This window comes from Stenotrophomonas sp. JAI102, from assembly GCF_013409105.1.
GTDB classification, from domain to species: Bacteria; Pseudomonadota; Gammaproteobacteria; order Xanthomonadales; family Xanthomonadaceae; genus Stenotrophomonas; species Stenotrophomonas maltophilia_AA.
This window is the reverse complement of sequence record NZ_JACCCI010000002.1, coordinates 57,672-114,066: the sequence shown is the minus strand read 5'-3', so window position 1 is coordinate 114,066 and position 56,395 is coordinate 57,672. Positions and strand designations below refer to the sequence as shown.

54 protein-coding genes (2 of these 54 only partly in view) are annotated in these 56,395 nt (G+C 68.5%); 10 read left to right on the top strand and 44 right to left on the bottom strand.

Annotated features, from left to right (window positions below; all coding sequences use genetic code 11):
- The 21 genes from HDC96_RS09155 to HDC96_RS09055 all read right to left on the bottom strand — a co-directional run.
- Positions 1-2,688, bottom strand: the 5' portion of a protein-coding gene (locus tag HDC96_RS09155; RefSeq protein ID WP_179459732.1) for an ankyrin repeat domain-containing protein. 648 nt of this gene lie to the left of the window's left edge; 2,688 of the gene's 3,336 nt are visible here — the first part of the coding sequence; the start codon lies at positions 2,686-2,688; its stop codon lies off the left edge, out of view.
- A complete protein-coding gene (locus tag HDC96_RS09150; protein ID WP_176987837.1) occupies positions 2,681-2,947 on the bottom strand; it encodes a YcgL domain-containing protein in 267 nt (88 codons plus the stop codon). Before HDC96_RS09150 ends, HDC96_RS09155 begins: the two co-directional genes overlap by 8 nt.
- A gap of 267 nt (positions 2,948-3,214) precedes the next feature.
- Positions 3,215-3,652 carry an excinuclease ATPase subunit gene (locus HDC96_RS09145; RefSeq protein WP_179459731.1) on the bottom strand — a complete coding sequence of 146 codons (438 nt, stop codon included), beginning with the start codon at positions 3,650-3,652 and terminating at the stop codon, positions 3,215-3,217.
- 75 nt (positions 3,653-3,727) lie between these two features.
- Positions 3,728-4,969 (bottom strand): beta-ketoacyl-ACP synthase, encoded by a 1,242-nt coding sequence (locus HDC96_RS09140; protein ID WP_179459730.1) that lies wholly within the window; start codon positions 4,967-4,969, stop codon positions 3,728-3,730.
- Positions 4,969-5,700, bottom strand: a complete 732-nt coding sequence (locus HDC96_RS09135; RefSeq protein ID WP_179459729.1) for a 3-ketoacyl-ACP reductase FabG2 — start codon at positions 5,698-5,700, stop codon at positions 4,969-4,971. The genes HDC96_RS09140 and HDC96_RS09135 overlap by 1 nt, the downstream gene beginning before the upstream one ends.
- Positions 5,697-6,152, bottom strand: coding sequence for a hypothetical protein (locus HDC96_RS09130; RefSeq protein WP_257018678.1), 456 nt, complete (start codon positions 6,150-6,152; stop codon positions 5,697-5,699). The genes HDC96_RS09135 and HDC96_RS09130 overlap by 4 nt, the downstream gene beginning before the upstream one ends.
- Positions 6,153-6,154: 2 nt before the next feature.
- Positions 6,155-7,342, bottom strand: coding sequence for a beta-ketoacyl-[acyl-carrier-protein] synthase family protein (locus tag HDC96_RS09125; RefSeq protein ID WP_179459727.1), 1,188 nt, complete (start codon positions 7,340-7,342; stop codon positions 6,155-6,157).
- Positions 7,339-7,890: a DUF3261 domain-containing protein gene (locus tag HDC96_RS09120; RefSeq protein WP_179459726.1), complete on the bottom strand. Its 552-nt coding sequence runs from the start codon at positions 7,888-7,890 to the stop codon at positions 7,339-7,341. The genes HDC96_RS09125 and HDC96_RS09120 overlap by 4 nt, the downstream gene beginning before the upstream one ends.
- Entirely contained in the window at positions 7,878-9,119 is a 1,242-nt protein-coding gene (locus HDC96_RS09115) for an NAD(P)/FAD-dependent oxidoreductase (protein ID WP_179459725.1), read from the bottom strand. Before HDC96_RS09115 ends, HDC96_RS09120 begins: the two co-directional genes overlap by 13 nt.
- A gap of 45 nt (positions 9,120-9,164) precedes the next feature.
- Positions 9,165-11,510, bottom strand: coding sequence for an MMPL family transporter (locus HDC96_RS09110; protein WP_179459724.1), 2,346 nt, complete (start codon positions 11,508-11,510; stop codon positions 9,165-9,167).
- Positions 11,503-12,123, bottom strand: a complete 621-nt coding sequence (locus tag HDC96_RS09105) for an outer membrane lipoprotein carrier protein LolA (protein WP_179459723.1) — start codon at positions 12,121-12,123, stop codon at positions 11,503-11,505. The genes HDC96_RS09110 and HDC96_RS09105 overlap by 8 nt, the downstream gene beginning before the upstream one ends.
- Complete coding sequence (locus HDC96_RS09100) at positions 12,120-12,542, bottom strand: thioesterase family protein (protein WP_179459722.1); 423 nt, start codon at positions 12,540-12,542, stop codon at positions 12,120-12,122. Before HDC96_RS09100 ends, HDC96_RS09105 begins: the two co-directional genes overlap by 4 nt.
- Entirely contained in the window at positions 12,529-14,085 is a 1,557-nt protein-coding gene (locus HDC96_RS09095; protein WP_179459721.1) for an aromatic amino acid ammonia-lyase, read from the bottom strand. Before HDC96_RS09095 ends, HDC96_RS09100 begins: the two co-directional genes overlap by 14 nt.
- Positions 14,075-15,022 carry an acyltransferase gene (locus HDC96_RS09090; RefSeq protein ID WP_179459720.1) on the bottom strand — a complete coding sequence of 316 codons (948 nt, stop codon included), beginning with the start codon at positions 15,020-15,022 and terminating at the stop codon, positions 14,075-14,077. Before HDC96_RS09090 ends, HDC96_RS09095 begins: the two co-directional genes overlap by 11 nt.
- The gene (locus HDC96_RS09085; protein WP_179459719.1) at positions 15,019-15,804 is read right to left on the bottom strand and encodes a glycosyltransferase family 2 protein; all 786 of its coding nucleotides are present in this window, start codon (positions 15,802-15,804) and stop codon (positions 15,019-15,021) included. The genes HDC96_RS09090 and HDC96_RS09085 overlap by 4 nt, the downstream gene beginning before the upstream one ends.
- A complete protein-coding gene (locus tag HDC96_RS09080) occupies positions 15,797-17,482 on the bottom strand; it encodes an AMP-binding protein (protein WP_179459718.1) in 1,686 nt (561 codons plus the stop codon). The genes HDC96_RS09085 and HDC96_RS09080 overlap by 8 nt, the downstream gene beginning before the upstream one ends.
- The gene (locus HDC96_RS09075) at positions 17,475-18,026 is read right to left on the bottom strand and encodes a hypothetical protein (RefSeq protein WP_179459717.1); all 552 of its coding nucleotides are present in this window, start codon (positions 18,024-18,026) and stop codon (positions 17,475-17,477) included. The genes HDC96_RS09080 and HDC96_RS09075 overlap by 8 nt, the downstream gene beginning before the upstream one ends.
- A gap of 22 nt (positions 18,027-18,048) precedes the next feature.
- Positions 18,049-18,306, bottom strand: coding sequence for an acyl carrier protein (locus HDC96_RS09070; RefSeq protein ID WP_176987821.1), 258 nt, complete (start codon positions 18,304-18,306; stop codon positions 18,049-18,051).
- Between the two features lie 20 nt (positions 18,307-18,326).
- Entirely contained in the window at positions 18,327-18,587 is a 261-nt protein-coding gene (locus HDC96_RS09065; protein WP_019185497.1) for a phosphopantetheine-binding protein, read from the bottom strand.
- The gene (locus HDC96_RS09060; RefSeq protein WP_179459716.1) at positions 18,574-19,377 is read right to left on the bottom strand and encodes a lysophospholipid acyltransferase family protein; all 804 of its coding nucleotides are present in this window, start codon (positions 19,375-19,377) and stop codon (positions 18,574-18,576) included. Before HDC96_RS09060 ends, HDC96_RS09065 begins: the two co-directional genes overlap by 14 nt.
- Positions 19,370-20,107, bottom strand: coding sequence for a beta-ketoacyl synthase chain length factor (locus HDC96_RS09055; protein ID WP_179459715.1), 738 nt, complete (start codon positions 20,105-20,107; stop codon positions 19,370-19,372). Before HDC96_RS09055 ends, HDC96_RS09060 begins: the two co-directional genes overlap by 8 nt.
- 182 nt (positions 20,108-20,289) lie before the next feature.
- Here HDC96_RS09055 and HDC96_RS09050 point away from each other — a divergent pair, with 182 nt between their 5' ends.
- Positions 20,290-21,312 carry a pteridine-dependent deoxygenase gene (locus tag HDC96_RS09050; RefSeq protein WP_257018677.1) on the top strand — a complete coding sequence of 341 codons (1,023 nt, stop codon included), beginning with the start codon at positions 20,290-20,292 and terminating at the stop codon, positions 21,310-21,312.
- Positions 21,313-21,989: 677 nt separating this feature from the next.
- Here the strand turns inward: HDC96_RS09050 and cydB are convergent.
- Complete coding sequence (gene cydB / locus HDC96_RS09045) at positions 21,990-23,003, bottom strand: cytochrome d ubiquinol oxidase subunit II (protein ID WP_179459714.1); 1,014 nt, start codon at positions 23,001-23,003, stop codon at positions 21,990-21,992.
- Position 23,004: 1 nt separating this feature from the next.
- Complete coding sequence (locus HDC96_RS09040; RefSeq protein ID WP_179459713.1) at positions 23,005-24,402, bottom strand: cytochrome ubiquinol oxidase subunit I; 1,398 nt, start codon at positions 24,400-24,402, stop codon at positions 23,005-23,007.
- Positions 24,403-24,722: 320 nt separating this feature from the next.
- Here HDC96_RS09040 and HDC96_RS09035 point away from each other — a divergent pair, with 320 nt between their 5' ends.
- Genes HDC96_RS09035 through hemF form a run of 5 tightly spaced genes read left to right on the top strand, consistent with a single transcriptional unit; the run spans position 24,723 to position 30,809 of the window.
- On the top strand, positions 24,723-27,089 hold the full coding sequence (locus HDC96_RS09035) for a S9 family peptidase (RefSeq protein WP_179459712.1): 2,367 nt from the start codon (positions 24,723-24,725) through the stop codon (positions 27,087-27,089).
- A gap of 28 nt (positions 27,090-27,117) precedes the next feature.
- Positions 27,118-27,537 carry an NUDIX domain-containing protein gene (locus tag HDC96_RS09030; protein ID WP_179460371.1) on the top strand — a complete coding sequence of 140 codons (420 nt, stop codon included), beginning with the start codon at positions 27,118-27,120 and terminating at the stop codon, positions 27,535-27,537.
- Positions 27,538-27,568: 31 nt separating this feature from the next.
- The gene (locus HDC96_RS09025; protein WP_179459711.1) at positions 27,569-28,168 is read left to right on the top strand and encodes a hypothetical protein; all 600 of its coding nucleotides are present in this window, start codon (positions 27,569-27,571) and stop codon (positions 28,166-28,168) included.
- Positions 28,169-28,219: 51 nt separating this feature from the next.
- Positions 28,220-29,860, top strand: coding sequence for a hypothetical protein (locus HDC96_RS09020; protein WP_179459710.1), 1,641 nt, complete (start codon positions 28,220-28,222; stop codon positions 29,858-29,860).
- A gap of 52 nt (positions 29,861-29,912) precedes the next feature.
- Positions 29,913-30,809, top strand: a complete 897-nt coding sequence (gene hemF, locus HDC96_RS09015; RefSeq protein ID WP_179459709.1) for an oxygen-dependent coproporphyrinogen oxidase — start codon at positions 29,913-29,915, stop codon at positions 30,807-30,809.
- Positions 30,810-30,923: 114 nt separating this feature from the next.
- On the opposite strand, the gene HDC96_RS09010 is transcribed toward hemF, so the two are convergent.
- Positions 30,924-31,397, bottom strand: a complete 474-nt coding sequence (locus HDC96_RS09010; RefSeq protein WP_176987812.1) for a YetF domain-containing protein — start codon at positions 31,395-31,397, stop codon at positions 30,924-30,926.
- Positions 31,398-31,756: 359 nt separating this feature from the next.
- Positions 31,757-34,528 carry a DNA polymerase I gene (polA, locus tag HDC96_RS09005; protein ID WP_179459708.1) on the bottom strand — a complete coding sequence of 924 codons (2,772 nt, stop codon included), beginning with the start codon at positions 34,526-34,528 and terminating at the stop codon, positions 31,757-31,759.
- A 97-nt stretch (positions 34,529-34,625) separates the two neighbouring features.
- On the opposite strand from polA, the gene HDC96_RS09000 reads away from it, so the two are divergent.
- Positions 34,626-34,907 (top strand): DUF2782 domain-containing protein, encoded by a 282-nt coding sequence (locus HDC96_RS09000; RefSeq protein ID WP_176987810.1) that lies wholly within the window; start codon positions 34,626-34,628, stop codon positions 34,905-34,907.
- Between the two features lie 82 nt (positions 34,908-34,989).
- Positions 34,990-35,229, top strand: coding sequence for a hypothetical protein (locus HDC96_RS08995; RefSeq protein ID WP_179459707.1), 240 nt, complete (start codon positions 34,990-34,992; stop codon positions 35,227-35,229).
- A gap of 130 nt (positions 35,230-35,359) precedes the next feature.
- Here HDC96_RS08995 and HDC96_RS08990 read toward each other — a convergent pair whose 3' ends face one another.
- The 10 genes from HDC96_RS08990 to rpmB form a co-directional block, all read right to left on the bottom strand.
- Positions 35,360-35,806 carry a universal stress protein gene (locus tag HDC96_RS08990; protein WP_121040915.1) on the bottom strand — a complete coding sequence of 149 codons (447 nt, stop codon included), beginning with the start codon at positions 35,804-35,806 and terminating at the stop codon, positions 35,360-35,362.
- 76 nt (positions 35,807-35,882) lie between these two features.
- Entirely contained in the window at positions 35,883-36,452 is a 570-nt protein-coding gene (locus HDC96_RS08985) for a sugar O-acetyltransferase (RefSeq protein WP_179459706.1), read from the bottom strand.
- 49 nt (positions 36,453-36,501) lie between these two features.
- Positions 36,502-36,759, bottom strand: coding sequence for a hypothetical protein (locus tag HDC96_RS08980; protein WP_179459705.1), 258 nt, complete (start codon positions 36,757-36,759; stop codon positions 36,502-36,504).
- Positions 36,760-36,957: 198 nt separating this feature from the next.
- A complete protein-coding gene (locus HDC96_RS08975) occupies positions 36,958-37,512 on the bottom strand; it encodes a hypothetical protein (RefSeq protein WP_179459704.1) in 555 nt (184 codons plus the stop codon).
- Between the two features lie 141 nt (positions 37,513-37,653).
- Positions 37,654-37,980, bottom strand: coding sequence for a low molecular weight protein tyrosine phosphatase family protein (locus HDC96_RS08970; RefSeq protein ID WP_179459703.1), 327 nt, complete (start codon positions 37,978-37,980; stop codon positions 37,654-37,656).
- Positions 37,981-37,995: 15 nt separating this feature from the next.
- Positions 37,996-40,185, bottom strand: a complete 2,190-nt coding sequence (gene uvrD / locus HDC96_RS08965; RefSeq protein WP_179459702.1) for a DNA helicase II — start codon at positions 40,183-40,185, stop codon at positions 37,996-37,998.
- Positions 40,186-40,248: 63 nt separating this feature from the next.
- Complete coding sequence (locus HDC96_RS08960; protein WP_179460370.1) at positions 40,249-41,640, bottom strand: FAD/NAD(P)-binding protein; 1,392 nt, start codon at positions 41,638-41,640, stop codon at positions 40,249-40,251.
- A 36-nt stretch (positions 41,641-41,676) separates the two neighbouring features.
- Positions 41,677-43,095, bottom strand: a complete 1,419-nt coding sequence (cls, locus tag HDC96_RS08955; RefSeq protein ID WP_179459701.1) for a cardiolipin synthase — start codon at positions 43,093-43,095, stop codon at positions 41,677-41,679.
- A gap of 154 nt (positions 43,096-43,249) precedes the next feature.
- Complete coding sequence (gene rpmG, locus HDC96_RS08950) at positions 43,250-43,417, bottom strand: 50S ribosomal protein L33 (protein WP_172407465.1); 168 nt, start codon at positions 43,415-43,417, stop codon at positions 43,250-43,252.
- Positions 43,418-43,427: 10 nt separating this feature from the next.
- Positions 43,428-43,664, bottom strand: a complete 237-nt coding sequence (gene rpmB, locus HDC96_RS08945; protein WP_019185625.1) for a 50S ribosomal protein L28 — start codon at positions 43,662-43,664, stop codon at positions 43,428-43,430.
- A 317-nt stretch (positions 43,665-43,981) separates the two neighbouring features.
- Between rpmB and HDC96_RS08940 the strand changes: the two genes are divergently transcribed.
- Entirely contained in the window at positions 43,982-45,232 is a 1,251-nt protein-coding gene (locus HDC96_RS08940) for a glycosyltransferase (protein WP_179459700.1), read from the top strand.
- A gap of 142 nt (positions 45,233-45,374) precedes the next feature.
- Positions 45,375-45,869 (top strand): hypothetical protein, encoded by a 495-nt coding sequence (locus HDC96_RS18445; protein WP_218842136.1) that lies wholly within the window; start codon positions 45,375-45,377, stop codon positions 45,867-45,869.
- A gap of 42 nt (positions 45,870-45,911) precedes the next feature.
- Here HDC96_RS18445 and HDC96_RS08930 read toward each other — a convergent pair whose 3' ends face one another.
- The 9 genes from HDC96_RS08930 to HDC96_RS08890 form a co-directional block, all read right to left on the bottom strand.
- Positions 45,912-49,085 (bottom strand): CusA/CzcA family heavy metal efflux RND transporter, encoded by a 3,174-nt coding sequence (locus HDC96_RS08930; protein ID WP_179459698.1) that lies wholly within the window; start codon positions 49,083-49,085, stop codon positions 45,912-45,914.
- Positions 49,086-49,120: 35 nt separating this feature from the next.
- Positions 49,121-50,110: an efflux RND transporter periplasmic adaptor subunit gene (locus tag HDC96_RS08925; protein WP_179459697.1), complete on the bottom strand. Its 990-nt coding sequence runs from the start codon at positions 50,108-50,110 to the stop codon at positions 49,121-49,123.
- Positions 50,107-51,387, bottom strand: a complete 1,281-nt coding sequence (locus tag HDC96_RS08920) for a TolC family protein (RefSeq protein ID WP_179459696.1) — start codon at positions 51,385-51,387, stop codon at positions 50,107-50,109. The genes HDC96_RS08925 and HDC96_RS08920 overlap by 4 nt, the downstream gene beginning before the upstream one ends.
- Before the next feature lie 55 nt (positions 51,388-51,442).
- A complete protein-coding gene (locus HDC96_RS08915) occupies positions 51,443-51,823 on the bottom strand; it encodes a DUF2946 family protein (RefSeq protein ID WP_179459695.1) in 381 nt (126 codons plus the stop codon).
- 100 nt (positions 51,824-51,923) lie between these two features.
- Complete coding sequence (locus tag HDC96_RS08910) at positions 51,924-53,711, bottom strand: DUF885 family protein (RefSeq protein ID WP_179459694.1); 1,788 nt, start codon at positions 53,709-53,711, stop codon at positions 51,924-51,926.
- Positions 53,712-53,951: 240 nt separating this feature from the next.
- Entirely contained in the window at positions 53,952-54,293 is a 342-nt protein-coding gene (locus HDC96_RS08905) for a lipid-A-disaccharide synthase N-terminal domain-containing protein (protein WP_179459693.1), read from the bottom strand.
- Complete coding sequence (locus tag HDC96_RS08900) at positions 54,293-55,015, bottom strand: glycosyltransferase family 2 protein (RefSeq protein WP_179459692.1); 723 nt, start codon at positions 55,013-55,015, stop codon at positions 54,293-54,295. Before HDC96_RS08900 ends, HDC96_RS08905 begins: the two co-directional genes overlap by 1 nt.
- 87 nt (positions 55,016-55,102) lie before the next feature.
- Positions 55,103-56,068 carry an SDR family NAD(P)-dependent oxidoreductase gene (locus tag HDC96_RS08895; protein ID WP_179459691.1) on the bottom strand — a complete coding sequence of 322 codons (966 nt, stop codon included), beginning with the start codon at positions 56,066-56,068 and terminating at the stop codon, positions 55,103-55,105.
- An 84-nt stretch (positions 56,069-56,152) separates the two neighbouring features.
- Positions 56,153-56,395, bottom strand: partial view of a helix-hairpin-helix domain-containing protein gene (locus tag HDC96_RS08890; protein WP_019185615.1) — the 3' portion only. It continues 66 nt past the right edge of the window; only the last 243 of its 309 coding nucleotides appear in the window; its start codon lies beyond the right edge, outside the window — the gene reads right to left on this strand; its stop codon occupies positions 56,153-56,155.

Sequence of the window (56,395 nt, the reverse complement as noted above, 5' to 3'; positions counted from 1 at the left end):
GGCCGACAGCGGCGTGGCGCCACTGGCCGCAGCATGCTGCGGATTCGCGCCGCGGGTAAGCAGCAGGTCGACCACGGCCAGGTGACCGCCACCGGCTGCACGCAGCAGGGCGGTGCAGCCCTGTGCGTCGACCACATCGACGCCGAAGCCGAGATCGATCAGGCGACGCACGGCATCGGCATCGCCGGCCATCGCCGCAGCCGGCAGGTCGCCGTCGCGCAGCGCGCGGCGCGGCAACGGCCATACCCGCCAGTCCAGCCAGTCGGCGAGGTCGCGGCGGCCGATCGACAGCGCCACGCCCAGCGGCGTCTGGCCGTCGGCCGCACGCGCTTCGGGTGAGGCGCCCTGCTGGACCAGCAGCTTGATCGAGCCTTCGCGTGCGAGCGCGGTGGCCAGATGCAGCGCGGTCATGCCATGGCTGTCGCGTGCTTCGCGGTCCACGCCCTGGGTGAGCAGCGCCTGCTGCAGGCGCAGCCAGCCCAGGCGCACGGCCAGCGACAGCGGCGGGTCGCCGGCCGGCGATGGCGCGAACGGATCCGCGCCGCGTTCCAGCAGTTCCAGCGCAAGTTGTTCCAGCCCGCGCGAGGCGTGGTCGTGCTGGGCGCAGGCGCTCAACAGCCGTGCCAGGCCACCGCGACCGGCCGGGGACAGGCCACGGCGCAGCAGCACCTGCAGCGCAGGCACCGCGTCGATGCCCCGCGCCAGCAGCGCGAACATCGGGGTATCACCGCAGGCATCGAGCACTTCGGGCGCCGCGCCGTGCGCGAGCAACCAGTCCAGCGCCTGTGGGTCCAGCGCCAGTTCGGCATCGTGCAGCAGCGCACCGAGTTCCTCCGGCGCGCACAGGCGGGCCAGCGCGGCCATGCCCTCCACGTTGCCGAAGCCCAGCGCTTCGCGCAGCAGTTCCAGCGGCGGGCGGTCCGGCAACGAGGGCGCGGCCGCATCGCTGTCAGCGGACATCACCAGGCCATCGCTGACCGCGGACGGCAGCGGGTAGGCGGGATCCAGCAGCGAGACGATCGCCCAGCGGCCGGCGCCGGCGGCGATGTCCACCGCACGTCGGCCCTGTGGATCGGCCACGTCGACGGCGATGCCCAGGTCGCGCAGGCGGCGCACCAGCAGCGGCGACACGTTGTCCGCCATGCAGGCCAGCAGTACCGCGTTGCGTCCTTCGCCATCGACCGCATTGAGGTCCGGCTGGTGCGGCAGCAGGTGTTCCACCACGCCGGCACGGCCCCCGCGCGCCGCTTCCAGCCACGGCGTGCGCGCCAGTGCATCGCGCGCTTCCAGATTGGCGCCGGCGGCCAGCAGCACATCGATGATGTCGACATGGCCGGCCAGCGCGGCTTCGTGCAGCGCGCTGCGGCGCTGGCGGTCGCGCGCGTCGGCGCGGGCCTTGTGCTTGAGCAGCAGCTGCACACCAGCCGGATCGTCTTCTTCGGTACCGGCGGCGGCAAGCAGCACGGGCGTACCTTCGGCCGGCTCGGTCTTCGCGCCGCGTTCGAGCAGGAACTTGGCCAGGCGCCAGTTGCCGACCTGGCAGGCGACCGCCAGCGGTGACCAGCCATCGTCGTTCAGCGCATCCACTTCGGCGGCGGCATCGCGCAGCAGGGCGGCGACGCCGGGATCGGAGCTGCGCGCGGCATGGTGCAGGGGGGTGTTGCCTTCGCTGTCCACCGCACGCGGGTCGGCGCCGTTGGCGAGCAGGGTCATCACCGCCTCCGGGCGACCGTGCCAGCTGTCGCGGGTGGCGGCCAGCAGCGGGGTCATGCCGCGATGCGGCGCGTTGACGCCCACGCCGCGGGCGATCAGTTCACGCAGCAGGCGCAGGTCCGGCAGCACCGCGGCGAGCACGGCCAGGCTGCGCTGGTCGCGCCAGGCCGGATCAGGCAGGCCGTGCGGGTCCGCGCCGGCCTGCAGCAGCTGCAGGGCGCGGTCGACCCGGCCGCTGCGCGCGGCGTCGTACAGCGCCGGCTGTTGTTCGTGCAGGCCAATCGATTCCAGCGGCGTGGGCTCGGCGTGGTGCCCGGCGAACGGATCCTCGCGGTCGCCACTCATCTGGACCGGCAATGTCGCCGTCAACGCGTCGGCCGGGGCGATCGCCTGCAGCAGCACGTGCGCCAACGGCGACAGCAGCACGACCGCAGCGGCGATCGGCCAGTGCAGTGCGTCCGACACCAGCCCCGGCCACGCCGGCAGCACTACCAGCGCGCAGACCAGGACCACCAGCGCGGCGACGGCCAGGCCGCGCCAGGCGGTCAGGTCGCGCCCGGCCAGCGTCTGCCAGTGGCGCGCCAGGCTGCCTTCGCTGCGCTCCACGTCATTCCACAACGGCCAGGTCCGCCAGACCCCGAGCAGCGCGGCACTGACCGCCACGCTCAGGCCCAGCACGGCCGCCAGACTGCCGCTGTCGTGCAACGCGCCCAGCGGCCAGGCCACCAGCAGGGTCAGCAACAGTGGGCCGAGGGACCACAGCGCCAGCAGCGCGGGAGCATCCTGGCGCGCGACCTGTGGCAGCGCTTGCAGCGGCCGCGTGCGGCGCCACCACGACACCGCCAGCGCGAACGCTGGCTGGGCCAGCGCGGCACACACGGCACCGGGCACGCCACCGACAGCCGCAGCCAGGGCCAGCAGCACGCCGAGCGCGGCAGCGGAGGCAACGGCGCGGGGGCGTTGGGCGTCAGTCATTGCGTCGCGGGATCCGGACCGGCGCCAGAGGCGGCGGCGGCAGCTGCAGGTGGAATCCCCGCTCGGTCAGGTTCTGGCGCACTTGTGCGGCATCGGCCTGGGCGAGGCGACGGTCGGGAGTCAGGGCCACTTCGAGAACGAACTGGAACGGCGCCAGCGAGGCCTTCACCGCGTCCGGGATGACCGAGAAGTCATCACGAACGGCGAGATAGACGAAGCTGTCCTGCTTGCGTTGGCTTTTATAGACGTAGGCTTGCATGCCGCAGGGCTTTGCCCAGGGTAGTGAATGGCAATGATTGTGGAGGAAAGCCGGCACAGGTGAAAGCTGCGTGCACGGTCTGCTGTCGGTTTTCCGTCGCGGGACAGCACGAGGTTCATCAATGTCGCGATGCCGTTCAGCTGGGCGCCGCTGCAGTCTGCCCATGCCGCTGTGATGAATGCGTCGCTGCGTCGTGCCCGGGACGGGCGTGGTTGGCGGTCCTGCCGACCGCGACCACCGCCCCGAAGGGACGGTGGCCGAGCGTGCTTACTTCACCTTGGCGTAGGTGCCCTTCAGCGCCACGCCGGCCAGGATCGCGCCTGCATAGCATTCGTAGTTGGTGGTGCTCTTGAACTCGTTCTTCTTGTAGTAGCTGACGATGTCGACCACGGCATTGGCACCGCGCGACCTGGCGCCATCCTGCAGCGCGCGCAGCGCGGACAGGGCCACCCAGCGGCAGGCCTCGGCGTCGCTCTTGTTGGCGGCGTTGGTCTTTTTGTTGGTCACGTCCTCGCCCAGACGTTCCACCACGCTGACCTTTTCACCGGCCAGATAGAACTTCACGCTGCCGTCGATGCCGACATTGCGGGCTTCAGCGGAATTGACCAGCTCATGCAGCGACTGCTCGACACGGGTGTCGCGGGCCTGGGCGGTGCTGGCAACGGCGAGCAGGGCGGTGGCGGCGATCAGGGCAAAATGACGCATTCAACGTTCTCCTTGTTGGTGGGATGCGAGGGGTCTACGGAAAAGCCGGCCCGCGACGCAGGCCGGAAACAGCGGTCAGTCCTGCCAGCGGCGGAAGATCAACGAGGTGTTGATGCCGCCGAAGGCGAAGTTGTTGCTCATGACGTAGTCGGTCTGCAATGCGCGGCCCTCGCCGGCGATGTAATCCAGCGCACCGCAGCGGGGATCGACCTCATGCAGGTTCAGGGTCGGGGCGAACCAGCCCTCGCGCATCATCTCGATGCTGAGCCAGGCTTCGAACGCACCGCAGGCCCCAAGCATGTGGCCGACGTAGCTCTTCAGCGAGCTGATCGGCATGCCCGGCCCGAACACCTGGTGGGTGGCCTGGGTTTCGGCGATGTCGCCGTGCTCGGTGGCGGTGCCGTGTGCGTTGACGTAGCCGATCCGGTCGGCGGCCAGCTCGGCATCTCCCAGCGCCAGCCGCATCGCCTGCGCCATGGTGCCGGCGCTGGGCTGGGTGACATGCTGGCCATCGCTGTTGGTGCCGTAGCCGACCACTTCGGCCAGGATCGTGGCGCCGCGCGCTTGGGCATGCTCCAGCTCTTCCAGGATCAGCGTGCAGGCGCCCTCGCCCAGCACCAGGCCGTCGCGGTGCGCATCGAAGGGGCTGGGCGTGGTCTGCGGCGCGTCATTGCGCACACTGGTGGCGAACAGGGTGTCGAACACCGCCGCGGCGGTGGCGTCGAGCTGCTCGGCACCGCCGGTGACCATCACCGTCTGCTTGCCGCTGCGGATCGCCTCGTAGCCCGAGCCCACGCCCTGGCTGCCCGAGGTGCAGGCGCTGGAGGTGGTGTAGACCCGGCCGGACAAACCGAAGAACACGCCGATGTTCACCGGCGAGGTGTGGCTCATCATCTTCAGGTAGGTGGTGGCGCTGATGCCTTCGGTGGTGTGCTCATGGAGCATCCGGCCGAACTCGGCGGTGGCTTCGTGGCTGCCCGAGGACGAACCGTAGGCGACGCCGGCCATGCCACTGCGCAGCACCGGATGGCCCAACAGGCCGGCCGCCTCCAGCGCCAGTTCGGTGGCGCGCACCGACATCACCGCCACCTTGCCCATGCTGCGGGTGGTCTTGCGGTTGTAGTTGGACGGGAGCTCGAATGCCTCGGCTGGCGCGGCCAGGCGGGTATTCAGGCCGTCGAAGACTTCCCACTCGGGGATGTAGCGCACCGCATTGGTCCGCGCCTGCAGGCGCGTGCGGATGCTCGCCCAGTCCTGCCCGAGCGGGCTGATGGCAGCGGCGCCGGTGACCACGACGCGACGATCGGGACGGGCCATCAGACCATGCCTCCGTTGACCGAGATCACCTGGCGGGTGATGTACCCGGCCGATTCGGAGAGCAGGAAGGACACCGCCGCAGCGACCTCGTCCGGCTGGCCCAGGCGGTTGGCGGGAATCAACTTGAGCGCGTGCTCGACCACTTCTTCATTGACCATCTCGGTCTCGATCAGGCCGGGGGCCACGCAGTTGACGGTGATCGCGCGGCTGGCCAGTTCCAGCGCCAGCGCCTTGGTGGCACCGATGATCCCGGCCTTGGCCGCACTGTAGTTGGTCTGGCCGCGGTTGCCGACCAGGCCGGACACCGAGGACAGGGTGACGATGCGGCCCGGCTTGCGCCGGCGCACCAGCGGCATCACCAACGGGTGCAGCACGTTGTAGAAGCTGTCCAGGTTGGTGTGGATGACCGCATCCCAATCCTCGGCCGGCATCGCCGGGAAGGCGCCGTCGCGGGCGATACCCGCGTTGCAGACCACCCCGTAGTAGGTGCCGTGCTCGGCGATGTCGGCTTCCAGCGCGGTGCGCGCGGCGTCACGGTCGGCCACATCGAACATCAGCACCCGGGCCTGGCGGCCCAGGGCCTGGATCTCGGCCACCACGGCCTGCGCTTCCTCGATACGGCTGCGGCAATGCACCACCACATCGAAGCCGTCGCGCGCGCAACGCAGCGCCACGGCGCGGCCGATGCCACGGCTGGCGCCGGTCACCAGCACGGTCAAATTCCCTGTCATGCCTCTCCAGTCTCCAGATAGGCCATCGCATCCGTGGGTTCAAACACGGAGACGTTGGCGACCGCCATTTCGATATCACCTGCCAGGATCCGGCAGGCGAACATGCCCAGGCCATTCTCGCCCAACAGCTCGCAGTTCGCCTCCACCCGCAGGCAACTGCCGGCGGCGAAGAACGGCTGGTGGGCGGTGTAACGGCGGGTGCCGAGCAGGAAGCCGATCGACGGCGCCCTGCCGGCATGGCGCGCGCGGCACCCGGCCCAGGCGGCGATCGCCTGGGCCATGTATTCGACCCCGACCCAGGCAGGCACACCGTCGGGGGTGCAGAACAGACCCTGCGCCGGCACGTCCACCTCGACCGCGATGGACGCGTCCTCCCAGGCCACCACGCGGTGGATCAGGCGCATGCTGTCGCGGTGCGGGAGCACCGCGTCGATGTCATCGGGCAGCGGCATGCTCATCCCCGGGCCAACGCCAGCACGGCATTGCTGCCACCGAAGGCGAACGAGTGGCTGAGCACATGCTGCAGCGGCTGCGCGGCGCACGTGCCCGGTGCTACCAGCGCCAGCGCCGGCAACGCGTCATCGGCCTGCCCGTCCCACCAGTGGGTGGGCAGCTGCTGGTCCGGGTTGTCCGCCAGCGTCATCCAGCACAGCGCCGCTTCGATCGCCCCGGAGGCACCGAGCGTGTGCCCGGTCAGCGGCTTGGTCGAGCTGGCCGGCACCTGCGTGCCGAGCACCGCCGCGACCGCCTGGCTTTCCATCGCATCGTTGTGGCCGGTGGCGGTGCCGTGCAGGTTCACGTAGTCGATCTGCGGCGCGGACAGGCCGGCCCGGTCCAGCGCCTGCTGCATGGCATCGATCGCGCCGCGTGCCTGCGGGTCCGGGGCGGACATGTGGTGCGCGTCGGAGGATTCGCCCCAACCGGCGAGGCGCACCGGGCCCGGCTCGCGCGTCATCAGGAACAGCGCCGCGCCTTCGCCGATGTTGATCCCGCTGCGGTTCACCGAGAACGGATTGCAGCGCGACGCCGAGACCGACTCCAGCGCGCTGAACCCGGCCACGGTGAAGCGGCACATCGAATCCGCGCCCCCGGCGACCACCGCATCGACCGCGCCGGCCTGCAGCAGGCGCGCGGCCGACATCAGCGCCTTGGCGCTGGAGGAACACGCGGTGGAGATCGTCCACGCCGGGCCGGTGCTGCCGATCCGCTCGCGCACGAAACGCGCGGCGGTCCCCATTTCCTGCTGCGCATAATGGAAATCGGCCGGCCATGTACCGTCGCGATGGTAGCTGCGCAGCGCGCTCTCCGATTCGCCGATGCCCGAGGTGCTGGTGCCGATGATCACCGCCACGCGCTCGGCACCAAAGCGGGCCACGGCGGCAGCGACGGCCTCGCGGATCTGGCCGAGCGCAGCGTCGAGCAGGCCGTTGTTGCGGCCACGCAGGGCCACCGGCAGCTCGGCCAGATCCGGCAACGGCGCATGGACCTCGCCCAGCGCCAGCGTGCGGCCGGGCAGGATGGCATCGTTGTCGCGCAATCCGCCGGGCTGTGGCGCGAACAGGCCGCCGCGCACCTCGGCGCGGTCGGCGCCCAGCGCACAGATCACGCCCAGTTCGTTCAGATAGACCGCACTGCTGCTCACTCTTGGCCCTGCCCCATGTCCATCGATTCGATCACCAGTTCATAGCCCTCGGCCAGGTTGCGCAGGCGCACGCGGCCATCGGGCAGCGTGTCGCGCACCAGCCAGGGTTTGCCGCCCTGCTCCAGGCTCCGCACGCCATCGGTCTCCTGCAGGGTCCAGCCGGCCGGCAGCGCGGCGCGGATCGCCGCCGCCGGCCAGAGCGAGAACTGCAGGTCGTCCAGCACGCGTTCACCGCGCACCTGCGGCGGCAGCCACGGCGCACGGGTCTGTTCCAGGTGCTGCCCGTCCCAGACCATGCGCACGCCGGTCTGGCCCATGGCCTGCACCGCCAGCCGCACCTGCCCGGCATCCACTTCCAGCAGCGCGTCCAGCTCGCGCTCGTGGCTGCCGAAGCGGAACTGGAGGCGCTGCTGCAGCTGCACCGGCTGCGGCAAGGCCGACGGCGCCAGCTGCAGCGTCGGCAACTGCACCAGCGGCGTGGGCATCCGGGTGCTGGCACACGCGGCCAGCAGCAGACTCAGCAACAGGGGCAGGATCAGGCGCTGCACAGTTCCTCCAATACGCGCAGGCGCCGGCCACTGGCATCGGCGACATACGGGTTCTGCGTGTCCCAGGCGTAGCCGGCCAGGATCGAGGAGATCATGCGGCGGACCTCCGGGTGCGGATCGGGATGGTAGATGATCTTCTGGAAGCCGCCGGCATACCAGGCCTCGACGAAGCGCCGGAAGGTCTTCACGCCGGCGCGCAGCGGTACCGAGAAGTCCTGCTCCCAGTCCACCGTTTCGCCGGCCTGTTCGCGTGCCAGGCAAGCGCTGGCCAGCTGCGCCGATTTGAAGGCGATGGTCACGCCCGAGGAAAACACCGGGTCCAGGAACTCGCCGGCATTGCCCAGCAGCGCATAGCCCTCGCCCCACAACGACGAGACGTTGGCCGAATACCCGGTGATGGTGCGCACCGGCAGTACCGCCCACTCGGCGTTCCCGAGCAGACGGGTGAGGTTCGGGTCTTCGCCGACGATCGCCTGCAGCTTTTCCAGATCGGTGCCGGGGTAGCGTTCGAAAAAGGCCGGCTCGGCCACCACGCCCAGCGAGCAGCAGCCGTTGGAGAACGGAATCGTCCAGTACCACACGTCCACGTGCTCGGGATGGGTGGTGATCAGGATCTTGTTGCGGTCGAAACCCGCGCCGGCTGGAATGTGGTCGCGCACGTGGCAGAAGATCGCGCCGCGCACCGGGAAGTTCGACGGCGACTCCAGCTTCAGCAGGCGCGGCAGCAGCCGGGCGAAACCACTGGCATCGAGGATGAAGCCGGCTTCGATGGTGTATTCGCTGCCATCCGGGCGGCGCACCTGCACCTGCGCCGGGCGTCCGGGCTGCACCGACAGCACTTCATCGCCGAAGCGCAGCGTGGCGCCCATGCGCTCGGCACCGCGCGCCAGCACGTCATCGAAGTCGGCGCGCTGTACCTGGTAGGTGGTGCCCCAGCCGGGCGAGAACTTGTCGCGGAAATCGAACTCGGTGGTCGCCTCGCCGCGCACGAAGGCCGCGCCGTTCTTGTACTGGAATCCGGCCTGCACCACGTCCTGCAGCAGACCGGCGGCCTCGATGTACTCCATGCTCTGCGGCAGCAGGCTCTCGCCGATCGAGAAGCGCGGGAACTGCTGGCGCTCCAGGATCAGCACCTGGCGACCCTGCTGGCGCAGCATCGCGGCGGCCACGGAACCGGCCGGGCCGGCGCCGATGACCAGGATGTCAGTACGTTCCACGTGCGGGTTCATCGGATACATCCTTGATCAGATCATGAAAGGGAAAAACGCGGTCGCTCAGTGCGGTGCGTCGTGCGGCGGTGGTCGGAACAGCGGCGAAATCAGCCAGACCAGGCCGATGCCGAACAGCAGGGTCAAGCCGAACGCGCGCAGCGCCGGCGTGGCCGACAGCCCGAGCAGGCCGAAGGACAGCCAGGTACTGGCCGCCCCGACGCAGACCGCGAGCCAGGCACTGGCATCACCGCGGTGTTCGATCAGGAAGATGCCGTAATCGATGCCCATGCCGAGCAGCAGCATCAAGGCGAGCACGTTGAACAGCTGCAGCGGTTGCCCGAACAGGCCCAGCAGCGCCAGCGTCAGCGCACCGGCGACCAGGGTCGGCGCGAGCACGCGCCAGGCCTGCCCGCGGTAGCGCCAGTACAGCACCGCGAACACCAGCGCGATGCCGATCAGCAGCAGGCCGCTCATCAGCTTGCGGTAATGCTTGAGCAGCCCCGAGAAATCGGCGGTGCGGTCGACCCAGCGCACGCCGTCGATGCCCGTGGCCTGCGCTTCCAGCAGCGTCAGCGCATCGGCGCGCGAGAGGTCGTCGACCATCACCACCGAGCCCACGCCCTGCCCGACCGTGCCCAGCCACAGGTGGCGGAACGGCATCGCCGCCGGCGAGGCGAGGAAGGCGTCGGCCTGCAGATCCTGCGCGGCGTAGGCCGGGCGCAGCAGTGGTTCACCGACGGCCTCACCGACCTGGGCCAGCACCTGCGGCTCGACCCTGGCAGTCAACGCGGCATCGGCGTGCTGCCGCTGCTGCGAGGGCAGCCAGTCGCTGATCGCACGATACCCCCCGATCTGCTTGTCGGCCTCGAGCACGCGCAGGCGGTCGATCAGCGCTTCTTCGCGCTGCAGCACCTGCTCGGCGGTGTCGCCCTGCACCAGGTAGAACTGGGCCGGGCTGGGCATGCCGAGCATCTGGCTGATGCGGATCTGCTGGGCGATCAGCGCGGGCGGCGACGACTGCAGGCTGCGCAGATCATCGTTGGTCTGCAGGCGGGCGATGCCGAGCGCGGACAGCACGGTGACCACGCCCAGGAACACCGCGGCCCTGCGCCCCTGCAGGCGCGGCCAACGCTCCAGCGTGGCGCCGAGCCAGCGGGCGAACCCGGTGCGGCGGACCTCGCCGCCGTCCAGCCACGGGAACCAGAAGATCACGGTGAGGAACGCGGCCGCGAGGCCGACCACCGAGAACAGCGCCATCTGGCGCAGGCCCGGGAACGGCGCCAGGCCCAGCGCGAGATAGGCCAGCGCACTGGTCAGCAGGGCCAGCCACAACCCGGGCAGCAGGTGCCGCAGCAACTTCCAGCGGCGGTCGGCGGGCTCGGCCTGGCGCGAGGCGAACCAGTGGATGCCGTAGTCCTCGGCAACGCCGACCAGCGACGCGCCGAACACCAGGGTCAGCACGTGCACCTTGCCGAACACCAGCACGGTCACCGCCAGCGCGACACCGCAGCCGATCAGCAGCGACGCGGCGACCAGCAGGATCGGGCGCAGCGAGCGGAACGCCAGCCACACCAGCAGCAGCACCGCCGCCAGCGAACCCCAGCCGATCGTGTTGATTTCCCAGCTGGCCTGCACTGCCGCCGCTTCGGCATGCAGCGGCACGCCGGCACGCAGCACCTCCAGGCCCGGTGCCTGCTTCGTGGCGGCTTCAGCGGCGATATCCAGCAGCAGATCGATGTGCCGCTCGCCGTCGAGCTGGAATGCCGAACCGACCGTGTCGTACTGCACGATCGACCAATGCTTGCCGTCGGCCTCCAGCAGGCCGTCATCGCCCATCTGCAGGCCCGAGCCCAGCGCGCGTTCCTGCCACCACTGCGGCCACAGCGACAGCGGATCCTGACGCCATTCGGTCAGGCGCGGTGCGCCCATCGGACCGTACAGCGCCGCCAGTGCCGACGCTGCCAGGCCCTCGGTGTGTTCATCCTGCAGGCGCTCGCGCTGTGCGCTGGTCAGCAGGCGGTCGCGATACGGGGCGTAGAACGCGCGGGCCTGATCGAACCAGCCCTCGATCGAGCCGCTTTCCTGCAGCAGCGGGGCCGCGCCCTGCCCTCCCTTGATGGCGTCGCGGAAGGCCGCCTCGGCCACCTTGGTCCGTGCCGCATCGGTGCTGCCCAGCAGCACCACGATCTGACGCGCATTGGCATCGGCGATGCGCCGGGTGACATCGGACAACAGGCGGTCATGCGCGTCCTGTGGCAACAGCGCGAGGATGTCGGTATCGATCCGGGATTCGCTCTTCCACAGCTGCCACTGCTGCACGCCGAGGCCGACCAGCACCAGCAGCCACACAATCGCCAGCCAGCGCCAGATGCGCTGCAGGCGGCCGTTCGAGGTCAGCACGTCATTCAAACCTGCCGCCCTCGTCCGCGCTCAGCGTGGCCGGCGTCTCGCTCATGCACGCAAAGTGGATGCGGGTGACGTCCTGGTTGGCCTCGTTGATCTGGACTTCGCGCACGTAGCGGTCGCCGCTCAGGGTGAGCTGGGCGAACACCTTGCCGAGCATCGCCGAGCGCGGGGTCAGCTGCATCTTCCAGGCGTTGCCGGGCAACACCTCGACCTTGACCGTGAACTGCGCCGACAGCGCCTGCGCATCGCCGCTCATCAGCGCGAACATGATCGCGTTGACCGAGCGCATCGCCGGTTGCTGGCGGCCATCCATTTCGACCCGGCTGCTGCCATCGCGTTGCCGGCTGAGGATGCGGTCACGGGTGACCACCACCTCGGAGGGGAACGGCTTGAGCGTGGTCCAGATCACCCCATGCGCCTGGGCCAGCACGAAGCGGCCCTGCGAGCGCAGCGGGTTCTTGAAGCCGGCGACCTGCTTCTCCTGGGTGAACTCGCCGCGCAGCACGTCGACCTTGGCCACGCGCTGTTTGACGACCTCCACATCGGTGGCGGCCCACGCCGGGGCGACCACCGCCAGCATCACCAGCACGCACAGCGTGCGCAGGAAACGGTTCATTGCGGTTGCACTCCCAGACGCTCCCACAGTACCGGCGGGCACAGGTAGAGCATTTCATTGGTGGCCGCGTCGACCGCGACCTGGATGGTGTGGGCGCGGGTCAGCGTGGTGCCGCTGTCCGCATCCAGGATCTCGTAGGCGATCTTCAAGCGGTTCTCCCACTCGGTGATCGTGGCGCGCACGCGCAGCGCCTGGCCGTACAGCAGCGGCCGGATGTACTTCACCCGCGCATCGACCACCGGCCACAGGTAGCCGGAATCGCGCATCTGCGGGTAATCGTAGTCGTGGCGCTGCAGCAGCGCGCAGCGCGCGATCTCGAAGTACTTGAAGTAGTTGCCATGCCAGACCACCTGCATCGCATCGCAGTCGTGGAAGGCCGGCGACAGCGCCACCTCGAAGCTCAGCTCAGGCGTCGACATACAGCTCCCAGCGCTGTGCGCGGATATCGTCCAGCAGGGCGCGCAGCTCGCCATCCAGCGCACGGTCTTCCTCGATCAGGGCGATGCGCCCGGAGAGGTCCTGGTACATCGCGGCCAGGTCGCCGTGCAGGGTCGCCTTCATGCCGACGCGCTCGCGCAGGGCCACGCCCTGGCGGGCGGTGATCAGCAGCGCGGCGACGACCTGTTCGGTCAGTTCGATCACGCGCAGGCAATCACGCGCGGCGATGGTGCCCATGCTGACCTTGTCCTGGTTGTGGCATTCGGTGGAACGCGAGAACACCGAGGCCGGCATGGTCTGCTTGAGCGCTTCGGCGGTCCAGGCCGAGACGCTGATCTGCAGCGCCTTCAGGCCATGGTTGATCGCCGCACGCTCACCGGTGGCGGCCGACAGGTTGGCCGGCAGGCCGTGGTTGAAGCGCGCGTCCACCACCAGGGCCATCTGCCGGTCGAGCAGATCGGCCAGGTTGGCGATGGTGTTCTTCAGCGCATCCATCGCAAAGGCGATATGGCCCCCGTAGAAGTGGCCGCCATGCAGGATGCGCTCGCCCTCGACGTCGATCAGCGGATTGTCGTTGGCGCTGTTGAGCTCGGTTTCGATCAGCTGGCGGAAGAACGGCAGTGCGTCCTGCACCACGCCGATCACGTGCGGGGCGCAGCGCAGCGAGTACCGGTCCTGCAGGCGCTGTTCATTGCGCGGCGGGCGGTCGCTGTGCAGGTCCTGGCGCAGGCGCGCGGCGATCTGCGTCTGGCCCGGATGGGGCTTGGCGGCGAACAGCATCTCGTCGAAATGGTGCGCGTTGCCGTCGCTGGCCAGCACGTTGAACGCGGTCAGGCGCGTGGCGAGCCGGGTCAGGTAATCGGCACGGTCATACGCCAGGCAGGCCAGCGCGGTCATCACGGCGGTGCCGTTCATGATCGCCAGGCCTTCCTTGGGGCGCAGCCGCAGCGGGGTCATCCCGATCTCGGCCAGCACTTCGGCGGCCGGGCGGCGCGCGCCCTGGTACATCACCTCGCGCTCGCCGCACAGCACTGCGGCCACGTAGGACAGCGGGGTCAGATCGCCACTGGCGCCGACCGAACCCTCGGCGGGAATCAGCGGCAGCACATCGTGGTGCAGCAGCGTGGCCAGGCCCTGCAGCAGCGGGTGGCTGACGCCGGACATGCCGCGCACCAGCGAGGCCAGGCGTGCGGCGATCACCGCGCGGGTTTCCTGCGGATCCAGGAAGCGCCCCAGGCCACAGCCGTGGTAGGTGAACAGGTGATGCGGCAGCTCGGCGACCAGCGCCGGCGGAATATTCACCGTGCAGGAATCGCCGTAGCCGGTGGTCACCCCATAGATGACGCCGTCTTCGCGCAGCAAGCGATCGAGAAAGTCCGCGCCGCGCTGGATGCGCGCGGTGAACGCGGCATCGTCGCTGACGACGGCCCGGGCCTGGCGCTGCGACAGCGCGATCACGTCTTCGATGGTCAGCGGCGCATCGCCGAAGCGGACGGAGGGTGCCTGATCGGCCTTACTTGCCATGCGATGCCTGATCCCAGAAGGGGAAGAAATTGAACCAGTCCAAGGGTGCCTGGGTGACCTGAACTTCCAGCCACCGGGCGAAATGTTCGGCCTGCGCGGTCAGCGCGGCGTCACGCGAGCCGCGCGGCAATACGATGCGGTCGGTGAAGTGTTCAAAGCGCACCTGATAGCCACGGCCGTGATGCAGGCAGGCCATGGTGTAGACCGGGCAGGCCAGCGCCGCGGCCAGCACATAGGCGCCGATCGGGAACTGCGCGGTGTGGCCGAGGAACGAGGCCGGTACGGTGCGCCCGCCACGCAACGGCACGCGATCGCCGACGATGGCCACGAAGCCGCCCGCCTCTACCCGGCGCTGCAGCTCGACCGCGGTGGCCGGGCCCATGTCGGTGACCTGCAGCAGCTCCACCGAGGCCAGCGGATCGAGCCGCTGCATCAGGCGGTTGAAGCGCTGCGCGTGGGCGGTGTGCACCAGCACGGTGATGTGGAAGCCCGGCACCCGCTCGGCCAATACCTGGCACAGCTCCAGGCAGCCGATGTGCGCGGTGAGGATCAGGCCACCCTCGCGGCGCGCGATCTTGTCCAGGACCAGGTCACGCTGCAGGTAGATCTGCTCGGGCGGATAGCGGCCACCCAGGCCGAGCAGCTTGTCGAGCATGGTGTCGGCAAACAGCGCGAAGTGCTTCAGGCTCTGCCAGCGTCCCGGTGGCGAGGCGAACACGCCGGCGTGCGCCTGCAGGCGCTGCAGGTACTGCAGCGAGGATTCGCGCGCGATCCGGTTGGTCAGCCAATGGCAGAGCACCACCGGGTAGACGCACAGACGGAACGGCCAACGACCGAACCAGCGATGTACCCAGCACAGGAACAGCACGCCGGCGGCCGAGGTGGACTCGCCGATGTCGGCCCAGTGCGGGGCGCTGTCAGGCGCAGGCGTGGTCATGCGCGCGGACCCGCGATGCGCTGCCACAGCAGCCGCGGCGCGCGCCACAGCATCCCGAAGAACAGGCGCGCATGCATGCGGCTGATGCGCACGTTGTCGCGCCAGACATCGAAGTGCGACACGCCATCGCTGGGATAGGTGACTGCGGTCGACACGCTGATCACCTGGATGCCGCGCCAGAACAGCCGCACCAGGATCTCACTGTCGAAGTCCATGCGCCGGCCGATGGTTTCCTCGCCGATCAGGCGCGTCACCGGTGCCAGCGGGTACAGCCGGAAGCCGCACATCGAATCGCGGATCTGCAGCGAGAGCGTATTGATCCAGACCCAGATATGCGTGGCATAGCGCCCATACAGGCGGGCCTTCGGCACGCTGGCATCGTAGACCGGGATGCCGCAGATCACCGCCTCCGGCTGCGCCTGCGACAGCGCCACGAAGCGCGGGATGTCGGCGGTTTCATGCTGGCCATCGGCATCGATCTGCAGCACGTGGCTGTACCCCAGGCGTGCCGCTTCGGCGAACCCGGCCAGCATCGCGCCGCCCTTGCCCTGGTTGATCGGCAGCCGCAGCAGCATTACCTGGGGTGCGTGTGCGCGCGCCAATGCATCGAGCACCTGCGCGCACGCCAGGTGCGAACCGTCGTCGACCAGCAGGCACGGCACGCCACTGGCCAGCACGCCCTGCACCACCGCGCCGATCGCGTGCGCGTGGTCGTACACCGGGATCACCACCAACGGGGCGAAGGCCGGCCTGTCCACGCGGGTACCAGTGTCTTCACGCATCGCCGAACACCACCCGGCCGCTGGCGTGCACGCCATGGTCGGAGACATAGCGGAAGCTCATGGCGGACTTGGCGGCATCCCAGCCCAGGCTCAGCTGCAGGCAGTCGCCCGGGCGCGCCACGTGCTGGAACTTCACCACGTCCATCCGCAGGAACCGCGGCGGCATCGTGAACGCACTGCGGCCGTAGTGGATCGCCCAGTCCAGCTGGACCACGCCGGGCAGGATCTTCGCCTGCGGGAAGTGTCCGTCGAACGCGACCAGGTCCGGATCCAGCACGAACTGCAGCGCGGCAGTGGTGGCATCGCGCTGCTGCCACTCGGCCGTGGGCATTACCGGGCGGAACAGCGCGGCCAATGCCGCAGCGGTGACCTTGCCCTGCGCGTTGAAGGGCAGCTCATCGATGAAGCGCCAGCGGCGTGGCCGGGTGACGGCATCGTGGCTGCGGGCCAGATGTGCGCCGAGCTGCTGCGCCTGGCGGCGGCGCGCGGCATCGTCCCACTGCGCGGTGCCTGCGGCCTGCGGCACCACCACGGCGGCCAGCTGTTCGCGCGCGCCTTGCAGCACCAGTACGCGCACGTCCTGCACCGCCGGGTGCGCACGCAGCAGCTGCTCCAGGCCATCCAGCGAGACGCGACGCTCTTCGATCTTGACGATGCGGTCGGCGCGGCCGAGCAGGCGGAAACTGTGGCCGTCATCGGCCACGGCCCGATCCTGGGTCAGCCACCAGTCGTCGCCGTCCAGGTGCGGCGAGCGGACCGCCAGGCAGCCCGCGTCGATCCGCCACGCCACGCCCGGCAGCGGATGCCACTGCGGCTGCTCGGCACTCCAGCGGCGCCAGGCGATGCCACCGGTCTCGCTGCTGCCGAACACCTCGGTCGGCGCCACGCCCATCAAGGCGCGCACCTGCAGCGCGGCCTCGGTCGGCAATGGCCCACCGGAGGAGAACACCGCGCGCAGCTGGCCGCCCAGCGAAGACCAGTCCAGCTGCTCGGGCAGGCGTTTGAGATGGGCCGGGGTGGCCACCAGCACCGACGGCTGGCCGCCCAGCGCGCTGACCAGGTCTTCGTGGAAGAACCGCCGCGGCTGGATCGCGCGCCCGGCCACCAGCGGCCACAGCACCCGGAACAGCAGCCCGTAGATGTGCTGGTGCGAGACCGTGCCCTGCACCTGCGCACCATCGAGCTGCTCGCCGAAGGCGGCCTGCAGCGCATCCACCTCGCGGGTCAGCTGGCGCATGCGCTTGACGATCGCGCTCGGCGCGCCGGTGCTGCCGGAGGTGAACACCACCAGCTCCAGCAGTGCCTCATCCAGCGGCTGCAGCACCCGCGCCGGATCGACCTCCGCATCGGGCTGCAGCGGTGCGTACCGCGCCGGCACATCACCGGCGAATCCGGCCACGCGCGGGCTCAGCCCTTCCAGCGTGGCCGGGAGGTTATCGCCGCCGAGGAACACGCGCTTGCCGGCATGCCAGGCGCCCAACAGGGCGGCGGCGAAGGTGAGCGTGTCATCGAAATACAGCGCCCAGTCGGTGCCGGGCGCGCGCGCGAACGCCTGCTGCCAGCGCAGCACCTGCACACGGAACTGCGGGTGGTCCACCACGGTGTCGCCGGCGATGCCGACGATGCGGCCGGGCCGCGGCGCCAGTGCCAGCCGGTCCAGTGCGATCCACTCAGCCATGCGCGTGCGCCGCCTTGACCCGTCGCCGGACCAGCCACTCCCCGCCAAACAGTGCACCCATCATCACGTAGGCCAACACTCCGTTGTAGAACGCCCAGACCTGGTTGGACGCCCACAGCGCCGTGGCCAGGGCCAGACTTCCATTGAGAACAAAAAAGCCGCACCAGATCCAGGTGACGCGGCGGGTATAGAGCACCGCAAACGGCGGCAGATCCGGCTCGCTCAGCCGCGCCAGGCGCTCCACGGCACTGGGCCCGAAGCGCAGGCTGGTGCCGAAGATCACCAGCATCACCGCGTTCACCAGTGCCGGGTACAGCTTCAGCGGCAGCGCCTCGTTGAAGGCCGTGGCGATCAGGGCCAGCAGGCCGGTGCCGAGCGCGGCCACCCACCACACCGCCTGGCGGGTGGTCAGCGCGCGCAGCGCGGCCAGGGTGAACAGCAGCAGCGACAACCAGCGTGGCTCGAACCGGCCCAGCGACAGGTAGACCACCAGCGGGTATGCCAGCGACAGCAACGCAAATGCCGCGACGCGTACCCGGACCATGGTCAGTCTTCAGCGATGGCCGTCAGGCGGCCGCTTGACCGGGCAACAGCCCGTGCACCACATCCACGATGTCCTGCACGGTACGCACCTGCTTGAACGCTTCCGGCTGCAGATTGCGGCCGAGCAGCGGCTTGAGCTGCACGATCAGGTCGACCGCGTCGATGCTGTCGATGTCCAGGTCGTCGTACAGGCGCGCGGCGGGCGTGATGCGGCTCGGCTCGATCTCAAAGCTGTCCTTGAGGATCTTGACGATGCGCTCGAAAAGTTCGGTCTTGGTCATGGGTAAATCCTGACGCGCCGTTAGGACGGCTGGCGTGCGGCGACAAACTCGCTCAGGGCACGCACGCTGGAGAAATGGCGACGGGTCTCTTCCGAATCGGCTGACAGGCTGACACCGTACTTTTTCTGCAGGGCCAATCCAAGTTCCAGCGCGTCGATCGAATCCAGGCCCAACCCCTCGACGAACAGGGGGGCAGCGGAATCGATGTCTTCGGGAGTAATGTCTTCCAGTGAAAGCGATGAAATGATCAATTCCTTGATCTCGTGCTCAAGTGCCTGCACGGGTCGGGTCTCCAGCGAAGTCGAAGTAATGGGCAAGATGATCGGTCACACGCCTGGCCGCCAAGGCATCCCCCCTGGGCGCATCGCCGGTCTCGTTCAGAAACGGGGCAATCGGGAGATCTTCCCCGACTTCCAGCTGAACGTGAAATCGCCGTGATGGCACACGATACCATTTCTGGCCCTTGGTCAGGGTCGGCGGGGTGCAGGTGATCCGCACCGGGGTGATGTCCAGCCGGCCCCGCACGGCGATGTTGGCCGCCCCGCGCTGCAGCTTCGGCGGCTGGCCGGGCACCGTGCGGGTGCCCTCGGGGAAGATCACCAGGTTGCCGCCGGCCCGGACCGCGGCGATGCAGTCGTCGACCAGCCCGGCACCGTCGTCATTGGAGACATAGCCCGCCGCCCGGACCGGGCCGCGCATGAACGGGTTGCGCGCCACCGCCTGCTTGACCACGCAGTCGGCGTTGGGAAGCTGGGCGATCAACAGCACCACGTCGATCAGGGTCGGGTGGTTGGCCAGGATCAGCAGACCGTTGCGCTGCAGGCGCTCGCCCCCGCGGATGTCATACGTCATCAGCCCGAGCCGGTGCATCAGGCCCACGTGGGTGGCGAACCCGGCCTGCACCAGCCGCCGGGCCAGCACCCGCCGGCGCACCGGATCGCGGATCAGCAGCAGCGACAGGAACAGCAGGCCGCCCAGCACCAGCCCGCCGATCCCGAAGGCGGCAAAGCTCAGGCCCGTGCCCAGCACCCGCCAGGCACGGTTGATCCGGTCCGGCCAACGCTCAGCCATGGCGCTGCCAGGTCCAACGCTGGCCGTCGGCGTCCAGCCCCAGCGCAGGCCGCCCGCCGTCGAGCAGGAAGCGCAGGGCTTCCAGGCCGTGCGGCAGCCCCTGGGAGGGACGGTCCTCGCCGCCGGCGCCCCAGCCCAGCGACAGCCGGGTGCCCGGACCGTCGGCCGGTCCCAGCCGCCAGCACCAGGCGAAGAACGGGTCGGGTTCGTCGGCGAAGCCGGCGTAGATCGGTGGCAAGGGGGATTCATAGACCACCAGCCGCACCTCGGGCGCGCCATCGGCGAGCAGCCCGAAGGCCTCGACGCAGGCGGTCTCGACCGTGGCGCGGCCGGCCGCGAGGGCCAGATAGTTGCCCCGATGTCCGCGGGCGATCGAGTACAGCGCGGCGATCGCGTTGTGGACCGACAGCCCGAAGCCGGTCGGCGACATCGGCTGGTCCGCGCTCAAGGTGTTGAGCAGTTCCATCGAGCGGGCCACATCGCCATGGCGCGAGGCGAACACCAGCGGCACCTGGCCACCGTCGTCGGACTGCTCGCACCAGCACGCGGTCTGGATCGCCATGCGCCCCAGCCGTTCGATCCGGCGCCGCTGCATGGCCGGCACTTCGGACAACGCCGGGGTATCGTCGCCGGCCGGCAGCCAGGGGGCCTTCGCCCACGCCTGCCACTCCGCCCGGGTCGAGATGCCCGGCGCCCACGCCGCCCAATCGATTACAGAAAACTCAATCATTCCCGCCAACATGATGGATGGGTACCAAGAGAAGGCACGAGCCATGGTGGCAACGCAGAACGGCCCCCCATGCCAGCCATTCCACGCCTGTCGTCGACATCGCCTTGGCACCGGTGGCGGTGCCGAGAAAGGAGCGCACGCTATCATGACACTCTCGGCACTGGCAGCATTCACATTCTGAAATGAGCAACACGATCGACAACGCAACGGCCCCGGCAGTCGCTTCCCCTTCCTCCGGACCTGCGTTGTTCCATGTCGCCTATGTCCCGGCGGCGCAGCGTGACGCGGCCCTGGCCGACCCGCACACCCTGGCGGTGTTCGGCTTCGGCCTGCATCCCGCGCCGCGGGCGGACCCGCGCTGGCTGCAGGTGCCGCTGGCCGAGCAGGGCCCGGCGCAGGTCGAGGTGTGGCGTGGTGGCACGCCCGTCGAGCACGGTGTCACCGACGGCGTGCGTTGGTCGCACAACGGCCAGCTGCTGTTCGGGGTGCTGGACATCGACGAGATCGACAGCGACATCGAGACCGCCGCGGCCGAGGCCTATGCGCGGATGAGCGCGTTCCTGTCGCGCTGCGGGTATCCGCATCTGTTGCGGACCTGGAACTATCTGGATGCGGTGACCGAGGGCGAGGGCGATCAGGAGCGCTACCGGCGTTTCTGCGTGGGCCGCGTGCGGGGCCTGCGTGAACTGGATGAAGCCGCGCTGCCGGCGGCGACGTGCATTGGCCGTTTCGATGGCGAGCGCCGCCTGCAGGTGTACTGGTTGTCGGCGCGCGAGCCGGGCCAGCCGTTGGAGAATCCGCGCCAGGTGAGCGCGTTCCGCTATCCGCGCCAGTACGGGCCGCAGTCGCCGAGTTTTTCGCGGGCGCTGCTGCCGCCGTTGGCCACGGGCCTGCCGTTGCTGCAGTCGGGGACGGCGGCGATCGTGGGGCATGTGTCGCAGCACACGGGGGCGGTGGATGAGCAGTTGCGGGAGACGCTGACGAATCTGCAGAGTCTGGTGGATACGGCGCGCGGTCAGCGGCCGTCGCTGTCACCGGTGTTGGGCTCGACGTCGGTGCTGAAGGTGTATGTGCGTCGTGCGGAGGATATGGCGGCGGTGGCGGCGCAGATGGCGGCGCTGCCGACGGCGCCACCGTTCGTGGTGCTGCACGCCGAGGTGTGTCGTGCGGAGCTGCTGGTGGAGATCGAGGGGCTGCACGGCTGAGTTCCCGGCGGCTGTCCTTCCCTTCGCCGGCTGCAGGCCCCTGTAGTGCCGACCGCTGGTCGGCTGCTCTTTTCGCAGCCAACCACTCGTTGAGCAGCTGCAAACCTTTAGAAGCTAAAAGCCTTGATTTGCCGGCCCTGCCTGGCCTGGGTCGGCGTGGGTGGGTTGTCGGGACCCGCTGCAAGTCCCGCTCCGCGGCCCGGCCCAGCCGCTGACGGCTGTGCGTTCAGTCGCATGCGAGGCAGTGCCTCGCGAGCAATGCGCCTTCACCCATGTAAGCTCATTGCCATCCATGGCAACACATGGTCCCGCCACCCCACCCACACCGCCCCTTCGACAGTTGGCTGGTGCGCATGGGTAACATCAAAAACAGACGGCGCCCGATCGGTTGCCTGACACTTTTTCTTCTCGCACCGGCTTTTCCTGTTGCCATTTTCCACCGGCAACGCGAAGTGTCCAGGGAGAGGGTGGCTACCCCCTGACGGGACCGTTGGAGCGGCATGGGCCCGACGCATGCGTCCGGCGGGTTGGGCAGGACGCCCAACCCCGGTCTTGCCGTGTACGCAGGAGTGCGTACACGCGCAAGCCGCTCACGAGCCCCCATGGATGGGTTTTACGGCGCGTCCCGGCAGGGGGTGGCCGCCCTCGCCCCATCAGGACAACGACCAGCCGACGCCTCAGTGATACCCCACATCCGCCCGCACCTTGCCGCGGAATACCCGGTACGACCACGCCGTGTAGCCCAGGATCACGGGCAGCAGGATCACCAGCCCGACCAGGCTGAAACTCAACGACGATGCCGGCGCGGCCGCCTGCCACAAGGTCATGCTCGGCGGCAGCAGGTAGGGCCACATGCCCAGCACCAGGCCGATGAAGCCGAGTACGAACAGGGCCAGCGTCAGCAGGAACGGCGGCAGGTCGCGCTTGGGGTGCATCGCGCTGCGCCACAGCGCCGTGGCGACCGCCAGGGTCAGCAACGGCACCGGCGAAAGCCACCAGAAATTGCCATCGCTGAACCAGCGCGCCATCAGGCGCGAATCCAGGAACGGCAGCCAGGCGCTGACCAGCCCCATGAACACGATCACCGCCACCACCAGCGGGCGGGTCAAGGTGCGGGCAAAGGTCTGCTCGCGGCCTTCGGTCTTGAGGATCAGCCACGTACTGCCCAGCAGCGCGTAACCGAACACCACCGCCGCGCCGGTCAGCATGGAGAACGGGCTGAACCAGCTGAACGCGCCGCCGACGTAACGGCCGTCCACCACCTGCAGGCCCTGCACCAGCGCGCCCAGGATCACGCCCTGCGCGAAGGCGGCCAGCAGCGACCCCAGGCCGAACGCCACGCTCCACAACCTGCGCGAACGGTGCGCCTTGAAGCGGAATTCGAACGCCACGCCGCGGAATACCAGCGCCACCACCAGCAGCAGCACCGGCAGGTACAGCGCCGACAGCAGCGCCGCGTAGGCCTTCGGGAAGGCCGCCATCAGGCCGGCCCCGCCCAGCACCAGCCAGGTTTCGTTGCCGTCCCAGATCGGGGCGGCGGTGTTCATCATGATGTCGAGCTGTTCTTCATCCTCGGCCATCGGCGCGAGGATGCCGATGCCGAGGACGAAGCCATCCAGCACCACGTACATCAGCACACCAAAACCGATCACCGCGAACCATGCCACGGGCAGCCAGGTCGTCATCTCCATCTCAGCGCTCCTCCAGCGGTTCATCGGCACCGGACAGCGGCCGCGCCGGGGTGTGGCTGCCGGCATCCAGTTTCGGCGCCGGATCGTGCGGCTTGGGACCGGTACGGATGATCTTCACCAGGTACCAGACGCCCCAGCCAAACACGAACGCGTAGCCGACGATGTACACGCCCAGCGACAGCGCCGTCATCCACGCGCTCTGCGGACCCACCGCATCGGCGGTCCGCAGCACGCCGTAGACCACCCACGGCTGCCGGCCCATCTCGGTCACGAACCAGCCCGAGATCAGCGCGATGAAACCACTGGGCAGCATCCAGTTCCAACCGCGGATCAACCAGCGCGACTGCAGCAGTTTGCCGCGCCACCACTGGAACGCGGAGACCCAGGCCAGCAGCAGCATCAGCGTGCCCAGCCCGACCATCACCCGGAACGCGAAGAACACCGGCACCACCGGGGGCCGATCGCTGGCGGGCACCGAGGTCAGCGGCTCGAAGCTGCCGTCCAGCGAATGGGTCAGGATCAGGCTGCCCAGGCGCGGGATCGCGATTTCGTAGTCATTGCGTTCGGCCTTTTCATTGGGCACCGCGAACACCACCAGCGGGACGCCCTTGCCCTCGCCTTCGGAGTGCCAGTGCGCTTCCATCGCCGCGATCTTCATCGGCTGGTGCTTGAGCGTGTTCAGGCCGTGCATGTCGCCGACGAAGATCTGCACCGGGACCGTCAGCGCGGCGAAGCCGACCGCCGCCAGCAGCATCTTGCGCCCGGCCTCGCGGTGCACGTCCTTGCGCAGGTACCACGCGCCCACGCCGCCGATCACGAAGCACGTGGTGATGAACGAGCCCAGCGCCATGTGCGCCAGGCGATACGGGAAGGACGGGTTGAACACCACCTGCCACCAGTTCTGCGGGTGCACGATGCCGTCGATGATTTCGTAACCGGCCGGCGTCTGCAGCCAGCTGTTGGAGGACAGTATCCAGAACGTGGACACCAGCGTGCCCAGCGCCACCATGCAGGTGGAGAAGAAATGCAGGCGCGGCGAGACCTTGCCCCAGCCAAACATCATCACGCCCAGGAAGCTGGCCTCCAGGAAGAACGCGGTGAGCACTTCGTAGGTCAGCAGCGGTCCGATCACCGTCCCGGCGACCTCGCTCAGCCGCGGCCAGTTGGTGCCGAACTGGAAGGCCATGACGATGCCGCTGACCACGCCCATGCCGAAGGACACGGCGAAAATCTTCTGCCAGAAGAAATACAGCTCGCGCCACACCGGATTGCCGGTCCGCAGCCAGCGCGATTCGACAAACGCCAGCCAGCTGGCGGTACCGATCGTGAAGGCCGGGAACAGCACATGGAAACTGATGACGAACCCGAACTGGATCCGCGACAACAACAACGCGTCCACGTGACGCCTCCGCCTGGTTTCTGGAAATCCGCACCAGTCTGGGCCTGTATCCGTGAAAGGCACATGCGACCCGGTGACGCGCTGCTTCACTTTGTCGCAGGTGGGTCGGGCGCTGGGCCCCCATACCCTTGGAGGCGAAATAAAGGAGGAGGTGGCGGCCGCAGGCCGACGCCGGAGGACATTCGCCGGAAAGGGTATGGGGGCCCAGCGCCCGATCCACCTGCCGTCGCTCATGAGCGCACGCCCATGACCTGTGGCCCCCTCCCCCGGCCCTTGCGGCTGCTACGCTTGCAGGGTTTTCCACTACGGTGCCGCCCGCAATGCCCAGAACGCTGCCTTTGTCCCTGCTGCTGCTCGCCGCTCTCGGCGGCGCTGCCCATGCGGCGCCGACGCCGATCACCATCGAGCAGGCGATGGCCGACCCGGACTGGATCGGTCCGCCGGTCGAGAGCGCGTGGTGGTCCTGGAACAGCCAGCAGGTCGAGTACCAGCTCAAGCGCACCGGCAGCCCGGTGCGCGACACCTTCCGCCAGCCGGTGGCCGGTGGCGTGGCCGCCCAGGTCGGCGATGACCAGCGCGGCACCCTCGACGTGGACAGCCCGGTCTACGACAGCGCGCGCCAGCGCTCGGCCTTCGTGCGCAATGGCGATGTGTTCGTGCGCGACCTGCGCAGCGGCGCGCTGACCCAGCTGACCCGCAGCACCGAAAAGTCCGCCGCGGTCAATTTCGCCCGCGACGGTGGGGTGATCTGGCGCACTGGCCAGGACTGGTTCCACTGGACCGCCGCCGCCGGCGTGCAGCAGGTGGCCAGCCTGAAGGCCGAGAAGAACCCGGACGACGCCCCCAAGGCCGACACCCTGCGCGAGCAGCAGTTGCGCACCCTGGCCACGCTGCGCAACGACCGCGCCCAGCGCGAGGCGCTCAAGGCACAGGAAGCCAGCTGGCGCCGTGCCGACGGCACCCGCGCACCGGGCCCGGTGTATCTGGGCGCCGACGTGGAGATCGTCGACAGCGTGCTCTCGCCCGATGCGCGCACCCTGATCGTGGTGACCAAGCCGAAGAGCTTCGATGAAGGCCGCGGCGGCAAGATGCCCAAATACGTGACCGAATCCGGTTACGAAGAGTTCGAAGACACCCGCACCCGCGTCGGCCGCAACGATCCGGAACCGAACGCGCTGTGGCTGGTCGATGCCGTTGCCGGCACGGTCAAGCCGCTGTCGCTGGATGGCCTGCCGGGCATCGCCACCGACCCGCTGGCCGCGCTGCGCAAGGCGGCCGGCAAGGACGCCCTGAAGGGCAACCGCCCGGTGGAAGTGCTCGGGGGCCCCGGTGCGCCCGGCATCCGCTGGAGCCCCGATGGCCAGCAGGCCGCGATCATGCTGCGCGCCAACGACAACAAGGACCGCTGGATCGCCAGCGTGACCCCGACCAGCGGCAAGCTGGAGACGCGTCATCGCCTGACCGACAGCGCCTGGATCAACTGGAGCTTCAATGATTTCGGCTGGTCCAACGACAACCGCACGCTGTGGCTGTTGTCCGAAGAGTCCGGCTATTCGCACCTGTACACCCAGCAGGGCACGGCCAGGCCGCAGGCGCTGACCGGCGGCAAGTGGGAAACCTCGATGCCGGTCCCCAGCGCCGATGGCCGCGGGTTCTACTTCCTGTGCAACCAGCAGTCGCCCGGCGACTACGAAGTGTGCGCGGTCGACAACGCCAGCAGGCAGGTGCGTGAGCTGACCTCGCTCAATGGCGTGGAAGACTTCTCGCTCTCCCCGGACGGCCAGCAGTTGCTGGTCCGCTACTCCGGTGCCTACCTGCCGACCCAGCTGGCCGTGGTGCCCACCGCCGGTGGCCAGGCCAAGATGCTGACCGATACCCGTAGCGCCGAATTCAAGGCGCGCGAGTGGATCCAGCCCAAGCTGGTGCAGGTGCCGTCCAAGCACGGTGCCGGCGTGGTCTGGGCCAAGTACTACGGCCCGGAGACCTTCGCGCCGGGCAAGCAGTACCCGATCGCCATGTTCGTGCACGGCGCCGGCTACCTGCAGAACGTGCACCAGCGTTACCCCGCCTACTTCCGCGAGCAGATGTTCCACAACCTGCTGGTGCAGAAGGGCTACATCGTGCTGGACATGGATTACCGCGGCAGCGAAGGCTACGGCCGCGACTGGCGCACGGCGATCTACCGCAACATGGGCCACCCGGAACTGGAAGACTACAAGGACGGCCTCGACTGGCTGGTCCAGACCAAGCAGGGCGACCGCGACCACGCCGGCATCTACGGCGGTTCCTACGGCGGCTTCATGACCTTCATGGCGCTGTTCCGCTCGCCGGGCACGTTCAAGGCCGGTGCCGCGCTGCGTCCGGTGGTCGACTGGCACCAGTACAACCACGGCTACACCGCCAACATCCTCAACACCCCGGACATCGACCCGGAGGCGTACCGCACGTCGTCACCGATCGAATATGCCGAAGGCCTGCAGGATCACCTGCTGATCGCGCACGGGATGATGGACGACAACGTGTTCTTCCAGGACTCGGTCAACCTCACCCAGAAACTGATCGAGCTGCACAAGGACAACTGGACGATCGCGCCGTATCCGCTGGAGCGCCACGGCTATGTGCGTGCCGATTCCTGGCTGGACCAGTACAAGCGCATCCTCAAGCTGTTCGAGCAGACCCTGAAGTAATCCAGCGATGACGTCGGTTCCCACTGACGTGCAGCACGCCGCGGCGACGATCGATATCGTCGCCGCGGTCGTTTTCGATGCCGGCGGCCGCGTGCTGGTGGTGCGCAAACAGGGCTCGGAGACCTTCATCCAGCCCGGCGGCAAGCCCGAGTCCGGTGAGGCGCCCCTGGTCGCCCTGGCGCGCGAGCTGCAGGAAGAACTCGGGGTCACCCTGGTGGCGGGAAGCGCCGTGGCGCTGGGCCGCTTCGAGGCGTGGGCAGTGCACGAAGCCGGGCACCGTGTGCGCGCCGATGCGTACCTGGTGAGGGTCACCGGCACGCCCCGGGCGCAGGCGGAAATCGCCCAACTGGCCTGGGTGCCGCCGCGCCCGCCGCATGGCGTGCGCTTGGCAGCGTTGAGTGCAGACCATATCCTGCCCGCAGCCGCGAACGCGGTGGCTGCGACCTAGACGTCGTGGCCTGCCCCAACCAGGACACCGGATGTCAGCGTCGTTCCCCCCGCAATTGCCTTCGTTCACGCCACGCCCCAGCGGCGATGGCGCACCTGCGTTCCTCGCGCCCCTGCTCAAGTCCGTGCTGCTGGTCTGCCTGGCCTCGGCGGCGCTGTGGGCGGTGCTGGCGCTGGTGGCCATTCCCCTGTCAGCCTCGGAGACGCTGCAGGCGCTGCTGGCCGATGAGGACCTGCACTGGCTGCCCGGCTCGCTGCGCTGGCTGCTCAACCACCCGGTGCTGGCCAACGTGCTGCTGTGCATATCAAGCCTCATGGGCGTTGTCGCGTGCTGGGGCATGCTGCGTCGCTGGCGCTGGGCGTGGGCGCTGTTCATCGTGCTGCTGGCGGTCACCGCCGTGCTCAACGTGATCGCCGCGTGGTTGCTGGACGATGCGTTCCGCCACCTGCTCGCGCAGATACCCGATGACACCCTGTCAATCGAACTGCTCAAGCTGCGCAGTGAGCTGCGCGTGCAGCGCGTGATCTGCAGCGGTCTCGCCGGCGTGACCGCGCTGGCGTTCGCGGTGCTGCAGGGCTGGCTGATCGTGCGCCTGTGCGCGGCCGATGTGCGTGCGCTGTTCCGCCGCTGAAATGTTTCCCGCAGCGCCGCGGTGCGCTGCACGACCTGCAAGGATGATCGTGTGACTGTTTCCCTCCCCCTCCTGCGCCGCCACGGCTGGCGCGCGACGCTGTTCACCCTGCTCACGGCGATCAGCCTGCCCGCAGCGGCCCAGGCCATTGTCTGCGGTACCTTCCTGGCCGAGGACACCGGCACCACCCTGACGCTGGAGAGCGCCAACCAGGGCTATCGGCAGATCCCCGGGCAGGCGCCCGAACCGTACCTGCTCAGCCGCCTCGGCAACGAGTTGAAGCTGGCCGACCTGGACAACGGCGGCGTCGGCGCGCTGACCGTGGAGGACGGCGGCCGCCTGCTCAGCGACCGATTCAACGCGTACCGGTTGCAGAAGGCCGCCCCCTGTCGCCCCGCCACGGTATTCCCCGCTGCGTCCTGCCGGGCCGAGATCGGCACCTGCCTGGACGACATGCTTTTCGCCAGCAACGACCGCCTCCGCCAGTGGTGCCGCGAGGATGTCCCGGCCGCCTGCAAGCGCCTGCTGTCCAACTTCCAGTCCGAGGCGCAAGAAGCCAGGACGCTGGCCGCCACGCAGGATGACAGCCCGGATATGGCCGAGCCGGAGGTCTGCAAACCCGACGCCGCCGACTACGACCAGGCCGCCTGCCTGGAGGCCGCGCGTGACGCCATGGGCCAGGCCTTTGCCAAGGCCCTGCTCGGCGGGCTCGCCGCCGCCGATGCCTCGCCGCTGCCGGCCGCGCAGCTCGATGAGATCACCACGATCTGCCAGGCACAGACCAGCGGCACGTTCTGCGCCAAGGCTGCGGAGGCCCTGTGGGAGGCCGGCCGCCTGGTCCCCGCCCGCGATGCCCTGCAGCGGGCCTGCAGCCGCGGCAAGGACCCGCGCGCCTGTGAACGCGCGGCGCCGCTGGCCAAGCTGGATGCCCAGGCACTGACTCCGCAGGCAGCCACCGCCCTGCCCTGCGGCAGCTACGTGGCCAGCCAGGGCCTGATGGACCATCTGCCGTTCGGCGATGGCGGCATGCTCGCCAGCGGCTTCGGCGGCAAGCTGCGCGCGCGCCTGGTCGATGGGGACATCCGCGTACGCCATGACCAGGGCGACGACTTCGTGTTCAAACTTCTGGCCAACGGCAACCTGATCGGCATGGACAGCTGGAACCGCTTCAGCTACTACGAGCGCACCGGCGAGGCGCAGCAGTGCAGCGCGCCGGTGGTCTTCGTCGAAACCCCGCTGCCGCAGGACTGCCCGACGCTGGGCCGTGAGGGCGGCGCCCAGGCCTGCTGCGCGGCCGGCAAGCTGCAGGGCTGCAATGCCGCCGGCCACCAGCTGGCCCTGCGCAACCGCTGGGCCGAGGCGGCACCGTTCTATCTGAAGCTGTGCACGGCCGGTGTGCGCGAAGGCTGCGAGAACCTGGCCAGCGTCTACGAACACACCGGTGACGAGGCGCTGCCCGAGCAGATGGCCTCGATCTGCGCGAAGGATGGCAAAGGCACGCACGTCGCCTGCGATGTCCACGCGACCCGCAACTGGGGGCTGATGCAGGTCAGCGCCGGGCTGGAGCAGATCGCCGAGCGCATGGCGGCTGAAGGCGACGCGGACGCGGACGCGGATGCCGAGGACCCGCCGTCCGAAACGCCCGCCCCGACGAAAAACAGCAAGAGCACCAACCGCAAAGGCGGCCGTTGAGCTCACGTGGGCACACGCAGGCCGTGCACCGGCCTGCGGTAAAGTAGCGCCCATGAACGACTTCGACCGCGTCCGCGCGTATCTGACCGACCTGCAGGACCGCATCTGTGCGGCGATCGAAACCGCCGACGGCCAGGCCCGTTTTGCCGAAGATGTCTGGCAACGCGCGGAGGGCGGCGGTGGCCGCACCCGCATCCTGCGCGATGGCGCGGTCTTCGAGCAGGCCGGGATCGGGTTCTCCGATGTGGCCGGCACGCGCCTGCCGCCGTCGGCCTCGGCGAATCGCCCGGAGCTGGCCGGTGCCTCATGGCGCGCCACCGGCGTGTCGCTGGTGTTCCATCCGGCCAATCCCTACCTGCCGACCACGCATGCCAACGTGCGCTACTTCCGTGCCGAGCGCGATGGCGTGGCGGTCGCGTCGTGGTTCGGCGGCGGCTTCGATCTCACCCCGTTCTATCCGATCGACGAGGACGTGCGGCATTGGCACCAGGTCGCGCACGATCTGTGCGCGCCGTTCGGCGAGGAGCGCTATGCCGCGCACAAGCGCTGGTGCGACGAGTATTTCTTCCTGCGCCATCGCAACGAGACGCGCGGCGTGGGTGGCCTGTTCTTCGACGACCTGCACGGCGATTTCGAGCGCGATTTCGCCTATCTGCGCGCGGTCGGCGATGGCTTCCTGGAGGCCTATCTGCCGCTGGTCGAGCGTCGCAAGGACACCCCGTATGGCGAGCGCGAGCGCGAGTTCCAGCTGTACCGTCGCGGCCGCTACGTCGAATTCAACCTGGTCTACGACCGCGGCACCCTGTTCGGGCTGCAGAGCGGCGGGCGCAGCGAAAGCATCCTGATGAGCCTGCCGCCACGCGTGCGCTGGGAGTATGGCTTCCAGCCGGAGGCCGGCAGCGATGAGGCGCGTTTGGCGGATTACCTGGTACCGCGCGACTGGGTCTGATTATTTCTTCGGGACGATCGTGATGTGCCCGTTGATCTCCAGCACCGCCAGCGCTTTAACGGGGACGGAGGTAGTTAAGCGCGGGCGCTTAACTACCTCCGTCCCCGTTATTTTTTACTTCTTCGGGACGATCGTGATGTGTCCGTTGATCTCCAGCACCGCCAGGGCGACGTCGTCGATCGACAGGCAGCCCTGCTGACGCATCGCCGCGTCCAGATCGGCCGGGGTGACCAGTTCGCGCTTGAGCACCGAATCGAGCACCTTGCCGTCGCGGGCGATCAGGATCGGCTCGCCTTCGACCAGGGTCTCCACGCGACGGCTGCGCGTGCTCAGCCAGCCCACGCCGTAGTTGATCGAGATCAGGGTCGCCGCCAGCAGCAGGCCGCCCCCCAGCGAGGTGTCTTCGCCGAGCAGCGCGTTCTGCACCGCGTTGCCGAGCAGCACGATCAGCAGCACGTCGAACGGCGTGATCTGTCCCAGCGCGCGCTTGCCGGACAGCCGCACCATGCCCAGCACCACCGCGTACACCACCACCGCGCGCAGGATGAATTCCCACCACGGCATGGCCAATGCAAACAGGTCGCTCATTGCCTCTCCCCGGGCTGGTCAGGCCAGCATGGGCCGGCACCCGGCGCGAGGCAATGGCCGGGCTTCGCGGGCGGGCATGTTCCAACGCCACAAATAAAAAGCCCCGCCAACCAGGGGGAGGTTAGCGGGGCCGGGGAACGGGCGCTTGGGGAGGAGCCCCCGTTCCGAGATCTGCTCCAGGGGATGGGAGAGATCCACAACAGGCATTGCGCCTGTCGAGGTCTATAAAAGCACCCCGAACATTGATAGTTCGTGAAGGGGCCCAATTAATCCGGACCTCTCCCCCTAAACATTCATCCAACAGTCAGATTATCGCGGGGCACTGAACCGATTCAGCCTTTCGACGTGATTTTGAGGCCTCAATGCGCCTCGTCCCAGTTGTCGCCCACGCCCGCATCCACCACCAGCGGAACACGCAGTTCGGCGGCGGAGGACATCAATTCAACGACTTTCAAACGCAAGGTATCGAGGAAACTGCTTTCGGTTTCAAACACCAGTTCATCGTGCACCTGCAGAATCATCTTGGCCTGGTCGCCGTGGTCCTGTAGCCAGCTGTCCACGTTCACCATGGCGCGCTTGATGATGTCCGCGGCGGTGCCCTGCATCGGGGCATTGATCGCGGCCCGTTCAGCACCGGCGCGCAGGCCCTGGTTGCGGGCGTTGATGTCGTTCAGGTACAGGCGGCGGCCGAACAGCGTCTCGACATAGCCCTGCTCGCGGGCCTGCTGGCGCATGCGCTCCATGAAGTCGCGCACGCCCGGGTAGCGGCTGAAGTACAGAGCCACGTAGTCCTGGGCCTGGCCGCGGTCGATGCCCAGGTTACGGGCCAGCCCGAACGCGCTCATGCCGTACATCAGGCCGAAGTTGATCGCCTTGGCGGCGCGGCGCTCGTTGGAGGTCACCTCGTTCAGGGGCCGGCTGAAGACTTCCGCCGCGGTCGCCCGGTGCACGTCCACGCCCTGCTCGAACGCCCGCACCAGGCCCGGGTCCTCGGAGAGGTGGGCCATGATCCGCAGCTCGATCTGCGAGTAATCGCAGGCCAGGATCTTGCGGCCCGGCGGGGCCACGAAAGCGCGGCGGATGCGGCGGCCGTCCTCGGTGCGGATCGGGATGTTCTGCAGGTTCGGATCGGAGGACGACAGCCGGCCGGTGGCGGCGCCGGACTGGTGGTAGCTGGTGTGTACCCGCCCGGTGTCCTGGTTGATCATCTCCGGCAGCTTGTCGGTGTAGGTGCTGCGCAGCTTGGCCAGCCCGCGGTACTCCAGGATCACGCGCGGCAGTTCGTGCTGCTCGGCGATTGCCTCCAACGCCTCTTCATTGGTGCTGGGCTGGCCCTTGGGGGTCTTCACCAGCGCCGGCAGCTGTAGTTCGTCGAACAGCACGGCCTGCAGTTGCTTGGGCGAATCCAGGTTGAAGGTACGCCCGGCCAGTTCGGTGGCCTTCTGCTGGGCGGCCAGCATGCGCGAGCCCAGGTCCTGGCTCTGCCGGCGCAGTTCGGCCATGTCGATGTGCACGCCATTGGCTTCGATCCGCGCCAGCACCGGCACCAGCGGCATCTCGATGTCGCGGTAGACGCTGTCCAGCGACGGCGTGGCCTGAAGCTGCGGCTGCAGCGCGTGGTGCAGGCGCAGGGTCACGTCGGCATCTTCGGCGGCATAGCGGCAGGCTTCGTCCAGGCCGACCTGCGAGAACGAGATCTGCTTGGCGCCTTTGCCGGCGACCTCCTCAAACTTGATCGTGGTGTAGCCCAGGTAGCGCATCGCCAGCGAGTCCATGTCATGGCGCGTGGCGGTGGAATTGAGCACGAAGCTCTCGAGCATGGTGTCGTCGTGATACCCCTGCAGGTTCACGCCGTGACGGCGCAGCACGTGCAGGTCGTACTTGCCGTGCTGGCCAAGCTTCTTCTTGGACGGATCCTCCAGGGCCGGGCGCAGCGCCTCGAGCACCTGTTCACGCGGCAGCTGGGCTGGCGCGCCCGGGTAGTCGTGGCCGACCGGGATGTACGCGGCCCGGCCCGGTTCTACCGCCAGGCTGATGCCGACCAGATTGGCGCGCATGGCGTCCAGCGCGTCGGTCTCGGTATCGAAGGAGATCAGCTCGGCATCGGCCAGGCGCTGCACCCAGGCCTCCAGCTGCCCGGTGGTCAGCACCATCTCGTACTCGCCGGGGGCGGAGAGCGCCGGGTCCACCGGCACCACCGCGTCATCCGGCGTGGCACGGGCGTAGCCGGCCGCGGTGCCGCGCAGGCTGACCGGGGCATCGCTGGCAGCGGCCGGGGCCGGTACGGGGCCGCCCAGCTCCTTGAGGGCCTGGGTGAAGCCGTAGCGCAGGTACAGCTCGCTCAGCGACGGCACGTCCGGCTCGCGCAGCGGCAGCGTCTGCGCCGTCACTTCCAGCGGCACATCGGTACGGATCGTGACCAGCTCGCGGTTGAGCGGCAGGCGCTCCAGCGCCGCGCGCAGGTTCTCGCCGATCTTGCCCTTCATGGTCGGCGCCGCCGCCATCACCCCGTCCAGGTGCTGGTACTCGGCCAGCCACTTGGCGGCGGTCTTGGGCCCGCACTTCTCCACGCCGGGCACGTTGTCGACCGCGTCGCCCATCAGCGCCAGCAGGTCGACGATCTGGTCGGCGCGCACGCCGAACTTCTCCATCACGGCCGCGTCCGAATCCATGCGGCTGCCGGTCATGGTGTTGACCAGCTCGATGCCCGGGCGGACCAGCTGGGCGAAGTCCTTGTCGCCGGTGGAGATGGTCACCTGCAGACCATCGCGGTGGCCCTGCAGGGCCAGCGTGCCGATCACATCATCGGCTTCCACGCCGGGGATGCGCAGGATGCTCAGGCCCAGCGCCTCGACGATGCGGCACATCGGCTCGATCTGCGGGCGCAGGTCGTCGGGCATCGGCGGGCGGTTGGCCTTGTAGTCGGCATACAGGTCGTCGCGGAAGGTCTTGCCGGGCGCATCGACCACGAAGGCGACGTACTCGGGGCGCTCCTTCAGGGTGGCGCGCAGCATGTTGACCACACCGAACAAGGCACCGGTGGGTTCACCGTGTGCGTTGGTCAGCGGCGGAAGCGCGTGAAACGCGCGATACAGGTAACTGGACCCGTCAATCAGGACTAATCGGCTCATGTGACGATTCTACGCGCCCGGCCCTGACCGTCGTCGGCACCGGGCTCACGATCCATCGGGCATAATCAGGCCTTCTTCGCCCAAGGACTCCCGGCCCATGAAGATTCTGTTGCTCGCAGGCCTGCTCGCGCTGGCCGGCTGTGCCACCGGTGGTGGCGGCAGGCCCCCGGTCGATGTCTCGGGTGCCGACGTGCTCAAGACCGTCCAGGACAATGGCGACACCATCGAGGAATACCGGGTCGGTGGCCAGCTGCGGATGGTCAAGGTAACTCCGTCGCGCGGCGCGCCGTTCTACATGTACGACCAGAACGGCGATGGCCGCATGGACAGCGACAAGGACGGCGTCTCGCCGGTCTACTGGAAGCTCTACAGCTGGTGAGCTCCGCTGGTGTCCGCCCCGCCGCCCCGTGTCCGCACGCGGTGGCCGGGGCAGCAAGCCCGTCCCTGCACGTCTACGCTCGATGACCACATCCGAACGCCGCAACGCTCCGAATCCGGCTGAACTGCGCGCCGGCCTGACCGCAGAGCAGCGCCAGGCGGTGGAGACACTCGAACATTTCGGCTGGCAGCTGCGCTTCGTGCGCCGCCCCCTGTTCCGTGACCCGATCCCGGTGCTGTTCGACCGCAGCGGCGAGCGTTACGTCGTGTTGCAGCCGGATGGCACGCTGGATGAATCGCAGACGTTGAAGCTGCGCGACTGACCGGACGCGCACGCTGCGCAACGGATGCGTAGTGCCGGCCGCTGGCCGGCTGCGCTTGCATCGGACTACCCGAGGAGCCGGCCAGCGGCCGGCACTACCGGTGTCTCCGTTACCGGATACCGGTTTCCCGTTACCGGATGACCAGCACCGGCACCGTGCTGCGGGCCAGCACCTCGGCGGTCTGGCTGCCGAGCAGTACGCGGGTGACGCCGCGGCGGCCATGCGAGGTCATCACGATCAGGTCGCTGCCGCGCTCGGTGGCGGTATCGATGATGCCGTCGGCGGCATAGCGGTCCAGTACGTGCACGGTGGCGGTACGCAGGCCCTGCGCTTCGGCGGCGGCCTTGGCCGGCTGCAGTACTTTCTGCGCGGTCTCTTCGCGGTCGGCCTTGTACTCGGGCGTGTTCATGTAGCCCACGCTCCAGCCCATGGCGTCGTACATGCCGACCGCCCACGGCTCGGAGACAGTCACGATATCGACCTCCGCATCGAGGTCCTTGGCCAGCTCCAGGCCCTTGGCCAGGCCTTTCTCGGCCAGCTCAGAACCATCGGTGGCAATCAGGATGCGCTTGTACATGACAGAGCTCCTTGGGGATCGGCAATGGGGACACCACCATTGCACACCCGATGTGGACGCGACGCCTTGAGCTGGATCAATCGCGGTGCGGCCGTGCCGGCACCTCGCGTGCGGGGTTGCCGACCACGGTCGCGCCGGCCGGTACATCGCGGGTGACCACGCTGCCCGCGCCTACCACCGCATCGTCACCGATGCTGACGCCGGGCAGTACGATCGCCCCGCCGCCGATCCACACGTTGCGGCCGATCCGCACCGGCCTGGCCGACTCCAGGCCCTCGGCACGCGCCTGCGGATCGCGCGGGTGGTCGGCGGCGTAGAGCTGCACTGCGGGACCGATCTGGGTGCCATCGCCGATGCTGACCTCGGCCACGTCCAGGATCACGCAGTTGTAGTTGAGGAACACGCCCTGGCCCAGGCGGATGTTGTAGCCGTAGTCGCAATGGAACGGCGGCCGGATCACCGCGCCCTCGCCGACCGCGCCGAGCTGCTCGCGCAGCAGCGCGCGGCGCGCGGCAGGGCTCTCGGCCAGTGCCGCGTTGTAGCGGACCATCCAGACCTTGGCCGCGGCCATGTCGGCCTGCAGCTCCGGGTCGCCCGGGCGATACAGCTTCCCGGACAGCATCTTTTCCTTCTCGCTCGGACCCATATGGCCTCCTTCGGACAGAGCCTGATGATGCCGGTTGGCCGCCCGCCTGTCAGCGCGCCTTGTAGCGCGTGCCCAGCAATGCGACCACCGCGAAGACGATGCCACCCAGCCAGAACCACCGCGTCGCCCGGCCGATGTACACCACGCTGGGCTGCGGCTGGCAGCGCAGGCGCAGCAGGTCGAAGTCGCCACCGCCGGCCAGGCAGGTCTGGGCGTGCTGGAACAGGGCCAGCACCGGCTCGGCCCAGCCTGCCGACCATGTCAGCAGGACCAGTGCAGCAAGCAGATACGGAATTCCCTTGTTCACGAGTGCGCTCCCAGCGGACAGGGGCAGACTCTGGGCGCCGGCCCGGGGAGCGACAAGCGGCACGCGACGAACTGCGTGAAATCCGGGATGAGTCGGGGGCGATCCGGGATGAAGCGAGGCGCCCTGGCCCACCGCAACGCGGATAGCGCAGGCCTGCGCTGCCCGTGCTGCAGCGCAGGCCACGCGCCGGACGGCTGATCAGGCGGTACGCACCACGCGTGCGCCCTGGCACAGCGGGTAGCTCGCCAGCAGATCGGCGATGCGCGCATGCATGGTGTCGAACGAGGCGCCATACAGATACAGCGCGGTCTCGGTCGGGCCCTGCCACCAGCTGCAGATCTCGCCGTGGCCGTCGATGCGCTCGACGATCTGCTCGAACACATGGTTCGAATCGCACTGCTCATAGACCTCGTCCGGCAGATCGGTGCCGTTGAGATACAAGGCCAGGCCTTCGGTAACGCCGAACGGCTGATCGGGAGCGCCTTCGCGCTGGATCAGCGAACCCTTGGGCGCACCCAGCTGCTCCAGCAGCTCGATCACGCCGGGCAGCGAGGCCGGATCGTTCAACGCGATCTCGATATCGCCGTAATCCACTTCGCCTTCTTCGCTCAGCGCCGTGCCACCGCCGGTGATCTCGCCCAGCTCGGCACTGCCCAGCAGCGCATCCAGCGGGTCTTCGAACAGCTCATGGCGATGCTCCGGCTGGAGCCTGGCGTTCAATTTGACGGTGAGGTGCAGCGGCGCATCGGTCATGGCGGGGGCCTGTTCGAAGAGGGTGACGCCATTGTAGTGCCGGCCGCTGGCCGGCTCCCGACACCGCCACAGTAAAGCGCAGCCGGCCAGCGGCCGGTACTGCCGCAGACATCGTCGCATCCGCCGGGCGCCTGCCTCGGCTCACCGCAGCAGCGGTGGCACCTTGGCCTGCAGCAACGCAATCAGCGCAGGTGCCATGAACGCGTAATCGTCCGGAATATCCAGACACACGATGCGCTTGCCACCGAGCCAGCGCTGGAAGCGGCTGGCCAACCGGCTGCGGTGAGCGCGCTCCATCACGACGATCAGATCGGCCCACTGCAGCAGTTCGGGACTGACAGGTACGTCGGCATCGGGCTTGAGACCCGCAGAAGCGGTCTCGATGCCCGGCCAATCGGCAAACACCTGCTCAGCGGTCGGGCTGCGCAGGCGGTTCTGGCTGCAGATGAAGAGCACGTGGCGCGTCATCCGTGACACACCTGCTCAGAGCACCGTCAAATTGGCGTACGCCATCACCAGCCACTTGCTGCCGGCCTCGATGAATTCGACCTGCACGCGGGCGTGCTGGCCGCTGCCTTCGTAGTCGGTGACCATGCCTTCGCCGAACTTGGGATGGTTGACCATCGCGCCCAGCTTGAGCGGCGGTGCTTCCAGCGCCGCATGGCCCATCACCCGGTTGGCGCCGAGCGAGGTACCGCGCGAGACCTGCACCTTCGGACGCACTTCGTTCACCAGCTCACGCGGGATTTCGCGCAGGAAGCGCGAAGGCACGTTGTAGTTGTCCTGGCCGTGGATGCGGCGCGATTCGGCGTAGCAGAGCACCAGCTTCTGGCGCGCGCGGGTGATGCCCACGTAGGCCAGGCGACGCTCTTCTTCCAGCCGGCCACTTTCTTCCAGCGAGCGCGCGCTCGGGAACAGGCCATCTTCCATGCCGGCCAGGAACACCAGCGGAAACTCCAGGCCTTTGGCGGCGTGCAGCGTCATCAGCTGTACGCCCTCTTCGCCGGCCTGGGCCTGGCCTTCGCCGGCCTCGAGCGAGGCGTAGGCGAGAAACGCGACCAGCTCGCTCATGTCCTGGGTTTCTTCGACATCGTCTTCGCGACGGACGAAGCGCGAGGCCACCGACACCAGTTCGTCCAGGTTGTCCGCGCGCGATTCCGAATCCAGCGCGTTGCGGCTTTCCTTGGACCAGTGCTCGCGCAGGCCCGAGCGCACCAGCACGTGGTCGATGCGTTCGGCCAGCGTCATCTCGTCGGCTTCGGCCTGGAGCTGGTTGACCAGCACCAGGAAGCCGGCCAATGCGTTGCGTGCGCGCGCGGCGAGCGCATTGCCCTGGGTGGTCAGCATGGTGGCTTCCCACAGCGAGATCGCGTGGGAACGCGCCAAGCGGCGCACTTCATCCAGGGTGCGGTCGCCGATGCCACGCGTCGGCGTGTTGACCGCGCGCTCGAATGCCGCGTCATCGTTGCGGTTGGTCATCAACCGCAGGTACGCCAGCGCATCCTTGATTTCGGCGCGCTCGAAGAAGCGCATGCCACCGTACACGCGGTACGGCACCTGCTCGGAGAGCAGCGCTTCTTCGAAGGCACGCGACTGCGCGTTGCTGCGGTAGAGCACGGCGACGTCGCCGTAGCTGCCGCCATCGCGCACCCACTGGCGCGCACGCTCGACCACGTAACGCGCCTCGTCCATCTCGTTGTAGGCCGCGTACAGATCGATCGGGTCACCGTCGCCGCTGTCGGTCCACAACTCCTTGCCGATACGGTCCGGGTTGTGCGCGATCACCGCGTTGGCCGCGCCGAGGATGTTGGCGGTGGAGCGGTAGTTCTGCTCCAGGCGCACGGTCTGCGCGCCCGGGAAATCCTTGAGGAAGCGCTGGACGTTCTCGACCTTGGCGCCGCGCCAGCCATAGATGGCCTGGTCGTCATCGCCGACCACGAACACATGGCCGCTGTCGCCGGCCAGCACGCGCACGAAGGCGTACTGGATGGCGTTGGTGTCCTGGAACTCGTCCACCAGGATCTCGCGGAAGCGCGAGCGGTAGTGGGCCAGCAGCGCCGGGTTGTCGCGCAGCAGTTCATGCGCGCGCAGCAGCAGCTCGGCGAAATCGACCAGGCCGGCGCGATCACAGCGCTCCTGATAGGCGATATACGCCTGGCGCATGGTTTCCAGCCACGCATCATGCGGCTCGGGCTGGATATGCTGCGGGCGACGGCCCTCGTCCTTCTGCTCGTTGATCCACCAGGCGATCTGCTTCGGCGGGAACTTGCCGTCGTCGATCTCCAACTGCTGGACCACGCGCTTGACCAGCCGCAGCTGGTCGTCCGAATCCAGCACCTGGAAGCTGTCGGGCAGCTTGGCGTCCTGGTAGTGCAGGCGCAGCAGGCGGTGGGCCAGGCCGTGGAAGGTGCCGATCCAGGCACCACGGCTGCCCTGTGGCAGCTGCAGGTCGATGCGGTGACGCATCTCGCCGGCGGCCTTGTTGGTGAAGGTCACCGCAAAAATGCCATGGGTCGGCACGCCGCAGACTTCATTGAGCCAGGCGATACGGTGGATAAGCACGCGGGTCTTGCCGGAACCGGCACCGGCAAGCACCAGATGGTGGCCGGGCGGGGCGGACACAGCTTCGCGCTGGGCGGGGTTCAACCCGTCGAGCAAGTGGGAAACATCCATGTCCCCATTTTACCCTCGGGCGGGTCGCTCCGGGCCCTTACCCGGCGCCCGGATCGAACAGGTTCAGCCGCGCGCGGCCCGCTCGGCCTGTCCGCGCAGCTCCGGGATCGCCAGGCTCTCCCACAGAGTGCCGATGCGCAGGCTGCCGACCACCCGGATCGCCGGCTGCGGCTGGCCACGGCCGTCGATCAGGCCGCCCTCTTCCACCGTGGTATCCAGGCCAAGGCCATGCGGCCCCGGGCGCGCATGCCCGTCGGCCAGCAGCTGCCGGATCAGCGGATTGCGCATGGACAGCGCGCGGGTCTCCACGCCGGTGGCGTTGATCACCGCCGCTACGGTCAGCGGTGGCAGGCCGTTGCCCGGGCTGCGCCCGTGCAGCTGCAGCCCGGTTTCCTGCACCAGCACCGTGTCCAGCCGGGCGCGGTGGCGCTGCAGCTGGCCGCTGCGCTCCAGCTCGGCGACCTGGGCATGCACCGATTCGGCGATGCGGTGGCGGTGCACGTCCCAATAGCGCACCACGTGGCGCAGGAAGCGGCGCTGGTCCCCCTCGCCCAGGCTCAACCACAGCGCCTGGCCCATCGGCCGGATGCGGTCCATCACACTCTGCCACGGGATGCCCTGGGCGACGGCCGCACGCGCCTGCGCGCGCAGTTCCCGCACGCGCTGGCGCAGTGGCATCGCCAACAGCGGCTGCGGGTCAAAGCTGACCGGTGCGCCGTGCGCCTGCGGCAAGGGCAGCAGCGCGTGGCGCGACAGGACGAAGATGCGCCCACGATGCCCGGCGGCGGCCAGCGCAACCACGCTGTCGGCCATACTCAGGCCGGAGCCGATGATGGCCAGATCGTCATCGCCGGCCAGCACGCGTACGCCGTCGTAGTCCCAGGCTTCCACCACCTGCGCGGGCGGCAGGGCATCGGCACCGGCAACCGGCAGCGGGCGCATGCTGTTGCCGCAGGCCAGCACCACCCGCCGCGCGCTCCAGGTCATGTCGTCATCCAGCCGCAGCTGCACGCCGTGTGCATCGGGCTGCAGCGCGAACACCGGCTGTTCCACCACCTCCAGCGCCGCCGCGCTGTGCGCGCGCGCCTGCTCCAGCCGGGCGCGCAGGTAGGCGGCATAGTGGCGGCGCGGCACGAACTGGTCCGCGAGCACCGTGCGCGGCACGTCGGGAACCGCATCGCCGTCGAGCAGGTAATCGAGGAAATCCGCGGGCTGATCCGGCAGCGCGCTCATCTTGCCGGCCGGCACGTTCAGCAGGTGCTCCGGCCACGGTGTGGCGAAGGCGATGCCTTCGGCCAGGACCGAGGCCGGCTCGAACAGCACGATGCGTGACGGTCGGGTTGCATGGCGCAGGGCCTGCAGCGCGACGAGGACGCCGGCAGCGCCGCCGCCGACGATGGCCAGATCACACTGGCGGTGGGTATCGGACGCAGTCATGCCCGGATTGTAGGCGATGCGCGTGGATCGGCCGTCCACGTGCGTCACAGCGCACTACATCAACGCATCGGCCAGCCGCGCGATCCCTTCGCGGCTGCGCTTCCATGCCGGTCGCTGGAGCCACGTCGCCAGGTCCAGTGGATGCGCGTGTTCGAGATAGTCGGCTTCGATCTGCGCCAGCTGGCGCACCATGCCAGCGTCATAGCAGAGCATGCCGATCTCGGCATTGAGCGCGAACGAGCGGATGTCGAGATTGATCGAGCCGACCAGGGCGATGTCCTCATCGACGGTCAGGTGCTTGGCATGCAGGAAGTGCGGCGCGTACAGCGCGATCCGCACGCCGCTGCGCAGCAGTTCATCGTAGTACGCCTCCTGTGCCCACGAGGTCAGCCGCTGGTTGGTGCCGGCCGAGAGGATCAGCTGCACCTGCACGCCGGACAAGGCCGCGATGCGCAGCGCACTCAGGGTCGCCTCGTCCGGCACGAAATACGGCGTGACCAGCACGATGCGCCGCCGCGCCAGATGGATCAGCGCGTTGACCGCATCGCGCGCATTGCTGAAGGGATACGCCGGGCCACTGGGCAGCAGCTGGGTCGGCACGTCGGCCGAGCACACCGGCACCGCTGCGAGTACGTCCAGGCGCTGCCCGGTTTCCATGTACCAGTCGCTGGCGAACACCGCTTCCAGATGCGCCACCACCGGCCCGCGCACGCGCGCCACCAGCTCCTTGTTGGGGTAGCCGGCGACGAACTGCGGTCCTGCCAGGTTCTGCGAGCCGATATAGCCGACGCGGTTGTCGATCACCGCGATCTTGCGGTGGTTGCGCAGGTCCATGCGGCCGCTGCGGCGCCAGCGCAGGCCGCCGGGCAGCATCGCGCGCACGTCCACGCCGAGCGCCTGCAGGCGGTGCCGATAGTGGCGCAGCCCGCGCTTGGCACCGACCGCATCGAGCAGCAACCGGCAGTGCACCCCACGCGCCGCGGCCCGCTGCAGCGCCTGCACGATGGCCTCGCCGACCGCATCGTCGAACATCAGGTAGTAGAGCAGGTGCACGCGCTCGCGCGCCTGGTCGATGTCCTCGATCAGTGCCTGCAGCGAGGCGTCGTAATCGGTGAGCAGGTCCACCGCGTTGCCATGGATGGGCATGAAGTCGCCCTGGCGCTCGATCAGCGGCACGATCTCGGCGGTGGCCGTGTCCGGCGGGGGCGTCCAGCGCAGCGGTGGCTGCAGGGCCTGCTCCTCGCGGATCACCTGGGACGCTTCGGCTTGGCGCTGCACGCGCTGGCGCGACAACCACGGATGGCCGAACAGCAGATACAGCGGCAGCCCGAGCAGCGGCACGAAGCCGACCAGCAGCAACCAGCTGCGTGCGGCACCGGGCGTGGTGCGGCTGGGAATCCACAACAGCGCGGCCAGCCGGATCAGCCAATCCAGCATCAACAACCACGAACCCAGCAGCCACTCGAACAGCATCGCGTCGCCCGTCGGGAGGGGAACCGCATTCTGCCATGGGCCGCTGCATGCAACCGGTAGTGCCGGCCGCTGGCCGGCTCCACGTATCGTCGGCCAACAAAAAACCCGCCACGAGGGCGGGTTTTTCGTCGGGAAGCTCAAGAACCCTTTCGGATTACTTGATCTTGCCTTCCTTGTACAGGACGTGCTTGCGCACGACCGGATCGTACTTCAGGAATTCCATCTTCCCGGGGGTGTTCTTCTTGTTCTTGTCCGTCGTGTAGAAGTGGCCAGTGTTGGCCGTCGAAATCAGACGGATCTTATCGCGCTTGCCTGCCATGATCGTTTACTCCTCAGACCTTTTCGCCGCGCGAACGCAGCTCAGCCAGAACGGAGTCGATGCCGTTCTTGTCGATGGTGCGCAGGGCATGCGCGGAAACACGAAGCTTGACCCAGCGGTTTTCGCTGGCAACCCAGAAGCGGCGCTCGTGCAGGTTGGGCAGGAAACGACGGCGGGTCTTGTTGTTGGCGTGCGAGACGTTGTTACCCGTCTGCACTCGCTTGCCGGAAACTTGGCATACGCGGGACATTGCGCACCTCGATAAAGTAGTTGTCAGCCCATAGCCCGGGCGACGGCGGCCTCGGCGGTTTCCCGCCACACGTCATGAGAATCAAGGGGTTACGCTGTCGAGGGCGGGCCGGATGACGTGTTCCCGGCCACCGATCCAAAGGTTTTTGGACACAGCGAGCCGCGCATTATGCCCGCTCCGGGGGCCTGCGGCAAGCTGGCCTGGGCCAGGCGCGCCATCCCGGTCCCATGACAGTCCCTCCGCTAGGCTGCCCGGGCCTGCCACCCGGACGTGACCATGACCCCAGCGCCTTTGCTCTCCTTCCCCCGCGGCCTTTCATGAAGCTGCTCGCCCTGACCTACGGCACCGAAGGCGACACCCGCCCGCTGGTGATGCTCTGCCATGGACTGATCGGCGCCGGCCATGAGGTGCTGCTGCTGGCCGAGCGCGGCACGCTGGAGACCGCGCGCCAGCTGGGCGTCCCGCATGCCGCGCTGGAGGGCGACATCCATGACGAGGTGGTGGCGCTGGTCTCGCGCGGCAACGCCCGGCTCGCCGCCTCGCGGGGCCTGGCACGGATGGCGCAACGGCACGTGCCCGGCTGGACGCGCCAGGCCGATGCAGCCGCCGCCGGGTGCGATGCGGTGCTGACCGGCGGGCTGGCCGCCTTCGTGGGCCTGACCGTGGCCGAACACCATGGGCTGCCGGTGATCGGCACCGGGATGATCCCGCTGACCCCGACTGCCGGCTTCCCCTCGCCGTTCCTGCCACGGCTGCGCCTGCCCGGCGCGCTCAATCGCCTCAGCTATACCTTGGTCAACCAGGCGGTGTGGCGGACCTTCCGCCGTCCGATCAACGCCGCGCGACGGGCATTGGGCATGCCGGGGGGCGCCTCCCCCTGGCGCGATCTGCCGATGCTGTACGGCATCTCGCCGAGTCTGCTGCCTCCTCCATCGGACTGGCCCGCCAACCACCGGATCTGCGGCCAGTGGCGCGCGCCCGAACGTGGCTGGCAGCCGCCCCCGGATCTGCAGGCCTTCCTGGACGCTGGCCCCGCGCCGGTCTACCTGGGGTTCGGCAGCATGACCGGCTTCGATCGCGACCACGTGCTGCCCGCGCTGCTGGCGGCATTGGCGCCGCGGCGGGTACTGCTGTTCCCGGGCTGGGCCGGGCTGCCCAGCGCCCCGCTTCCGCCCAACGTGTTCGTGCTCGGGCCGACCCCACATGAAGCACTGTTCCCGCGCTGCGCGCTGGTCATCCACCACGGTGGCAGCGGCACCACGCATTCGGCCTGCCGGGCCGGGGTGCCGTCACTGGTGATGCCGTTCGCCGCGGATCAGTTCTTCTGGGCGGACCGGCTGCAGCAGGTGGGCGTGGCACCGGCGGCGCTGTCGCCGAAGCGGTTGGACGCCGGGACACTGGGGCGGGCACTGGGCTTCGTCGAGCACGCCGAAACGCGCGGACGGGCGGCTGCTCTGGGAAGGGCGATGGGCACGGAAGAGGGCGTGGCGGAAGCGGTCGATCTGATCCAGCAATGGCTGGCAGAAAACCGATCAGTGCTGAGTGGACGAGGCGGCACCAAGATGTGACCCCGTCATTTGACCGCCACGGCAACGGGCTGCTGTAATGGCCCCACGACCCCGCCCTCGCCGTCGTCATTCAGTTGGCTAAACGGCTTGGGACGAAGAAACCGCCGAAAGGCGGTTTTTTCATGCTCGAAGGAACGTGCGCATGACTGAAACCACCGCCGTCTACGTTGATGGCTATAACTTCTACTATGGCCGGATCCGGGGAACGCCCTACAAGTGGATCGATGTTGTCCGGCTGTTCGAGCGCTTGGTGCATGAGCAGACGCCGACGTCGCAGATGACGTTGGTCAGGTACTTCAGCGCATTTTGCCTTGCCCGGTTTTCGACCCACGGCAACGCCTCCACGATCGCCCAGGACAGCTTCCTGCGTGGGCACGAAGTACGTCACGGAAGCCGCTTCCAGAAGACAATGGGTACCCACACGCATGATCGCAGCGGTACGAAGATGCCGCGAGTGGTTACCCCAAGGCGGCCTCCCGAGGCAGGTGCCGTTGCCCACCGCAACATGATGTCCTCGCTGTCAGCGAATGCGCATTGGGCGCGCAGCCATATCCACGATGAAGAGTTGGCGTCCTGCCAGTTGCCTGACCGGATCCAGACCGGAAAGAAGCCCATCGACAAACCAGCGCATTGGTGAGGCAGCCAGGTCCGCACGTTGCATCACGTGCGGACCGGCCCTTCATACCGCGCCAGATTCCTTCCGATGCAGCCACCGATACAGCACCGGCAGCACCAGCAGGGTCAGCAGCGTGGACGAGACGATGCCACCAATCACCACGGTCGCCAGCGGGCGCTGCACTTCCGAGCCGGCGCCCACGTTGAAGGCCATCGGCACGAAGCCGAGCGAGGCCACCAGCGCGGTCATCAGCACCGGGCGCAGGCGGCCCAGCGCACCGTCGCGTACCGCTTCCGGCAGCGGCATACCGTGCTCGCGCAGGCTGCGGACGAAACTGATCATCACCAGCCCGTTGAGAACGGCCACGCCGGACAGCGCGATGAAGCCGACGCCGGCCGAGATCGACAGCGGAATACCGCGCAGCGCCAGTGCGAGCACGCCGCCGGTGAGCGCCAGCGGCACACCGCTGAACACGATGGCCGCATCCTTGACCGAGCCGAACGCCCAGAACAGCAGCGCGAAGATGATCGCCAATGTCACCGGCACCACGACCGACAGGCGCTGGCTGGCCGAGATCAGCTGCTCGAAGCTGCCGCCGTACTCGATCCAGTAGCCGTTGGGCACCTGCACATCCCGTCCGATCGCCTGCTGCAGGTCACCGACAAACCCGCCGAGATCGCGATCGCGCACGTTGGCGGTGACCACGATCCGGCGCTTGCCGTTCTCGCGGTTGATCTGGTTCGGGCCTTCGCTGTTGCCCAGGGTCGCCAGCTCACGCAGCGGCACCGTGCGCGCACTGCCGCTGGTCCAGCTGCCGGGGCGGCTGGACTCGTCGGCATCGTCGGCCAGTGCCGGTTCCAGCGACACCGGCAGGTCCGCCAGCGCGGCCGGGTCCTGGCGCAGTGCTTCCGGCAGGCGCACCACGATGTCGAAGCGGCGGTCGCCTTCGAACAACTGCCCTGCCACCTGCCCGCCCACCGCCGTGGCCACGGTCGACTGCACCTGCCCTGGATTCAGCCCATAGCCGGCCAACGCGGTGCGATTCGGGGTGACGGTCAGCAGCGGCAGCCCGCTGGTTTCCTCCACCCGCACGTCGGCCGCGCCCGGCACGGTGCCGGCCACCGCCGCGATGCGTTTGCCGACCGACAGCAGCGTGTCCAGGTCATCGCCGAACAACATCACCGCCACGTCGGCACGCACGCCGGAGATCAGCTCGTTGGTGCGCATCTGGATCGGCTGGGTGAACTCGTAGTTGTTGCCGGGCAGCTGCTCGACCGCTTCTTCCAGCTCGCCGAGAAGGGCTGCACGCGATTTGCGGGGATCCGGCCAGGCCTTGCGCGGTTTCATCATGATGAAGGTATCGGCCACCGAGGGCGGCATCGGATCGGAGGCGACCTCGGGCGTACCGATCTTGGAGAACACCTTGTCCACCTCGGCGAATTGCACCAGCCGGTTCTCGATCTGCTTCTGCATCTCGATCGACTGGGTCAGGCTGGTCCCGGGGATGCGCATCGCGTGCATGGCGACATCGCCTTCGTCCAGGTTCGGCACGAACTCGCTGCCCAGCCGCGTGGCCAGCAGGCCGCAGCCGATCACCAGCACCAGCGCACCGCCGATCATCCAGCGGCCGCGACGCAGGGCGAACGCGAGCATCGGCTCGTAGCGCCGCCGCACCCACGCCATCAGGCGGTTCTCCTGCTCCTGCACACGCCCCCCGAGGAACAGTGCGATCGCGGCGGGAACGAAGGTCAGCGCCAGCACCATCGCACCGGTCAGGGCCAGCACCACCGTGATCGCCATCGGGTGGAACATTTTTCCTTCCACCCCGGTGAGCGCGAAGATCGGCAGGTACACCGCGGTGATGATGCCCAGCCCGAACAGGCTGGGGCGGATCACTTCGGCCGTCGCGCTGGCGGTTTCGGCGAAGCGTTCTTCGCGGGTCATGTCGCGGCCGAGCACGTGCTGGCGTTCGCCGAAGCGGCGCAGGCAGTTCTCGATGATGATCACCGCCCCGTCGACGATCAGGCCGAAGTCCAGCGCGCCCAGGCTCATCAGGTTGGCCGACACCCCACCGCGGGCCATGCCGGTCAACGTGAACAGCATCGCCAGCGGAATCACCGCCGCGGTGATCAGCGCCGCACGGAAATTGCCGAGCAGCAGGAACAGCACAACGATCACCAGCAACGCGCCTTCGATCAGGTTCTTGGCAACCGTCTCGATCGTGCGGTCCACCAACGCGGTACGGTCGTAGCTGGCGGTGACGGTGACGCCCTCGGGCAGGCTGGCCTGCGCCTGCTGCAGGCGCGCCGCCGCGGCCTGGGCGACATCGCGGCTGTTGGCCCCGATCAGCATCACCACGGTGCCCATCACCACTTCATGGCCGTTCTGGGTAGCCGCGCCGCTGCGCAGTTCCGGTCCGTCCTGTACCTGGGCGACGTCGTGCACGTGGATCGGCACGCCTTCGCGGCGGGCCAGCACGATGTTGCCGATCTCCTCCAGGTTGGCGACCTGGCCGGGAATGCGCACCAGGAACTGCTGTCCGTTGCGTTCGATGTAACCGGCGCCGACGTTCTGGTTGTTGGTCTCCACCGCCTGCGCGACATCTTCCAGCGTGAAACCCAGCGCGCGCAGCCGGGCCGGGTCGGGGGTGATGTGCACCTGCCGCTGGAAGCCACCGATGGTGTTGACCTCGGTGACGCCGGGCACGTTGCGCAGCTGCGGCCGGATCACCCAGTCCTGCAGGGTGCGCAGGTCGGTGGCGGTGTACGCCGTGCCATCGGCCTTGCGTGCCTTGGGATCGGCATCGATGGTGTACATGAAAATTTCGCCGAGGCCGGTGGAGATCGGTCCGAGCTGTGGATCGAGGCCGTCCGGAATCTGCGACTTGACCTGCTGCAGGCGTTCGGCGACCTGTTGGCGCGCGAAGTAGATGTCGGTGCCGTCCTTGAACACCACGGTCACCTGCGAGAGCCCGTAGCGCGACAGCGAACGCGCCTGCTCCATGGCCGGCAGGCCGGCCATCACCGTTTCCACCGGGTAGGTGATGCGTTGCTCGGTCTCCAGCGGCGAATAGCCGGGGGCGGCGGTGTTGATCTGCACCTGGACGTTGGTGATGTCCGGGGTGGCGTCGATCGGCAGCCGGGTGAAGCTCCAGCTGCCGATGACGATCAGCACCAACGTCAGGGCCATCATCAACCAGCGATGGGCGATGGCGGCGCGGATGATGCGCTCAAGCATGATGGCGCCCCCCGTCCGCGGGGCACGGCAGCACGTCAATGTTCATGCGATGCCCCTGCCTTGCCGATATCGGCCTTGACCACGTAGCTCTGCTCGACCACGACCGCTTCGCCGAGCGTCAGGCCACCGAGCACTTCGACCTTGCCCGCGTCGCGCGCACCGAGCGTGACCGCACGCGCGGCATAGGTATCGCCCTGGCGCACGAACACCACGTCCTTGCCGTCCATCGTCTGCAGCGCGCTCAGCGGCACCACCTGCGCAGCCGGTGTGGTGGCCACGACGATCCGCGCCTTGACCGCGGCACCGGGCCGCCACTGACCATCGTCGTTGCGCAGCGTGGCGCGGGCGACCGTGCTCTGGCTGGCGGTGGCGGTGCCGGGCAGCACACGTTCCAGCGTGGTGGCCTGGCTGACGCCGTCGGTCATCCGCGACACGGTGACCGGCACGCCGGCGGTGATGTGCTGGGTGTCGTTGCCGAAGATATGCAGGTCGACCCACAGGGTGGAGAGATCGCCGATCTCGAACAGCGGCGTGCCCTCACCGGCGACGCCGCCGACCTGGGCCTGGCGTGCGAGCACCACGCCACCGATGGGTGCGCTGACCGTGTACGTGGTGAGGCTGAGATTGCTCTCGATGCTGGCCAGCACCTGGCCGGCGCGCACGCGGTCGCCGACGTTGGCGCGCAGCGAGCGGATCGGGCCGGGGAAGCGCGCCATCACCTGGGCGACGCGGCCATCGACAGGGGTCAACAGGCCCTGCACGTCGTGTTCGTCGGCGATGGTGCCGGCCACGACCGGTGCGACGCGGATGCCGGCCTGGTCGGCCATGGCCGCGGCGATGGTGGTGCTTTCCGGGGCGTCGTGATCGTCATGATCATCGTCGTGCCCGGCCTCACCATGGCCGGCATCGGTCCCGGCCGGCGTGGCCGGTGCCGCAGCGGGTGCAGTGCCGCCGCAGCCGGTGAGCGCCATCAGCGCGATCAAGAGGCTGCCAGCCAGCGCGGTACGGGTCTGGGAACGGGTCATCGGCGGTCCTCCGTGGACACGGTGTCGGTAGCGGCGACCATGCTCTGGCCGGTCAGGCGCTGGATTTCGATCAGGGCGGTCTGTGCGGCGATGGCCGCTTCCAGCTGGCGCTGGCGCGCGTCGATCCGCATCGCCTGCAGCTGGGCCCATTCCATGTAACTGATCGCGCCGGCACGCCAGGCCTTCTCGGCAGCGTTCTCGGCACGCTGCAGCCGGGGCAGCACATCGCGCCCCATGCGGGTGACTTCCAGCCGCGAGGTCAGGTAGCGGCCATGCGCTTCGGCGAGCGTGGCGTACAACTGCAGTGCGCGCGCATCGCGCTCCACGCTGTTGAGCGCCAGTTCGGCTTCCGCCGCGCGGATCTCCGGCCCGGCACGGCGCACGCTGCCCAAGGGCAGGCTGAAACCCGCGACCAACGAGGTATCGCGGGTATCGCGGCTGTTGCGCACGCCGATCTGCCAACTGACATCCGGCCGCGCCTGGGTGCGGGCCAGCTGCACCTGCGCCTCGCGGATGCGACGTTCGCCGGCCAGCACGGCCAGTTCCGGGGTGCGCTGCAGTGCGTCGGCGAGCACCGCGAAGTCCTGCAGCGCGGGCAGCTGCATCGGGTCGCCAGTCACGACATCGAAGCCAGGTTCGCGCTGGCGCCACAACGCCGACAGCGCCGCACGCGCGGACTGGTCCATCTGCCTGGCGCGATCGCGGTCCAGTTCGGCCTGGGCCAGCATCGCCTGGGCGGTCATCAGCACCGATTCCGGCGAGGCACCGGCCTGCAGGCGCAGCCGTGCGGCGGCGACCGCGCGCCTGCGCTGATCGATATCGGTCTCGGCGATGCGCAGTTGCTGGCGCGCGTCGGTCACCGCCAGATAGCGGCGAGCGACCTCGGCCATCAGGTCCAGCCGCGCGGTTTCGCGCTGCGGGGCCAGGCTGTCCAGGTTGGCCTGGGCCACGGCGCGGCGGGCATCCAGCTTGCCGCCACGCTCCAGCACGCCGGCCAGGGTGACGGTGGCTTCAGCCGCATCAACGCCGCGGCTGTCGCCGGTGCCCAGCGCGTTCTCCAGCTCCACGCCCAGGGTCAGCGGGGGCGGGAGCACGGCCGCGTCACGGCGGGCTTCCCACACCGGGCGCTGGGCCTGCGCCAGGCGCAGGTCGGGGTGGTACTGGGCAACGCGCGCGATGGCGTCATCGAGGGTCAACGGTACGGCGGGTGTCGTGCCCTGTGCGTACACGCACGGCACGAACGCAATGGCAGCCAAGGCTGCCAGACGCATCCACATGGGAGTCTCCAGAAAACGATCAGATGGCAAAACGGCGGCGCGCGGCCGCAGGGCATCAGATCGCTATCGGGGGACGCAGCAGGTTCTCGGGCGGCTGTGAGCGCAACTGCGCAATCAGCCCGGCAGGGACACCGTGGCTGGGGGCGGCCGCCAGGCTCCAGGCCATCGCGGCCATCGGCAGCACGCCGCCGTGGCCATGGCAGTGGCCGCAATGCACCAGGGCATGCAGCCAGTCGTCATTGCCATCGTCATCGCCCGGCGCGGTGGACGCCGTGTCATCCAGGCTGCCATGCAGCTCGCTGCTGTCCGCGTGCACGGTCAGGTGGATGTCGGCCAGGGCCGAGGCCAGCGAACTGCCGAACACGCCCACACCGACCACCACCAGCATCAGCAGGCGGAGCAGCAGGGACGGACGCGGGCGGGCACGACGGAACATGGCCCGCAGGGTAGCCGGGTGCGAAGCCGTTACACAATCGCAGCGCGGTCCGGTGGTTCACGTTGGCGGGGGCCGGCACGATGACCGACCCCCACACGGATCAGCTGGCCGCGGCCTTGCGCTGGGCGATGAAGGCCTGGATCTGTTCTTCCAGCACCGGCAGCGGCACCGAGCCCTGGCTGAGCACGGCGTCGTGGAAGGCCTTGACGTCGAAACGGTCGCCCAGCTCCTGCTCGGCCTGCGTGCGCAGACGCACGATCGCGATCTCGCCGAGCTTGTAGCTCAGCGCCTGGCCCGGCCAGGAGATGTAGCGGTCCACTTCGGTGGTCACTTCATGCTCGCTCAGCGCGGTGTGGTCGCGCAGGTAGGAAAGCGCCTGCTCGCGGGTCCAGCCCTTGTGGTGCACCCCGGTATCGATCACCAGGCGCGCGGCGCGCCACATCTCGTAGGTCAGGCGGCCGAAATCCTCGTACGGGGTTTCGTAGATGCCCATCTCCACGCCGAGCTTCTCGCAGTAAAGGCCCCAGCCTTCGCCGTACGCGGAGATGTAGTTGTTGCGACGGAACGCGGGCTGCTCGCCCTGCTCTGCCGCGAGCGCGCCCTGCAGCGCATGGCCCGGATCGGACTCGTGCAGGGTCAGCGCCGGCAGGTTGTACAGCGGCCGCGCCGGCAGGTTGTAGGTGTTGAGCCAGTAGGTGCCCATGCCGCCGCGGCCCGCGGTCCAGAACGGAGCGATGTCCGGCGGCACCGGCACGATGGTGAAGCGCGCGCGCGGCAGCGTCATGTACTTGCCGATCACGCCATCCACGCGCTTGGAGATCCAGGCGGCGCGGTGCAGCAGCTCGTCCGGGGTCTTGGCATAGAACTGCGGATCGGTGCGCAGGAAGGCCAGGAACTCGGCGAAGCTGCCCTTGAACTCGACCTGCTTGATGATGCCGTCCATCTCGGCCTGGATGCGCGCGACTTCCTTCAGGCCGATCTCGTGGATCTGCTGCGGGGTCAGGTCCAGCGTGGTGTACTCGTGGATCTGCTGCTTGTAGTACGCCTTGCCGCCCGGCATCGCCTCGGCGGCCAGGGTGGTGCGCGCCTGCGGCACGTACTCGCTGACGAAGAAGGTGCGCAGCTTGGCGAAGGCCGGCACCACGCTGCCGCCGATGGCCTGGCGGGCCTGCTCCTGCAGCTGCGCCTGCTCGGCGGCGGGGATGCCGGCCGGCAGCTTCTTGAACGGTGCGTACAGCGGCGACTGGGTCGGGTCCTTCAGTTCGGACACGGTGGCGATCGACACCTCGCGCCCATCGAGCACCGCACGCGGGACGCTGAAACCGCGCTTGAGGCCGGCGCGCATGTTCTCGGTCTGCTGGTCGAAATAGCGCGGCACATCGTTCAGGCGCGCGATGTAGTTGCGGTAGTCCTGCGCGGTCTTCATCTCGCGCCGCGCCATGAAGGACAGGTTGGACCAGAACGAGGAATCGGCATTGAACGGCATCTCATAGCCGCGCAGGCGCACATCGGCGGCCAGATTGAACACCTGGTCGCGGTAGATCGCGTAGTTGATCCGGTTTTCGGCCGAGAGCGCCTGGGTGTCGACCTTGTCCAGCTGGGCCAGCACGTCGTCCCAGACCTTCAGGCGTCCCTGCTGCGCGGCCGCGCCGACATCCGGCATGCGGGTGGCGTTGGCCGGGCCGTCGCCATCCTCACTGGCTTCACCACCCCCGGCCTCGCGCCAGGCCCATTCCTTCTCGTAGATGGCGCGGAACTGCGCATCGGCAGGACCTTCAGTGGCCAGGCTGGCCGGGGCGGCGGCCGGGGCAGCCGGAGGCGCGGCCAAGGCAGCGCCGGCAGGAAGGGCCAGGGCGAGCAGCAGCGCAGCAACGAGCGGTGATTTCACGGTCAGGGGTTCCCGAGGGACGGCAAACCCCGATGATGGCACCAAGCGGCCGGGCGCTGCATGGATCAAAGGTCCTGCCCTCTTCCAGGGCAGGACCGGGGGATCGGCCGCAGGCCGGAACCGACGCGCCAACGGCGCGTGGTAGATCCACGCCATGCGTGGATACCGCGCGCAGCGCGGCAGACCCGTCAGACGTTCATGACACCGCACCAAAGCATCCACGCATGCCGTGGATCTACCCTAATGGCTGGCCTTGTCCCGCTTCCATCCGCGGTGCGCGATATCCAGCTTCAGGCTGTACAGCGCGGTGAACGCCGGGAACAGGTTCTGCAGCACGCCCACCGAGTCCTGCTTGGCCGAGAACAGGAAGTAGCTCAGCGTCATCAGGCTGCCGACCACGCTCATGTACCAGAACAGGCGCGGGATCACCGGCTTGCCGGCGCGGCGCGAGGCAACGAACTGGACCAGCCAGCGGCCGCCAAACATCAGTGCGCCGGTGTAGCCGATCAGCTTCCAGCCGGTGACGTGCAGGCCGGTCCAGTATAGCCAGGTCAGCGGCTGGTCGAGCCAGTGCAGTTCCATCAGCGTTCTTCCACGGCGGTGCGCTTGCTGCGCGTGATCAGCCAGGCGACCCCGCGCAGGTCGCGGATGCCGACCAGGGCGCGGCCGAGGTTGTTGTACTTGGATACGCCCGCGGTGCGATGCCGGTGATTGACCGGCACGCTGAGGGTCTTCCAGCCGGCACGCTGCATCAGCGCCGGCAGGTAGCGGTGCATGTGGTCGAAATACGGCAGGTCCAGGAACGCGGCCCGCTCGAACAGCTTGATGCCGCAGCCCGTATCGGGCGTGTCGTCGCGCAGCATGCGCGCGCGGATCGCGTTGGCCCACTTGCTGGCCCAGCGCTTGCTGCCCGAATCCTGGCGATTCACCCGCCAGCCGGCGAACAGCTTCACCTCGCTGGCGGCCGCAGCGCGCGCGGCGAGCAGCCCGGGGATGTCGGCCGGGTCGTTCTGGCCGTCACCGTCCAGGGTCGCGATCCAGGGCGCGCGGGCGTGTTTGACGCCGTTGCGCACCGCGGTGCTCTGCCCGCTCTGGGTGACGTGGTGCAGCACCCGCAGTTCCGACGTGGTGGCCTTCAGGGACTGCAGCACCGCCAGGGTGTCGTCACGCGAATGGTCGTCGATGTAGATGATTTCGAACTCGATCCGTCCGCGCAGTGCGGTGGTGATCTCGTTGATCAGGGGCGTGACGTTGTCGCGTTCATTGAAGACCGGGACGACGACCGACAACTGGGGTTGGCTCATGGTCGGACTCTGCGAATGGCCAGGATCGAAAAAGAGCGCGCATTTTCCGCACCCGAGGTTATCCGAAGATGAATGGGTGCGTGTGTGTCAGGCGTGAGCACCGAAATAATCGCGGCACCAGGCCACCACCGGCGGCAGGCCGCGCTCGATCGGCATGGCCGGCTCGTAGCCGAACGCGTCATGCGCCCGCGTGGTATCGGCCATGGTGCGGACCATGTCGCCCGGCTGCATCGGCTTGTAGACCTTCTGCGCCGGGCGTCCGGCTGCGGCCTCGATGACACCGATGAAGTGCTCCAGCTCGATCGGCGTGTGATTGCCGAGATTGAAGACGCGGTGCGGAACGACCTCGCTGGACGGATGCGCCAGCGCGCCGAGGATACCGTCCACGATGTCGGAGACATGTGTGAAGTCGCGCTGCATTTTCCCGTCGTTGAACACATCGATCGGGCGGCCGGCCAGCACCGCGCGCGAGAACAGCAGCGGTGCCATGTCCGGGCGGCCCCACGGGCCGTACACGGTGAAGAAGCGCAGGCCGGTGGCATGCAGGCCGAACAGCTGGGCATAGGTGTAGGCCATCAGCTCGTTGGCGGCCTTGGTCGCGGCGTACAGCGAGCGCGGCTTGTCGATGCGCTGGTCTTCGGAGAACGGCGGGGTGGCCGAATCGCCGTATACCGAGCTGCTGGAGGCATACACCAGATGGGCCACGCCGCGATGGCGGCACAGCTCCAGCATGTTGACGAAGCCGGTCAGGTTGCTGTCGACGTAGGCATGCGGGTTTTCCAGCGAGTAGCGCACGCCGGCCTGCGCGGCCAGGTGGATGACCCGGGTCGGCTGGACCTCGTCGAACAGCGCGGCCAGGCCCTCGCGGTCGGTCAGGTCGAGCACGCGGATGTCGGCCTGCGGGCACAGCGCGGCCACGCGATCGCGCTTGATCTGCGGATCGTAGTAGTCGTTGTAGTTGTCCAGGCCGACGACGCGCTCACCGCGCGCGAGCAGGGCCTTGCAGGTGTTGGCGCCGATGAAACCGGCTGCACCGGTCACGAGAATCGTCATGGGGTCCGTCCGTCATACCGCCACGTATCGATACAGTGCTCTCCCGGGACGCACGCGTGGCGATCCGCGCGTCCCGGCGCCGCTTCACCACAGGCTCAGCGGCGCTTCCTTGGCCAGGGTGGCCTTGCGTTCCTTGCTGAAATCCCACCACGGCCGCGGCGCCTCGCCCTGCATGAAACGCAGCACCGACAGGAACACATCGATCACGCAGGGGTCGTGCATCACGCCGGTGCGCAGACACAGCTGTGCGTACATGTCATAGGCATCGCGGCCGCGCAGGTGCGCTGGCACGCGGATGCCGATCAGACGGAGATCTTTCTCACAGGC

Excerpts from the sequence above, each read along its gene's own strand:
- HDC96_RS08970 (WP_179459703.1), bottom strand. The coding sequence starts at position 37,980 with ATGACGCGCCACGTGCTCTTCATCTGCAGCCAGAACCGCCTGCGCAGC.
- HDC96_RS09025 (WP_179459711.1), top strand. The coding sequence starts at position 27,569 with ATGTCAGCGTCGTTCCCCCCGCAATTGCCTTCGTTCACGCCACGCCCC.
- HDC96_RS18445 (WP_218842136.1), top strand. The coding sequence starts at position 45,375 with ATGACTGAAACCACCGCCGTCTACGTTGATGGCTATAACTTCTACTAT.
- HDC96_RS08915 (WP_179459695.1), bottom strand. The coding sequence starts at position 51,823 with ATGTTCCGTCGTGCCCGCCCGCGTCCGTCCCTGCTGCTCCGCCTGCTG.
- HDC96_RS08990 (WP_121040915.1), bottom strand. The coding sequence starts at position 35,806 with ATGTACAAGCGCATCCTGATTGCCACCGATGGTTCTGAGCTGGCCGAG.
- polA (WP_179459708.1), bottom strand. The coding sequence starts at position 34,528 with ATGAGCCGATTAGTCCTGATTGACGGGTCCAGTTACCTGTATCGCGCG.
- HDC96_RS09035 (WP_179459712.1), top strand. The coding sequence starts at position 24,723 with ATGCCCAGAACGCTGCCTTTGTCCCTGCTGCTGCTCGCCGCTCTCGGC.
- HDC96_RS09100 (WP_179459722.1), bottom strand. The coding sequence starts at position 12,542 with ATGTCGACGCCTGAGCTGAGCTTCGAGGTGGCGCTGTCGCCGGCCTTC.
- HDC96_RS09070 (WP_176987821.1), bottom strand. The coding sequence starts at position 18,306 with ATGACCAAGACCGAACTTTTCGAGCGCATCGTCAAGATCCTCAAGGAC.
- rpmB (WP_019185625.1), bottom strand. The coding sequence starts at position 43,664 with ATGTCCCGCGTATGCCAAGTTTCCGGCAAGCGAGTGCAGACGGGTAAC.
- HDC96_RS08995 (WP_179459707.1), top strand. The coding sequence starts at position 34,990 with ATGACCACATCCGAACGCCGCAACGCTCCGAATCCGGCTGAACTGCGC.
- HDC96_RS09140 (WP_179459730.1), bottom strand. The coding sequence starts at position 4,969 with ATGGCCCGTCCCGATCGTCGCGTCGTGGTCACCGGCGCCGCTGCCATC.
- HDC96_RS08905 (WP_179459693.1), bottom strand. The coding sequence starts at position 54,293 with ATGGAACTGCACTGGCTCGACCAGCCGCTGACCTGGCTATACTGGACC.
- HDC96_RS08895 (WP_179459691.1), bottom strand. The coding sequence starts at position 56,068 with ATGACGATTCTCGTGACCGGTGCAGCCGGTTTCATCGGCGCCAACACC.
- HDC96_RS09055 (WP_179459715.1), bottom strand. The coding sequence starts at position 20,107 with ATGATTGAGTTTTCTGTAATCGATTGGGCGGCGTGGGCGCCGGGCATC.
- cydB (WP_179459714.1), bottom strand. The coding sequence starts at position 23,003 with ATGGAGATGACGACCTGGCTGCCCGTGGCATGGTTCGCGGTGATCGGT.
- HDC96_RS09135 (WP_179459729.1), bottom strand. The coding sequence starts at position 5,700 with ATGACAGGGAATTTGACCGTGCTGGTGACCGGCGCCAGCCGTGGCATC.
- HDC96_RS09060 (WP_179459716.1), bottom strand. The coding sequence starts at position 19,377 with ATGGCTGAGCGTTGGCCGGACCGGATCAACCGTGCCTGGCGGGTGCTG.
- HDC96_RS09050 (WP_257018677.1), top strand. The coding sequence starts at position 20,290 with ATGAGCAACACGATCGACAACGCAACGGCCCCGGCAGTCGCTTCCCCT.
- HDC96_RS09150 (WP_176987837.1), bottom strand. The coding sequence starts at position 2,947 with ATGCAAGCCTACGTCTATAAAAGCCAACGCAAGCAGGACAGCTTCGTC.
- HDC96_RS09000 (WP_176987810.1), top strand. The coding sequence starts at position 34,626 with ATGAAGATTCTGTTGCTCGCAGGCCTGCTCGCGCTGGCCGGCTGTGCC.
- HDC96_RS09080 (WP_179459718.1), bottom strand. The coding sequence starts at position 17,482 with ATGGCTGAGTGGATCGCACTGGACCGGCTGGCACTGGCGCCGCGGCCC.
- HDC96_RS08900 (WP_179459692.1), bottom strand. The coding sequence starts at position 55,015 with ATGAGCCAACCCCAGTTGTCGGTCGTCGTCCCGGTCTTCAATGAACGC.
- HDC96_RS09130 (WP_257018678.1), bottom strand. The coding sequence starts at position 6,152 with ATGCCGCTGCCCGATGACATCGACGCGGTGCTCCCGCACCGCGACAGC.
- HDC96_RS09075 (WP_179459717.1), bottom strand. The coding sequence starts at position 18,026 with ATGGTCCGGGTACGCGTCGCGGCATTTGCGTTGCTGTCGCTGGCATAC.
- HDC96_RS09115 (WP_179459725.1), bottom strand. The coding sequence starts at position 9,119 with ATGAACCCGCACGTGGAACGTACTGACATCCTGGTCATCGGCGCCGGC.
- HDC96_RS09085 (WP_179459719.1), bottom strand. The coding sequence starts at position 15,804 with ATGCGTGAAGACACTGGTACCCGCGTGGACAGGCCGGCCTTCGCCCCG.
- HDC96_RS08925 (WP_179459697.1), bottom strand. The coding sequence starts at position 50,110 with ATGACCCGTTCCCAGACCCGTACCGCGCTGGCTGGCAGCCTCTTGATC.
- cls (WP_179459701.1), bottom strand. The coding sequence starts at position 43,095 with ATGCTGTTCGAGTGGCTGCTGGGTTCGTGGTTGTTGATGCTGGATTGG.
- HDC96_RS08920 (WP_179459696.1), bottom strand. The coding sequence starts at position 51,387 with ATGTGGATGCGTCTGGCAGCCTTGGCTGCCATTGCGTTCGTGCCGTGC.
- uvrD (WP_179459702.1), bottom strand. The coding sequence starts at position 40,185 with ATGGATGTTTCCCACTTGCTCGACGGGTTGAACCCCGCCCAGCGCGAA.
- HDC96_RS09010 (WP_176987812.1), bottom strand. The coding sequence starts at position 31,397 with ATGAGCGACCTGTTTGCATTGGCCATGCCGTGGTGGGAATTCATCCTG.
- HDC96_RS09145 (WP_179459731.1), bottom strand. The coding sequence starts at position 3,652 with ATGCGTCATTTTGCCCTGATCGCCGCCACCGCCCTGCTCGCCGTTGCC.
- HDC96_RS09095 (WP_179459721.1), bottom strand. The coding sequence starts at position 14,085 with ATGGCAAGTAAGGCCGATCAGGCACCCTCCGTCCGCTTCGGCGATGCG.
- HDC96_RS08985 (WP_179459706.1), bottom strand. The coding sequence starts at position 36,452 with ATGGGTCCGAGCGAGAAGGAAAAGATGCTGTCCGGGAAGCTGTATCGC.
- HDC96_RS09105 (WP_179459723.1), bottom strand. The coding sequence starts at position 12,123 with ATGAACCGTTTCCTGCGCACGCTGTGCGTGCTGGTGATGCTGGCGGTG.
- hemF (WP_179459709.1), top strand. The coding sequence starts at position 29,913 with ATGAACGACTTCGACCGCGTCCGCGCGTATCTGACCGACCTGCAGGAC.
- HDC96_RS08930 (WP_179459698.1), bottom strand. The coding sequence starts at position 49,085 with ATGCTTGAGCGCATCATCCGCGCCGCCATCGCCCATCGCTGGTTGATG.
- HDC96_RS08940 (WP_179459700.1), top strand. The coding sequence starts at position 43,982 with ATGAAGCTGCTCGCCCTGACCTACGGCACCGAAGGCGACACCCGCCCG.
- HDC96_RS09090 (WP_179459720.1), bottom strand. The coding sequence starts at position 15,022 with ATGACCACGCCTGCGCCTGACAGCGCCCCGCACTGGGCCGACATCGGC.
- HDC96_RS08975 (WP_179459704.1), bottom strand. The coding sequence starts at position 37,512 with ATGACCGATGCGCCGCTGCACCTCACCGTCAAATTGAACGCCAGGCTC.